This is a genomic window from Rhizobacter sp. OV335 (assembly GCF_900142965.1).
Taxonomy (GTDB): domain Bacteria; phylum Pseudomonadota; class Gammaproteobacteria; order Burkholderiales; family Burkholderiaceae_C; genus Rhizobacter.
Genome location: NZ_FRCQ01000040.1, coordinates 1 through 50,149 on the forward strand (window position 1 = coordinate 1; position 50,149 = coordinate 50,149).

Annotated in this window: 49 protein-coding genes and 2 pseudogenes; 37 read left to right on the forward strand and 14 right to left on the reverse strand. The window is 67.0% G+C overall.

Going from position 1 to position 50,149, the window contains the following annotated elements:
• Positions 1-509: transposase (locus tag BUE42_RS28405; protein ID WP_369823017.1), on the reverse strand; the 509-nt coding region annotated here is incomplete at its 3' end.
• A gap of 177 nt (positions 510-686) precedes the next feature.
• On the opposite strand from BUE42_RS28405, the gene BUE42_RS28410 reads away from it, so the two are divergent.
• The 16 genes and pseudogenes from BUE42_RS28410 (at position 687) to BUE42_RS28485 (ending at position 16,229) form a co-directional block, all read left to right on the forward strand.
• On the forward strand, positions 687-1,307 hold the full coding sequence (locus BUE42_RS28410) for a hypothetical protein (RefSeq protein WP_143171825.1): 621 nt from the start codon (positions 687-689) through the stop codon (positions 1,305-1,307).
• A gap of 168 nt (positions 1,308-1,475) precedes the next feature.
• On the forward strand, positions 1,476-1,748 hold the full coding sequence (locus tag BUE42_RS28415) for a hypothetical protein (RefSeq protein WP_073468653.1): 273 nt from the start codon (positions 1,476-1,478) through the stop codon (positions 1,746-1,748).
• 88 nt (positions 1,749-1,836) lie between these two features.
• Positions 1,837-2,160, forward strand: a complete 324-nt coding sequence (locus BUE42_RS32745; RefSeq protein ID WP_143171826.1) for a hypothetical protein — start codon at positions 1,837-1,839, stop codon at positions 2,158-2,160.
• A gap of 177 nt (positions 2,161-2,337) precedes the next feature.
• Positions 2,338-2,727, forward strand: coding sequence for a hypothetical protein (locus BUE42_RS28420; RefSeq protein WP_073468654.1), 390 nt, complete (start codon positions 2,338-2,340; stop codon positions 2,725-2,727).
• Between the two features lie 125 nt (positions 2,728-2,852).
• Positions 2,853-3,263: a DMP19 family protein gene (locus BUE42_RS28425; protein WP_159445511.1), complete on the forward strand. Its 411-nt coding sequence runs from the start codon at positions 2,853-2,855 to the stop codon at positions 3,261-3,263.
• Positions 3,253-3,717, forward strand: a complete 465-nt coding sequence (locus BUE42_RS28430; protein ID WP_200799052.1) for a hypothetical protein — start codon at positions 3,253-3,255, stop codon at positions 3,715-3,717. The genes BUE42_RS28425 and BUE42_RS28430 overlap by 11 nt, the downstream gene beginning before the upstream one ends.
• A gap of 1,036 nt (positions 3,718-4,753) precedes the next feature.
• Positions 4,754-4,843 (forward strand): K(+)-transporting ATPase subunit F, encoded by a 90-nt coding sequence (gene kdpF, locus BUE42_RS28440; RefSeq protein ID WP_073468658.1) that lies wholly within the window; start codon positions 4,754-4,756, stop codon positions 4,841-4,843.
• Positions 4,843-6,651, forward strand: a complete 1,809-nt coding sequence (gene kdpA, locus BUE42_RS28445) for a potassium-transporting ATPase subunit KdpA (protein ID WP_073468659.1) — start codon at positions 4,843-4,845, stop codon at positions 6,649-6,651. The genes kdpF and kdpA overlap by 1 nt, the downstream gene beginning before the upstream one ends.
• Before the next feature lie 20 nt (positions 6,652-6,671).
• Positions 6,672-8,756: a potassium-transporting ATPase subunit KdpB gene (gene kdpB, locus BUE42_RS28450; RefSeq protein WP_073468660.1), complete on the forward strand. Its 2,085-nt coding sequence runs from the start codon at positions 6,672-6,674 to the stop codon at positions 8,754-8,756.
• A gap of 12 nt (positions 8,757-8,768) precedes the next feature.
• Complete coding sequence (gene kdpC / locus BUE42_RS28455) at positions 8,769-9,356, forward strand: potassium-transporting ATPase subunit KdpC (RefSeq protein WP_073468661.1); 588 nt, start codon at positions 8,769-8,771, stop codon at positions 9,354-9,356.
• Between the two features lie 12 nt (positions 9,357-9,368).
• Complete coding sequence (locus tag BUE42_RS28460) at positions 9,369-12,068, forward strand: DUF4118 domain-containing protein (protein ID WP_073468662.1); 2,700 nt, start codon at positions 9,369-9,371, stop codon at positions 12,066-12,068.
• Between the two features lie 88 nt (positions 12,069-12,156).
• Positions 12,157-13,884, forward strand: a pseudogene (locus BUE42_RS28465) (potassium transporter Kup).
• A 182-nt stretch (positions 13,885-14,066) separates the two neighbouring features.
• A complete protein-coding gene (locus BUE42_RS28470) occupies positions 14,067-14,444 on the forward strand; it encodes a phage tail tip lysozyme (RefSeq protein WP_255376908.1) in 378 nt (125 codons plus the stop codon).
• Positions 14,445-14,544: 100 nt separating this feature from the next.
• Positions 14,545-15,207, forward strand: coding sequence for a TetR/AcrR family transcriptional regulator (locus BUE42_RS28475; RefSeq protein WP_073468663.1), 663 nt, complete (start codon positions 14,545-14,547; stop codon positions 15,205-15,207).
• 25 nt (positions 15,208-15,232) lie between these two features.
• Entirely contained in the window at positions 15,233-15,706 is a 474-nt protein-coding gene (locus BUE42_RS28480; protein WP_073468664.1) for a VOC family protein, read from the forward strand.
• Between the two features lie 73 nt (positions 15,707-15,779).
• Positions 15,780-16,229: a nuclear transport factor 2 family protein gene (locus BUE42_RS28485; protein WP_073468665.1), complete on the forward strand. Its 450-nt coding sequence runs from the start codon at positions 15,780-15,782 to the stop codon at positions 16,227-16,229.
• Positions 16,230-16,252: 23 nt separating this feature from the next.
• On the opposite strand, the gene BUE42_RS28490 is transcribed toward BUE42_RS28485, so the two are convergent.
• The 5 genes from BUE42_RS28490 to BUE42_RS28510 all read right to left on the reverse strand — a co-directional run bounded on the left by BUE42_RS28490 (position 16,253) and on the right by BUE42_RS28510 (position 21,368).
• Positions 16,253-17,500: an MFS transporter gene (locus tag BUE42_RS28490; protein ID WP_073468666.1), complete on the reverse strand. Its 1,248-nt coding sequence runs from the start codon at positions 17,498-17,500 to the stop codon at positions 16,253-16,255.
• Between the two features lie 87 nt (positions 17,501-17,587).
• The gene (locus BUE42_RS28495; protein WP_073468667.1) at positions 17,588-18,754 is read right to left on the reverse strand and encodes a mandelate racemase/muconate lactonizing enzyme family protein; all 1,167 of its coding nucleotides are present in this window, start codon (positions 18,752-18,754) and stop codon (positions 17,588-17,590) included.
• Between the two features lie 20 nt (positions 18,755-18,774).
• Positions 18,775-19,470 (reverse strand): SDR family NAD(P)-dependent oxidoreductase, encoded by a 696-nt coding sequence (locus BUE42_RS28500; RefSeq protein ID WP_073468668.1) that lies wholly within the window; start codon positions 19,468-19,470, stop codon positions 18,775-18,777.
• Positions 19,460-20,425, reverse strand: coding sequence for a Bug family tripartite tricarboxylate transporter substrate binding protein (locus BUE42_RS28505; protein ID WP_073468669.1), 966 nt, complete (start codon positions 20,423-20,425; stop codon positions 19,460-19,462). The genes BUE42_RS28500 and BUE42_RS28505 overlap by 11 nt, the downstream gene beginning before the upstream one ends.
• A gap of 10 nt (positions 20,426-20,435) precedes the next feature.
• Positions 20,436-21,368 (reverse strand): dihydrodipicolinate synthase family protein, encoded by a 933-nt coding sequence (locus BUE42_RS28510; RefSeq protein WP_073468670.1) that lies wholly within the window; start codon positions 21,366-21,368, stop codon positions 20,436-20,438.
• A 109-nt stretch (positions 21,369-21,477) separates the two neighbouring features.
• Between BUE42_RS28510 and BUE42_RS28515 the strand changes: the two genes are divergently transcribed.
• The 4 genes from BUE42_RS28515 to BUE42_RS28530 all read left to right on the forward strand — a co-directional run bounded on the left by BUE42_RS28515 (position 21,478) and on the right by BUE42_RS28530 (position 24,100).
• A complete protein-coding gene (locus tag BUE42_RS28515) occupies positions 21,478-22,419 on the forward strand; it encodes a LysR family transcriptional regulator (RefSeq protein WP_073468671.1) in 942 nt (313 codons plus the stop codon).
• A gap of 50 nt (positions 22,420-22,469) precedes the next feature.
• Complete coding sequence (locus BUE42_RS28520; protein ID WP_073468672.1) at positions 22,470-22,880, forward strand: nuclear transport factor 2 family protein; 411 nt, start codon at positions 22,470-22,472, stop codon at positions 22,878-22,880.
• A 72-nt stretch (positions 22,881-22,952) separates the two neighbouring features.
• A complete protein-coding gene (locus BUE42_RS28525; RefSeq protein ID WP_073468673.1) occupies positions 22,953-23,447 on the forward strand; it encodes a helix-turn-helix domain-containing protein in 495 nt (164 codons plus the stop codon).
• Positions 23,444-24,100 (forward strand): nucleotidyl transferase AbiEii/AbiGii toxin family protein, encoded by a 657-nt coding sequence (locus BUE42_RS28530; RefSeq protein ID WP_073468674.1) that lies wholly within the window; start codon positions 23,444-23,446, stop codon positions 24,098-24,100. Before BUE42_RS28525 ends, BUE42_RS28530 begins: the two co-directional genes overlap by 4 nt.
• An 81-nt stretch (positions 24,101-24,181) precedes the next feature.
• Here BUE42_RS28530 and BUE42_RS31800 read toward each other — a convergent pair whose 3' ends face one another.
• The 4 genes from BUE42_RS31800 to BUE42_RS28545 all read right to left on the reverse strand — a co-directional run bounded on the left by BUE42_RS31800 (position 24,182) and on the right by BUE42_RS28545 (position 26,766).
• A complete protein-coding gene (locus tag BUE42_RS31800) occupies positions 24,182-24,439 on the reverse strand; it encodes a hypothetical protein (protein ID WP_083614700.1) in 258 nt (85 codons plus the stop codon).
• Positions 24,436-25,008: an enoyl-CoA hydratase/isomerase family protein gene (locus BUE42_RS28535; RefSeq protein ID WP_083614702.1), complete on the reverse strand. Its 573-nt coding sequence runs from the start codon at positions 25,006-25,008 to the stop codon at positions 24,436-24,438. Before BUE42_RS28535 ends, BUE42_RS31800 begins: the two co-directional genes overlap by 4 nt.
• Positions 25,009-25,015: 7 nt before the next feature.
• Entirely contained in the window at positions 25,016-26,056 is a 1,041-nt protein-coding gene (locus BUE42_RS28540) for an alpha/beta fold hydrolase (protein WP_235002673.1), read from the reverse strand.
• A 197-nt stretch (positions 26,057-26,253) separates the two neighbouring features.
• On the reverse strand, positions 26,254-26,766 hold the full coding sequence (locus BUE42_RS28545) for a winged helix-turn-helix transcriptional regulator (protein ID WP_073468675.1): 513 nt from the start codon (positions 26,764-26,766) through the stop codon (positions 26,254-26,256).
• A 160-nt stretch (positions 26,767-26,926) separates the two neighbouring features.
• Here BUE42_RS28545 and BUE42_RS28550 point away from each other — a divergent pair, with 160 nt between their 5' ends.
• Both BUE42_RS28550 and BUE42_RS28555 read left to right on the forward strand, forming a co-directional pair.
• Positions 26,927-27,514, forward strand: coding sequence for a TetR/AcrR family transcriptional regulator (locus BUE42_RS28550; RefSeq protein ID WP_073468676.1), 588 nt, complete (start codon positions 26,927-26,929; stop codon positions 27,512-27,514).
• 87 nt (positions 27,515-27,601) lie between these two features.
• A complete protein-coding gene (locus BUE42_RS28555; protein ID WP_073468677.1) occupies positions 27,602-29,785 on the forward strand; it encodes a TIGR03790 family protein in 2,184 nt (727 codons plus the stop codon).
• Positions 29,786-29,808: 23 nt separating this feature from the next.
• Here the strand turns inward: BUE42_RS28555 and BUE42_RS28560 are convergent, their stop codons facing one another.
• The 3 genes from BUE42_RS28560 to BUE42_RS28570 all read right to left on the reverse strand — a co-directional run bounded on the left by BUE42_RS28560 (position 29,809) and on the right by BUE42_RS28570 (position 34,191).
• Positions 29,809-30,810 carry an AraC family transcriptional regulator gene (locus BUE42_RS28560; RefSeq protein WP_159445513.1) on the reverse strand — a complete coding sequence of 334 codons (1,002 nt, stop codon included), beginning with the start codon at positions 30,808-30,810 and terminating at the stop codon, positions 29,809-29,811.
• Positions 30,811-30,841: 31 nt separating this feature from the next.
• Entirely contained in the window at positions 30,842-31,693 is an 852-nt protein-coding gene (locus BUE42_RS28565; RefSeq protein WP_073468678.1) for an oxidoreductase, read from the reverse strand.
• A 122-nt stretch (positions 31,694-31,815) separates the two neighbouring features.
• Positions 31,816-34,191 carry an ATP-binding protein gene (locus BUE42_RS28570; protein ID WP_073468679.1) on the reverse strand — a complete coding sequence of 792 codons (2,376 nt, stop codon included), beginning with the start codon at positions 34,189-34,191 and terminating at the stop codon, positions 31,816-31,818.
• 102 nt (positions 34,192-34,293) lie between these two features.
• Here BUE42_RS28570 and BUE42_RS33215 point away from each other — a divergent pair, with 102 nt between their 5' ends.
• From BUE42_RS33215 to BUE42_RS28585, 3 genes are all read left to right on the forward strand, one after another.
• The gene (locus tag BUE42_RS33215) at positions 34,294-34,473 is read left to right on the forward strand and encodes a hypothetical protein (RefSeq protein ID WP_073468680.1); all 180 of its coding nucleotides are present in this window, start codon (positions 34,294-34,296) and stop codon (positions 34,471-34,473) included.
• Positions 34,474-34,534: 61 nt separating this feature from the next.
• Complete coding sequence (locus BUE42_RS28580) at positions 34,535-35,491, forward strand: NPP1 family protein (RefSeq protein WP_073468681.1); 957 nt, start codon at positions 34,535-34,537, stop codon at positions 35,489-35,491.
• Between the two features lie 202 nt (positions 35,492-35,693).
• On the forward strand, positions 35,694-35,849 hold the full coding sequence (locus tag BUE42_RS28585) for a hypothetical protein (RefSeq protein ID WP_235002675.1): 156 nt from the start codon (positions 35,694-35,696) through the stop codon (positions 35,847-35,849).
• A gap of 3 nt (positions 35,850-35,852) precedes the next feature.
• Here BUE42_RS28585 and BUE42_RS28590 read toward each other — a convergent pair whose 3' ends face one another.
• Positions 35,853-36,281 carry a VOC family protein gene (locus BUE42_RS28590; RefSeq protein WP_073468683.1) on the reverse strand — a complete coding sequence of 143 codons (429 nt, stop codon included), beginning with the start codon at positions 36,279-36,281 and terminating at the stop codon, positions 35,853-35,855.
• 124 nt (positions 36,282-36,405) lie between these two features.
• Between BUE42_RS28590 and BUE42_RS28595 the strand changes: the two genes are divergently transcribed.
• From BUE42_RS28595 to BUE42_RS28650, 12 genes and pseudogenes are all read left to right on the forward strand, one after another.
• Positions 36,406-36,651 (forward strand): DUF2191 domain-containing protein, encoded by a 246-nt coding sequence (locus BUE42_RS28595; protein WP_073468684.1) that lies wholly within the window; start codon positions 36,406-36,408, stop codon positions 36,649-36,651.
• Positions 36,641-37,081: a TA system VapC family ribonuclease toxin gene (locus tag BUE42_RS28600; RefSeq protein WP_073468685.1), complete on the forward strand. Its 441-nt coding sequence runs from the start codon at positions 36,641-36,643 to the stop codon at positions 37,079-37,081. The genes BUE42_RS28595 and BUE42_RS28600 overlap by 11 nt, the downstream gene beginning before the upstream one ends.
• Before the next feature lie 126 nt (positions 37,082-37,207).
• Positions 37,208-37,750, forward strand: a complete 543-nt coding sequence (locus BUE42_RS28605; protein ID WP_235002676.1) for a 2'-5' RNA ligase family protein — start codon at positions 37,208-37,210, stop codon at positions 37,748-37,750.
• Positions 37,751-37,840: 90 nt separating this feature from the next.
• The gene (locus BUE42_RS28610; protein WP_073468686.1) at positions 37,841-38,098 is read left to right on the forward strand and encodes a hypothetical protein; all 258 of its coding nucleotides are present in this window, start codon (positions 37,841-37,843) and stop codon (positions 38,096-38,098) included.
• The gene (tadA, locus tag BUE42_RS28615) at positions 38,085-38,729 is read left to right on the forward strand and encodes a tRNA adenosine(34) deaminase TadA (protein WP_073468687.1); all 645 of its coding nucleotides are present in this window, start codon (positions 38,085-38,087) and stop codon (positions 38,727-38,729) included. Before BUE42_RS28610 ends, tadA begins: the two co-directional genes overlap by 14 nt.
• The gene (locus BUE42_RS28620; RefSeq protein WP_369823020.1) at positions 38,668-39,627 is read left to right on the forward strand and encodes an LD-carboxypeptidase; all 960 of its coding nucleotides are present in this window, start codon (positions 38,668-38,670) and stop codon (positions 39,625-39,627) included. Before tadA ends, BUE42_RS28620 begins: the two co-directional genes overlap by 62 nt.
• A 215-nt stretch (positions 39,628-39,842) precedes the next feature.
• The gene (locus BUE42_RS28625) at positions 39,843-42,086 is read left to right on the forward strand and encodes an ABC transporter substrate-binding protein (protein WP_073468688.1); all 2,244 of its coding nucleotides are present in this window, start codon (positions 39,843-39,845) and stop codon (positions 42,084-42,086) included.
• 3 nt (positions 42,087-42,089) lie between these two features.
• Positions 42,090-43,073: an ABC transporter permease gene (locus tag BUE42_RS28630; protein ID WP_073468689.1), complete on the forward strand. Its 984-nt coding sequence runs from the start codon at positions 42,090-42,092 to the stop codon at positions 43,071-43,073.
• Between the two features lie 2 nt (positions 43,074-43,075).
• Positions 43,076-44,545: an ABC transporter permease gene (locus BUE42_RS28635; protein ID WP_073468690.1), complete on the forward strand. Its 1,470-nt coding sequence runs from the start codon at positions 43,076-43,078 to the stop codon at positions 44,543-44,545.
• 12 nt (positions 44,546-44,557) lie between these two features.
• Positions 44,558-46,411 carry an ABC transporter ATP-binding protein gene (locus BUE42_RS28640; RefSeq protein ID WP_073468691.1) on the forward strand — a complete coding sequence of 618 codons (1,854 nt, stop codon included), beginning with the start codon at positions 44,558-44,560 and terminating at the stop codon, positions 46,409-46,411.
• A 446-nt stretch (positions 46,412-46,857) separates the two neighbouring features.
• Complete coding sequence (locus tag BUE42_RS28645; protein ID WP_159445514.1) at positions 46,858-49,635, forward strand: TonB-dependent receptor; 2,778 nt, start codon at positions 46,858-46,860, stop codon at positions 49,633-49,635.
• A 230-nt stretch (positions 49,636-49,865) separates the two neighbouring features.
• Positions 49,866-50,149: pseudogene (locus tag BUE42_RS28650) on the forward strand (energy transducer TonB); the annotation flags it as partial.

Below are 50,149 nucleotides of genomic sequence, written 5' to 3' on the forward strand. Positions count from 1 at the left end.
TCCAGCGGACGCGCCTGCCAGGCGCCCACCTCCGCCATGACGGCATCGGTGACGCTGCTGATGAACTCGGGCGACACCTCCACACCGTACTGATCGCCCAGGAAGCCCTGCACCTCGCGCACGGTCATGCCGCGGGCGTACATGGCGATGATCTTGTCGTCAAAGCCCGTGAAGCGGCGCTCGTGCTTGGGGATGAGCAGCGGCTCGAAGCTGCCGTCGCGGTCGCGAGGCACTTCGATGCGCAGCGGCCCGTCCTCGGTGATCACGGTCTTGCCGCTCTTGCCGTTGCGCTGGTTGGTCGCGGACTCGGGCTTGGACGCCCCGCTCGCGTAGCCCAGGTGATGACCCAGCTCGGCACCCAGCGCTCGCTCGATCAGCGCCTTCTTGAACGCCATCGACGCAGCGTTCACCTGCTCACCGGTCATCGGCCCGCTCACAAACTGCTCAAGCAGTTCCTTGGGAATCGTCGGCAATGCCGCCGACTTCGCCGCAATCGCGGCGTTCTTCATCCTCGTCTTGCTTATCGGCATAGATGCTCCTGGGGGTCATGCTATGCCTTGAACACGAAATTAATGACAGGCTCCGGTCATGGGTCTGACGGGGGCAGTTCTCGCTTCATGCCCGTTGGTCGTTCTTGCCATCCGCCTCATGTTGCTCTACTTCAACCAGAAAGGTGCCTGAACGACATGTCTCGCAACGGCCGCGATCGAATTCCAGCGTACGTCGAACGCTTCCAGCCACCGCTCATGTCAAACGTTGCGCGACTCACGCAAAGCCTTGCGGTCGCGCTGGCAACAACTTTGGTTTCCGCGTGCAGCGGGCCGTATGCAGACCTTGAAGGTTCGTTCAAAGCATCCCAGCCTGCATCGGCGCCAGCAGTCTCCGTTGAGCAGGTCGTCTTGGTCAGCACGCACGAAGTCGGCGCGCATCGATACGATGACGTGCTCGCCGTCAAGCTCCTGCCCACTGCCATTGCCATTGAGCCCTCATTTCCATGGAGCATCGGAATGAGCCCTGTGTCCATAGCGGTCGATGAGGTTGCTGGTTGCAGCAGGTCGTGCTTCGGCGACGGAGTGTGGGATGCAGAGCTCCTCGTCGCCCGCACTGGCACGCAGATCAGTCTTCGAAATTCGAAGGAACTGATCGAATGGTGCTGGAGCAACAGGATCCCGATGATCTCCGGGAACGATCGAAGGCAATGGCTGTACAAGGGTGCCAGCCTGCCCGACCGCAGCGAGTTCTCAGAGCAACTTGCATCGCGAAAAAACTACGACGCCCAGGCAAAGCAGAGCTGCCTCGGCTACTAGCACAGCCATGCGTTGGCCAACGGCGCCGAACGCTCCACTAAGCGGACTGGTCTACGGCCGGGCGCGCGCGTCAAACGTCAAGCGACCGCTTCGGCGCCGACCGGCAACAGTCCGGCCAGGAGCTGCCGGTCGCCAATGGCGGCTTTCAGGCTTCATAGAATTCGCCCCATGCCACTCTTCACCTACATCGTCAGCTACGCCGGCGCCGAGCACGTCGAGCAGGGAAGTCACAGCAACTTCACTGGCTTTGCTATGACCTGGGCCTCGAACATCCCGACGACCGCGTTGCCCTCGCTCACGCCAGTCCTGCGCAAAGAGCTTCTTCACAAGGCGTATCGAGGTACGTTCTCGGAGGTGCCTGGCGTGAAGCACGTCTGGCGAAATTCTCTCGAACTGGGTGGACGCGAATTGACAGTCCTCGCCGTGCAGACTGAACGGTAGACTGCCTGCTCGCTGGCACCAATCGGCCACGAGCAGTCGTTCGTGGACTTCAGCTCTCGGGTAGGCGTATTTGGCATGCGAATAGTCCATGATCAAAGATTCAGCAGTGAACGATATCAACGCTCCTGAGATCAGCACCAAGCACTACAGGTGGCGAGCAGCCATTGCCACGACTCACGCCGTCCTACCTGCATTGCTCGCACTTTCTTCAACAGCTGGGTCGTCGAGTTTCCTGGCGATTGCGGTACCGCTGTATTGGACATGGCCGCTCTGGCTGCGCTCGTTGTATCGCGGTTCGAAGGCTTCCCCGGGCGTCTACGTCTTCGCCATGTGGGTAGGCATCATGGCATCCATCCTGGGATTCCCCTTCGCGGCTTTCGCAACGCTCATTGCTCTCGGGGGGCGAACCTGACGCTTACTCCAGCCAGTGACACTTGGAGGGAAACGACCGCGACCGGCCACTTCCGGTCGCTCGCGAAGGGCTGCTTTCGGAAAGTAGACTGGAGTCACGCATGCGGACTGTGACAACGGCCTGTCAGTCAGTGGTACGCCAGCGGTCATTCCATCTTGACCAGACTATGCTTGGGCCATGCATGACCTGCTGATAACGAAGATCGAGCGCTTTAACCCGACGTCCGAGAGCGCATCGGTTACCTTGGGGTGCGTCGATGGGCAGGTGGTTGCCTTCTGCTTCCCCTGTAGCTACGAGGTTGGCGACCTCGTTCCAAATCGCTTGTATGTGCTGGACTCCACCAAGCTCCAGTCGCCGTACTTCAACGACTGGGCCGACGAGGAGCAAGCTCAGGCGTCACGTGAGCGGCTTCATCGCACTCGCGACTATGCGTACAGCGGATGCGGCAAAGTCATCGACCCGCATGATGGGCTCGTGCAGGTCTGTGGCTTCATCCTGGATTTCGGCGATGTGCCGCCGGGTGCCGAATTCGTTGAGTTCGATATCACTCGCCTTGATCTGAGGTAGCGTGCCAGCGGTGCGGGCGCAACTCTTCGATCCGGCTGGCCGGCTGGCAGCCGACCGGCAACAATCGGCCACAATCGGCCGGTCACCAACAACGGCTTGCAGGTACTCTACGCCTCATGGAAGACTTGGACTACGTCCTGGAGGTCATCGAGCCGTGGATCAGCCAGTACCTCACCCATGGCGCGGAGTCGCTTTCACAGTTGGAGGCAGTAGGTGTAGGCGTCTGGCTGCTCGATGCTGAGGTCAACAACGGCGGGTTTGATCAGTATTACTTCAACACTCGCGGCGCGCTCGCTCTCGAGACAGTGCAAGCGCTCCGCTCCATTGGAGCCGGTGAAGCAGCATCTTTGCTGGAGGCTGCGAACAAAGACGTCCCGATCCTTCCGTTGCCAGATGACCGCGAGGAGCGAATCGTCAAGCTCGAAGAGATTGCGGAATCGTCCAGATTTGCCAGCCTGGAGACTGAGTACTACCGCGGCCGAGAAGACCGCATTGCTCTTCTAGCGGAGTACCTGCGGAAGTCGATTGGTCGGTGAAACAAGGTCCTTTGCCGGCCAGTTGCTGCCGTTCGCGAGCGGCAGCTACCCGACAGCCCGCACAGGGCGAGAGCGATTGCAGCTACGATTCCCAGCAGCGGCACTCATCATTGGTTGGGCCTTCATGGAATCTGAGCGGGACATTCTCAGGCGCGAACGAGCAGCGCTACGGCAACGGTACGGTGATCTGTTTGATGTGGTTGCGAGTATTCTGTTTGATGCCGACCCGATCGAGATCAACTACGAGACAAACACCGACGAATATGAGCCCGAGGCGGGAACCATCCTTCCAAGGCTCAATGAGGCAAGCACGGTCGACGATGTCGCGCGAATCGTCCACGAAGAGTTTCTCCACTGGTTCGGTGCCGACGAAGCGGACGCAGTGCAGAAATATCAGCCTGTGGCGGCAAGAATCTGGGAGGCATGGCAAACGTTCAATCGACGACAGAGCTGACCGAACAGCCAGTGTCGGCCAGGAACGTTCATTGGCGAACGGCATGCGACGCGCACCATGAAAGACAAGGCGCAAATCTTTTGTCCACAGTGCGGCTGGCGCCCCACCGCCGAGGATCGGTGGGAATGCACACCGAGATGCGGGACTGTTTGGAACACTTTCTGGACCCGTGGCGTTTGCCCGGGGTGCTCAGTAAAGTGGCCTCATACACAGTGCTTCGAATGCGGGCAGTTCTCTCCGCATGAAGCTTGGTATCACTATCCGCCAGAGGCGGAGGCCGAACGCGACGCGCGAGAAGTAGAGGATGAGCGTGCTGCTTAGCCAAGTAGCGCCAAGCCCCTCATACCATGAAGAAAGCGGCCTGACCCTTCCTGCGGCGGCCCGCTTAAGTCAAACGTTGAACGGCCGCTTTCCGGAGGTTTGATCGGCCTGTGCCAAATTCCGCTTTGGGTCGATAGCTCCACTTCGCAGCTCGTGAGAGCAGACGCTCGACAGAGCTTGGTCGAGGAGCGCCACGAGCCTCAGCTGCGTCAAGTGCCTTTGCGGTTCGCCGGGCTGTCGTAGGCACCTTGCAACGATTGCTTCGTCGCAACGAGCGGGCGCTCGACGATCCCGATCGACCGGCAGCAAGCGCTTCTTTGCCAACGAAGGACTTGTTGGGAAGATTGGTGGGAAGAATCCGATCAATCAAGCTCCAGCCAGCACACGGCCTCGCAGTAGGAGTAGGGCGCCGAAATGCCGAGTTGTGCTGTGGAGCGGGTTCGATTTCCATCCCTCGCAGCTTCACAGATCAAGACGGTGCAAATTCTTGCCGGCCGCGTCACCGTGGACCGGAGGCGTCAGAACGTCTTTACGCCGTCTTGATGCGCAACACCCCAATCTATATACCGATTTGATGCGCTGATCCCTACGCTCCTGGACATCCGAATCACCTTCGTGAGGAGTCCATGGACTTTCTGTTTCTGGGAGCCGTCGCCCTGATGTTCATTGCCATCGTCGGCATGGCCATCGGCTGCGACAAGTTGGGAGCACGCACATGAGCTGGCTGTACGGGCTCGCCGGCCTGGCATCGCTGGGCCTGCTCGTGTACCTCGTCTTTGCATTGCTGAAGGCGGAGGACTTCTGATGAACTCGCAAGCCTGGATTCTTCTGGTGGCCTTCCTGGCCATCCTTGCGCTGCTGGCCTGGCCGCTCGGCCAGTGGTTGGTGGCGGTGGCTGATGGCCGCTTCCCGCGCTGGTTCGCGCCGTTCGTGAAGGCCGAACACGGCCTGTATCGAATCGCCGGTGTCGATGCCGCCAGCGGCATGGGCTGGCGCCACTACGCCATCGCGCTGGTGGTGTTCAACCTGCTCGGCGTGCTGGCCGTCTATGTGCTGCAGCGCCTGCAAGGCGTGCTGCCCTTCAACCCGCAGGCGATGGCCGCGGTCAGCGCCGACTCGTCGTTCAACACCGCGATCAGCTTCGTCACCAACACCAACTGGCAAGGCTACGCCGGCGAGTCGACGATGAGCTACCTGACGCAGATGCTCGCGCTGACGGTGCAGAACTTCTTCTCGGCCGCCACCGGCATCGTCGTCGTGATCGCGCTGGTGCGCGGCTTCGCGGCCCGCTCGTCGGCATCGATCGGCAACTTCTGGGTCGACATCACGCGCGTCACCGCCTATGTGCTGCTGCCGCTGTCGCTGCTGTTCGCGCTCTTCCTGGTCGGCCAGGGCGTGATCCAGAACGTCGACGCCTACAAGGACGTGAACATGCTGGAAACCACGAGCTACCAGCTGCCGAAGAACGGTCCCGATGGCCAGCCGCTGAAGGATGCCAAGGGCAACCCGGTGATGGAAGACCTGAAGACCGACAAGCAGACGCTGGCCATGGGCCCGGTCGCGTCGCAAGAGGCGATCAAGATGCTCGGCACCAACGGTGGCGGCTTCTTCAACGCCAACTCGGCGCACCCGTACGAGAACCCGACGCCGCTGAGCAACCTGCTGCAGATGCTGGCCATCTTCCTGATCCCGGCTGCGCTGGTGTTCATGTTCGCCCGGATGGTCGGCGACATGCGCCAGGGCTGGGCGGTGCTGGCCGCGATGACGGCGATCTTCGTCGTCTCGGTGGTCGTCGTCACTGCGCAGGAACAGCAGGGCAATCCGCTGTTCGCGCAGCTCGGCGTCGACCAGGTCGCCAGCGCCACGCAGCCGGGCGGCAACATGGAAGGCAAGGAGGCCCGCTTCGGCATCGCCGCCACCGGCCTGTTCGCCGCGATCACCACCGCCGCCTCGTGCGGCGCGGTGAACGCGATGCATGACTCGTTCACGCCGCTGGGCGGCATGGTGCCGCTGGTGCTGATGCAACTCGGCGAGGTCGTCTTCGGCGGCGTCGGCACCGGGCTGTACAGCATGCTGATCTTCGCGATCCTCGCGGTGTTCATCGCCGGGCTGATGATCGGCCGCACGCCGGAGTACCTGGGCAAGAAGATCGAGACCTACGAGATGAAGATGACCTCGATCGCGATCCTGGTCACGCCGGTCCTGGTGCTGGCCGGTGCCGCCATCGCGGTGCTGGCCGACGCCGGCAAGGCGGGCATCGCGAACCCGGGCGCGCACGGCTTCTCGGAGATCCTCTACGCGCTCACGTCGGCCGCCAACAACAACGGCAGCGCCTTCGCGGGCCTGTCGGCGAACACGCCGTTCTACAACACGCTGCTGGCTGTCGCGATGTGGTTCGGCCGCTTCGGCGTGATCGTGCCGGTGCTGGCGATCGCCGGCTCGCTGGCCGCGAAGAAGCGCCTGGCCGTCACGGCCGGCACGCTGCCGACGCATGGCCCGCTGTTCGTCACCCTGCTGATCGGCAGCGTGCTGCTGGTCGGCCTGCTCAACTACGTGCCGGCGCTGGCCCTCGGGCCGGTGGTCGAGCACCTGATGTTGTGGGCGCCGAAGTAAGGCGCCAACAGGAAATCATCATGACAACCGTCAAGAATTTCTCGATGTTCGACCCGGCGCTGGTCAAGCCGGCCATCGCCTCTGCATTCGGCAAGCTCGACCCGCGCGTGCAGTGGCGCAACCCGGTGATGTTCGTCGTCTACGTCGGCAGCATCATCACGACGCTGCTGTGGGTGCAGGCGCTCGGCGGCAAGGGCGAGGCGCCGCAGCGCTTCATCCTCGCTGTGGCCTTGTGGCTGTGGTTCACCGTGCTGTTCGCCAACTTCGCCGAGGCGCTGGCCGAGGGCCGCAGCAAGGCCCAGGCTTCGTCGCTGCGCGGCATGAAGCGCAAGACCATCGCCAAGAAGCTGGAGCTGCCGAAGCACGGCTCGGCCTGGCACCCGATGGAGGCCGACGAGTTGCGCAAGGGCGCCGTGGTGCTGGTCGAAACCGGCGACGTGATCCCGCTCGATGGCGAGGTGATCGAAGGCGTCGCCTCGGTCGACGAGAGCGCGATCACCGGCGAATCGGCACCGGTGATCCGCGAATCGGGCGGCGACTTTGCATCGGTCACCGGCGGCACGAGGGTGCTGTCCGACTGGCTGGTGGTGCGCATCGGCGTGAACCCGGGCGAATCCTTCCTCGACCGCATGATCGCGATGGTCGAGGGCGCCAAGCGCCAGAAGACGCCGAACGAGATCGCGCTGACGATCCTGCTGGTGGCGCTGACCATCGTGTTCCTGGTCGTCACGGTCACGCTGCTGCCGTTCTCGATCTTCAGCGTCGACGCGATGAAGCTGGGCACGCCGGTCACCATCACGACGCTGATCGCGCTGCTGGTGTGCCTGATCCCCACCACCATCGGCGCGCTGCTGTCGGCGATCGGCGTGGCCGGCATGAGCCGGATGATGGGCGCCAACGTGATCGCCACCTCGGGCCGCGCGGTCGAGGCGGCCGGCGACGTCGACGTGCTGCTGCTCGACAAGACCGGCACCATCACGCTCGGCAACCGCCAGGCCTCGGCCTTCGTGCCCGCCAAGGGCGTGACCGAGCTGGTGCTGGCCGACGTGGCGCAGTTCGCATCGATGGCGGATGAAACGCCGGAAGGCCGCAGCATCACCGTGCTGGCCAAGCAGAAGTTCAACCTGCGTGAGCGCGACCTGACGAGCCACAAGGTGGCGTTCGTCGCGTTCACGGCGCAAACACGCATGAGCGGCGTCGACATCGACAACGGCGACGGCACGCAGCGCCAGCTGCGCAAGGGCGCGGGCGAGGCGATCCGCAAGCACGTCGAGTCGCTTGGCGGCAACTTCCCGGCCGACGTGCAGGCCGCCACCGACGAGGTGGCCCGCAGGGGCAGCACGCCGCTGGTGGTCGCCGACGGTGCCCGCGTGCTCGGCGTCGTCGAGCTGAAGGACATCGTGAAGGGCGGCATCAAGGAACGCTTCGCCGAGCTGCGCCGCATGGGCATCAAGACGGTGATGATCACCGGCGACAACCGCCTCACCGCGGCGGCCATCGCGGCCGAGGCCGGCGTCGACGACTTCCTCGCCGAGGCCACGCCCGAGGCCAAGCTGAAGATGATCCGCGACCACCAGGCCGACGGCCGCCTGGTCGCGATGACCGGCGACGGCACCAACGACGCGCCGGCCCTCGCGCAGGCAGACGTGGCGGTCGCGATGAACACCGGCACGCAGGCCGCGAAGGAGGCCGGCAACATGGTCGACCTCGACAGCAACCCGACCAAGCTGCTGGAGATCGTCGAGACCGGCAAGCAGTTGCTGATGACGCGCGGGTCGCTGACCACGTTCTCGATCGCCAACGACGTTGCCAAGTACTTCGCGATCATCCCGGCCGCGTTCGCGACCACCTATCCGCAACTCGCCGCACTCGACGTGATGCGGCTCACCAGCCCGTCGTCGGCCATCCTGTCGGCGGTGATCTTCAACGCGATCGTCATCGTGTTCCTGATCCCGCTGGCGCTGAAGGGCGTCAAGTACCGCGCGATCGGCGCGGCGGCGCTGCTGCGCCGCAACGTCCTCATCTACGGGCTGGGCGGCCTGGTCGTGCCGTTCATCGGCATCAAGCTGATCGACCTGCTGCTGTCCGCCGTGCATCTCGTTTGAGGATCCGACATCATGACCTCCGCTGTTTCATCCCTCCTTCGCCCGGCCCTCGTCACCTTCGCGGTGCTGACCGCGCTGACCGGCGCCGCCTACCCGCTCGTCGTGACCGGCATCGGCCGGGCCGTCTTCCCGGAAGAGGCCGCCGGCAGCCTGATCACGCGCGACGGCAAGCCGGTCGGCTCCTCGCTGATCGGCCAGAACTTCAGCGACCCGAAGTACATCTGGGGCCGTCCGTCGGCCACCGCGCCGATGCCGAACAACGCGACCGCCTCCAGCGGCTCCAACCAGGGGCCGTTGAATCCGGCGCTGGTCGACGCGGTCAAGGGCCGCATCGAGGCGCTGCGCGCCGCCGACCCCGGCAACACCGCGCCGGTGCCGGTGGACCTCGTCACCGCCTCAGCCAGCGGGCTCGACCCTGAGCTGAGCGTGGCCGGAGCGTTGTTCCAGGCCGCACGGGTCGCGAAGGCACGGAACCTGTCGCTCAAGCAGGTGCAGGACCTGATTGCGCAGCACACCGAGGGGCAATGGCTCGGCTTCCTCGGCGAGCCGCGCGTCAACGTGCTGCGCCTGAACCTGGCGCTCGATGCGATACCCTCCTGACCGCAGTCCGTCATGACCGACAACCAGCGCCCCGACCCCGACGCCTTGCTGGCGCAGATCCACGCGGACGAGCAGCGGGAGGGCCGCGGTCGCTTGCGGATCTACTTCGGCTCGTCCGCCGGCGTCGGCAAGACCTGTGCGATGCTGGTAGCGGCTCGCAAGCTGCTGGCAGATGGTGTGGACGTGGTGGCCGGGGTCGTCGAGACCCATGGTCGCGGCGACACCGCCGCGCAGCTCGAAGGCCTGCCGGTGCTGCCTGCGGCGCAGATGGAGTACCGGGGCAGGCGCTTGGCCGAGTTCGACCTCGATGCGGCGCTGGCGCGCAAGCCGGGGCTCATCCTCGTCGACGAGCTGGCGCATTCGAACGTCGCCGGCTCGCGTCACCCGAAGCGCTGGCAGGACGTCGACGAACTGCTGGCCGCTGGAATCGACGTCTACAGCACGTTGAACGTGCAGCACCTGGAGAGCCTGAACGACGTGGTCGGCGGCATCACCGGCATCGTGGTGCACGAGACCTTGCCCGACACCTTCTTCGACCGCGCTGACGAGATCGTGATGGTGGACACCCCGGCCGACGAACTGATCGATCGGCTGAAGGCCGGCAAGGTCTACCTGCCGGCTCAAGCCGAGCGTGCCGCGAAGAACTTCTTCCGCAAGGGCAACCTGATGGCGCTGCGCGAGCTGGCGCTGCGCCGCACCGCCGATCGCGTGGAAGACGACGTGCAGGCGTACCGCAGCGACCGGTCGATCGGGCAGGTGTGGAAGACCGAAGGCGCCTTGCTTTGCTGCATCGGGCCGCAGCCCGGCGCCGAACACGTGGTGCGCAGCACCGCGCGGCTGGCGCAACAGCTGGCCGTGACCTGGCATGCGGTGTATGTCGAGACGCCAGCGTTGCAGCGGCTGCCGGGCCATCGGCGCGAGGCCATCCTGCAGACCGTGAAGCTGGCGCAGGAGCTGGGCGCGAGCACGGCGGTGTTGCCGGCCCAGGACGTCGCCGCGGCGCTGGTCGAGCACGCCCGGGCGAACAACCTGTCGAAGCTGGTGCTCGGCTCCGGCGCCGAAGGGCGCTGGGCGCCCTGGTGGCCGCGGCGCACGCTGGGCCAGGCGATCTCGCGCATCGCACCGGACATCGATCGCCTCGAAGTGGGGCAATCACGGCGCTCGCGGCCACCAGCGACAACGGAGAGGGAAGCCGGCGCCGAGCCGGCCACCGCCGCGGCCGCACACCTGCGTCGCTACGCGCTCGCGCTTGCTGCCTGTGCCGGCACCACGGCGTTCACCCACCTGCTGGTGCCGTACTTCGCGCTGGCCAACATCGTGATGGTGTTCCTGCTGTCGGTCGTCTGCGTGGCCGTGTGGCTGGGCCGCGGGCCGGCGGTGCTGGCGGCATTCCTCAACGTCGCGGCCTTCGACTACTTCTTCGTGGCGCCGCGCCTGTCGTTCGCCGTCTCCGACGTGCAGTACCTGCTGACCTTCGCCGTGATGCTGATCGTCGGCCTGGTGACTGGGCAGCTGACGGCCGGTCTGCGGTTCCAGGCTCGGGTGGCCACGCACCGCGAGGCACGCTCGCGCTCGCTGTTCGAGGCGGCACGCGACCTGTCCAACACGCTGACGCAAGCGCACGTGGTCGAGGTTGCCCAGGCGGTGATTGCGCGCGAGTTTCGGGCTCAGGTGGCGATCTACGTGCTGGACATGGGCGATCGGCTGCAATCGCCCACCGATGGCTCCGGGTTGGACCTGGGCACCGCGCAATGGGCGCTCGACCACCACCAGGTCGCCGGCCTGGGCACCGATACGCTGGCCGGCAGCGCCTGGCTTTACATGCCGCTGAAGGCGCCGATGCGCTCGCGTGGCGTGCTGGCGATCCAGCCGACCGAGCCGCGCTTCCTGCTGATCCCCGAGCAGCGACAGCAGCTGGAAACCTTTGCGGTGCTGACGGCGATGGCGCTGGAGCGCGTGCACTACATCGAGGTGGCGCAGGGCGCGACGGTGCAGATGGAATCCGAGCGCCTGCGCAACTCGCTGCTGTCCGCGCTGTCGCATGACCTGCGCACGCCGTTGGCGGCGCTGGTCGGGTCGGCGCAGTTGCTGGCGAACAGCCAGCCGCCGCTCTCGTCGCGGCAGCAGGAGCTGGCCGAGGGCCTCAGCGAGAAGGCGCTGCGCATGGCCGACATGGTGACCAACCTGCTCGACATGGCGCGCATCCAGAGCGGTGAGATCCGCCTGCGGATCGAATGGCAATCGGTCGAGGAGATCATCGGCGGTTCGGTCCAGGCGGCACACGGATCGCTGGGGTCGCGGGCCCTGGCCATCCACATCGATCCCGGCGTGTCGCTGGTCGAGTGCGACGCCGTGCTGATCGAGCGCGTGCTCGTCAACCTGCTGGAGAACGTCGGCAAGTACACGCCGCGCGACACGCCGGTCGAGATCCTCGCGCAGGCACATGACGACGAGCTGCGCATCAGCGTGCGCGACCATGGGCCGGGCGTTCCGGCGGGACAGGAAGACATGATCTTCGAGAAGTTCACCCGCGGTCAGGTGGAATCGGCGACGCCCGGCGTGGGCCTCGGCCTGGCGATCTGCCGGGCGATCGTCGAAGCGCACCGTGGCCGCATCCGCGTCGAGCCGACCCCGCCTCACGGTGCGACCTTCATGTTCACGCTGCCCTTGGGAGCGCCTCCGACGGTCGACCTGGCCGAGGAGGGCGCATGAACACGCCCACCGCCATGGTGCTCGGTGCGCCACGCCGGCGCCGAGGTCCACCTGACTGAACGCGCGGTTGACACCCCTCGGTACAAGAATGAACGACAACGAAAACCGCCAGGGCCTTGGCCTGCTGACGCGCGGGGCATTGGGTGTCGTCTACGGCGACATCGGCACCAGCCCGCTGTACACGATGAAGGAGGTGTTCCACCCCGCCAACGGCGTGCCGCTGGACGCGCCGGACATCATCGGTGCGGTGTCGGTGATCTTCTGGGCGCTGATGGTGGTGGTCACGCTGAAGTACGTGATCCTGATCCTGCGTGCCGACAACCGCGGCGAGGGCGGCATCATGGCGCTGACCGCGCTTGCGGCCGGCGGGACGCCGACGCGCCGCACCTTGCTGCTGCTGACCGGCGTGCTGGGCGCCGCGCTGTTCTATGGCGACAGCGTGATCACGCCGGCCATCTCGGTGCTGGGCCGGTCGAGGGGCTGGAGGCGATCACGCCCACCCTGAAGCCCTACGTTCTGCCCATCTCGATCGCCATCATCGTTGCGCTGTTCATGGCCCAGCGTTTCGGCACCGAAGTGGTCGGCAAGCTCTTCGGTCCGATCATCAGCGTGTGGTTCTTCGTGCTCGCCCTCGTGGGTGTGCTGCAGATCGTGCAGCAGCCGGGCATCCTGGCGGCGCTGAACCCGTTGGAGGCCGTCGCGTTCCTGCATGCGCGTGGTTGGCACCTGTTTCTCGTGATGGGCTCGATCGTGCTGGCGTTGACCGGTGCCGAGGCGCTGTACGCCGACATGGGGCACTTCGGGGCGCGCCCGATACGCATCGCGTGGACGGGGTTCGTGCGCGTCGCAGGCCGTGATCTCGGGGGCGTACTCGATGACCAAGCAGGCGATCCAGCTCGGGCTGCTGCCGCGCATGCGCGTGTTGAACACCTCGGAGAAAGAGGCGGGGCAGATCTACGTTCCGACGGTGAACTGGACCGTGATGGTGGCCGTTCTTCTCGCCACCGTGGGTTTCGGCAGCTCGTCGGCGCTGGCGTCCGCCTATGGCATCGCCGTCACGGTGACGATGTTCATCACGACGCTTCTGACCTTCTTCGTGGTTCGTTACGTCTGGCGGTATTCGCTGGCGGTCGCGGTGGCCGCGACGTCCGCCTTCCTGGTGGTCGACGCGGTGCTGGTGATCTCGTGTTCGCTGAAGATCCTGCAGGGCGGCTGGTTCCCGCTGGTGATGGGAGCGGCGATCTTCGCCGTGATGGCGACATGGAAGCGCGCTCGCGAACTGCTGATCGATCACATTCGCCGCGACGACCCGGAACTGATGCCCTTCATCACCTCGTTGGCACAGGACGACATGGCGCACCGCACGCCGCGCACCGCGGTCTATGCGGTGGCCAACCCCGACACGGTGCCGCAGGCGTTGATGCACAACCTGAAGCACTACCAGGTGCTGCATGAACAGAACGTGATCCTGACGGTGAAGTTCGAAGAGATGCCGCGCATCGGCGATGCCGAGCGCATCGAGCTGACGCCGCTGGTCGAAGGCTTCTGGCGGGTGCAGGTGAGCTATGGGTTCATGGACCAGCCGGACATCCCGCGCGCCCTGGCCCACTGTTCACTGCAGGGGCTGTCGATCGAGCCGGGTGCGACCTCGTACTTCCTGAGCCGCGAGATCGTCGTCCCGACCAAGGGCGCGGGCATGGCGCACTGGCGCGAGGCGCTGTTCGCGGCGATGTCGCGCAACGCCGGCAGCGTGGCCGACTTCTTCAAGTTGCCGCACAACTGCGTCGTCGAGCTGGGTACGCGGGTGCAGATCTAGCACCCTGTGCAGCGCAACTTGACGCTCTGATGGGTGCCGTGCCGGCGATCGGGGGGCTTCGCACTGCCGCACGGCGTTTCGCGCCGGCGTGGCGGACACCACAACACCGCTGGCCAGCCTGAAGGCGATCCCGATGAGCGTAGGCGTCATGTCGCCGATGTCCCACTTCGGACCCATGGGTCATTGCGGCTCGATGGGCCACATGGGGTCCTGAGAGCGGCGGCATGAATTCCGGCATCACGCAGGGCGGCGGCATCGGCGGGCCGAACGGCAACATGGCCGACGACAACGGCAACGGCTATGGCATCGCCCGGTGGGGCGGGGTGCGCAAGCAGGGCCTGATCGACTTCGCCAAGGCCGACAACGTCGACCGGTCGAGCCAGGCCGCCAACTACGGCTACCTGAAACAGGAGCTGCAGGGCGAGTACAAGGGCGCGATCGACGCGGTGAAGGGCACGAACGACGTGGCCGGCGCCACCGCGGCCTTCTGCAACAGCTTCGAGAAGCCGAGCGATCCGCAGATGGCGTCGCGGGTGGAGTACGCGATGAAGCTGGGCTGAGCGGGCATCGGTCCGTCAGGCTGCGAGCCGGGTCCGCACTTGACACCATACCGATTGGTTGGTACTGTCACCATACCGACCAATCGGTATGGAGTGCAGGATGATGGAACTCGCCGAAGGCCCCAAGAGAAAGCTGCTCGATGCGGCTTTGCACGTGATTCGCGTGCAGGGTTATGCCGGCAGTTCGGTCGATGACATCTGCCGCGAGGCAGGCGTCACCAAGGGCAGCTTCTTCCACCACTTCAAGGGCAAGGACGACCTGGCCGTTGCCGCCACCGAGCACTGGACGGGCGTCACCGGCAACCTCTTCGAAACGGCCCCGTTTCGCAGCGTGGCCGATCCGCGTGAACGCGTGCTGGCCTACATCGACTTCCGCGCGTCGCTGATCCAGGGCGACCTGCCCGACTTCACCTGCCTGCTGGGCACCATGGTGCAGGAGACCTACAGCACGCACCCCGACATCCGCGATGCCTGCAACCGGGCCATCCTCTTTCACGCTCGAACCGTGGCGGCCGACCTGGTCGAGGCCAAGCGCCTGCATGCACCCAAGGCAAAGTGGGATCCGCTGGATGTCGCGCTCTTCGCGCAGGCCGCCATCCAGGGCGCCTTCATCCTTGCCAAGGCCCAGCACGATGCCGACGCGGCCCGCCGCGCCATCGCGCACCTCCACCAGTACGTGGCGTCGCTGCTCCCGGCAGCGGCCCCCGCGAGCGCCACCCGTTCCCGTCCTTCCCCCTCGGCTGCACGGCGCGGTCGCGCCTGAGCCATCAACCACCCAAGGAGACATCATGCAAAAGCTGACCCCCTGCCTCTGGTTCAACTTCAACGCCGACGAGGCCGTCGAGCATTACCTGTCCGTCTTCAAGAACGGCAAGGTGATCGAGGTGTCGCACTACGGCGACGCGGTGCCCTCGCTGAAGGGCAAGGTGCTGACGATGCGCTTCGTCATCGAGGGGCAGGAGTTCCTGGCCCTCAATGCCGGCCCGCAGTTTCCGTTCACCGAGGCGATCTCGATCTCGGTGGACTGTGCCGACCAGGCCGAGGTCGACCGCCTGTGGGCGCGCCTGAGCGAAGGCGGCTTCACCGGCCAGTGCGGCTGGCTGAAGGACAAGTTCGGTCTCTCGTGGCAGATCGTGCCGCGCGCGATGGTGGGTATGCTGAAGAGCCCTGACGCTGCCGGGTCACAGCGCGCGATGGCCGCGATGATGCAGATGACCAAGCTCGATGTCGCGGCACTGCAAGCGGCCTTCGACGGCAAGTGAAGCCACGTTGAAGCGCTGGCGGCTTTCGGATTGACGGAATGAACATGTCCGAAAGCGGCCAGCGCCTTCGCGGGTGACGCTCATCATCGGTGGCTTCCAACGGGAGAAGCCGATGCAGCAGGATGAAGCCGAAGACTTCGTCGCGCGATTTGCCCGCGCGTGGGCCACGAAGGACGGGGCCGCGTTCCTCGCGCTGTGGCACCCCGACGGGGAATTGCACTCGCCGATCTACGACCGTGTGATCCACGGGCGTGAACTGGGGTTGCTGAACGAGCTGCAGCTTAAGGCCACGCCCGCGCTCGTGTGGGAGCTGCTGTCGTGGACCTGCCGGGGCGACGTCATCCACATCGAGTGGAAAAGCTCGAACCGGTACGGCGAGCGACTCGTCTCCTGGTGCGGCGTGGACAAGATGACGCTCGAGAACGGACGGATCCGCGAGGAGACCGTCTACGTGGACACCGCTCCGCTACAGGCGCTGAGGATGGGCATTGCGCTGCAGCCGCTGATCCACGTGCCGCGCTGAACGCGGGGGCGCAGCGGTCTTCCTCAGGCCGCCGCGGCAATCGCCCGACGCCGCGGTAGCCGCGTGAACGCCAGCGCTGACAGGAAGGCCCCGATGCCCAGCGCGAACGCGCCGATGAAGAGCCACGCATAGCTGGACCACGCGTCGTAGATCAGCCCGCCGAGCACCGGCCCGAGCGCCATGCCGAGGCTGCTGGCCATCGTGATGCCGCCGATCACCGTGCCCATCATGCGCAACGGGAAATTCTCGCGGGCCAGCACGGCAAACAGCGGCATCACGCCCGCATAGGTGAAGCCGAACAACGCAGCGACGGCGTAGAAGCTCCCGAGTTCGCGCGCAGCCACATAGCCCAGCACCACGACCGCCTGGGCGAGCAGCGCCAGCACCAGCACGCGCGCGGCGCCGAAGCGGTCGCCCAGCAGCCCGAACACGAGGCGCCCGCCCAGGCCCGCGAGCCCTTCCAGGCTGTAGATCGACACCGCGGCCATCAGCGGGATGCCGCAGGTGACGGCGTAGCTCACCGTGTGGAAGATCGGCCCCGAGTGGGTGGCACAGCTCAGGAAGCTCGTCAGCACCAGGATCAGGAATGGCGCAGAACGCATGGCCTGCCCGACGGACGTGGCCGGCTCCTGCGGCGCGCCCGGTGCCGTTGCGGACAGGGCTTGTGCGGCCGGGGCTTGCGCGAGCGCCGGCGGGCGGCGCACCAGCAACGCCACCGGCATCATGAGGACCGCGGCCAGGGCCGCGATGACCTGCAGCGCGGTTCGCCAGTCGTGGCCCTGCACCAGCCACGCGGCCAGCGGCGACATGGTCATCGGCGCCATGCCCATGCCGGCCGACACCAGCGACACCGCCAGGCTGCGCCGCGTGTCGAACCACCCGGTGACGCACGCCATCATCGGCGCAAAGATCGCCGCCGCGCTGAAGCCGACGACCGCGCCGAACAGCAGCTGGAACGCGAGCAGCGAGGTCGCCAGGCTGGACAGCGCGAGGCCGGTGGCGAGCAGCACAGAGCCGGCCAGCACCACGAGGCGCGGGCCCACGCGGTCGCAGAGCCAGCCCCAGGCGATGCTGCCGAGCGCGAGCGCCGCGAAGGCCAGCGTCATCGCGGTGGAGATCCCGGTGGTGGACCACCCCGTGTCCTGCGCGATCGGCCGCAGGAACACCGGCAGCGAGAACAGCCCGCCGATCGCCACGCAGCCGAGCACGCCGCCTGCGGCCACGATGATCCAACGGTAGTGCGCGTGCAGCGCGTCGGTTCGCAAATGCATGATCCGGTCCTTTGTCGATCCGTGGCGTGGTGGAACGATTCCACCGCCTCACCCTCACGACGAACGACGACCGGCCGAATCGACAACTCAGCCCGCCAGCCCCTTCATCTGCGCGTACAGATCCGCCTTGCCCTCGAAGCCGATCCCCGGCAGCTCCGGCAACGTGACATACCCGTTGTCGACCTTCACGCCATCGGGGAAACCGCCGTAGGGCTGGAACAGGTCGGGGTACGACTCGTTGCCGCCCAGGCCCAGCCCGGCCGCGATGGCCAGCGACATCTGGTGCCCGCCATGCGGCACGCAGCGCGATGCCGACCAGCCGTGCGCCTTCAGCATCTCCAGCGTGCGCAGGTACTCGACCAGGCCGTAGCTCAGCGCGCAGTCGAACTGCAGCCAGTCGCGGTCGGGCCGCATGCCGCCGTAGCGGATCAGGTTGCGCGCATCCTGCATCGAGAACAGGTTCTCGCCGGTGGCCATCGGCCCGGCATAGTGCTGAGCCAGCTCGGCCTGCAAGGCATAGTCGAGCGGATCGCCGGCCTCCTCGTACCAGAACAGGTCGTACTGCGACAGCGCCTTCGCATACGCGATGGCAGTCTTCAGGTCGAAGCGCCCGTTCGCGTCGACCGCGAGCTTCTGCCCCGGCCCGAGCAGGCGCAGCACGGCCTCGATGCGCTTGCAGTCTTCGGCCAGCGACGCGCCGCCGATCTTCTTCTTCACCACCGAGTAGCCGCGGTCGAGGTAGCCGCGCATCTCGCGCTCCAGTCCTTCCAGGCCCTGGCCCGGCCAGTAGTAGCCGCCCGCCGCGTAGACGAACACCTTGCGGTCGGCGCGGCCGTTGCCGTAGCGCTCGGCCAGCAGCTGGAACAGCGGCTTGCCTTCGATCTTCGCCACCGCGTCCCACACCGCCATGTCGATCGTGCCGACCGCCACCGAGCGCTCGCCGTGGCCGCCGGGTTTCTCATTCGTCATCATCGTGGCCCACACCTTGTGCGGATCGATGTTGTCGCGTTCCGCATCGAGCAGGCTGGCCGGATCGGCCTCCTGGATGCGCGGCAGGAAGCGTTCGCGCATCAGCGCACCCTGGCCGTAGCGCCCGTTGGAATTGAAGCCGTAGCCGATCACCGGCTTGCCGTCGCGGATCACGTCGGTGACCACGGCAACCAGGCTCAGCGTCATCTTCGAGAAGTCGATGTACGCATTGCGGATGCTGGACTGGATGGGCTTGGTCTGTTCGCGGATCTCGATGATCTTCATGGTGGGTTCCTGGGGAGTGTTCAGCGCGGCAGCGAGGCGCCGCCGCAGATCTGGATGTCCTGGCCGGTGATGGCCGCCGCCGCGGGCGAGAGCAGGAAGCCCACCAGCGCGGCGATCTCGTCGGGACGGATGAGCCGGCCGATCGGCGGCAGCACGGGCGCGGCGGCCTGCCGAGCGGGGTCGTCGGTCATCGCCGTCTGCGTGGCCGCGGGCGACACCACGTTGACCGTCACGCCGTGCGCCACCACCTCGGCGGCCCAGCTGCGCGACAGGCCGGCCAACGCCGCCTTGGTCGCCGCATACTGGCTTCGGCCGGCCTTGCCTTGCGCGACCCGGCTGCCGATCAGCACGACGCGGCCGTGCCCCGCGGCCGCCATGGCCGGCAGCAGCCGGTTGCCGATGCGCTCGGCGGCATCGACGTGCAGGCGCCACATCAGTTCGCCGGCGGCCGCATCAAGACTGCCGAGGCTGCCCACGCGCAGCACGCCGGCGGCATGCACGAAGGCCTGGGCGACGGCCAGGTGCCGTACCACGGCCTCGGTCGCCGCGCCGTCGGCCAGGTCGACGCGCACTGCGTGGAACTGCAGGTGGTCGAGCGTCGCCGGCCCCAGGTCGAGGCCGCTGACGCGCCAGCCGTCGTCCAGCAAGGCCTGCGCGATGGCCCGCCCGATCCCGGAACTGCTGCCGGTCACGACCGCATGGCGTTCACTCGGCACGGATCTTCCCCTCGGTCACGATGCGTTGCGACAGCGCCATGTCGTCCTTCTGGAAGCGCACGAAGTCGTCGATCGAGCCCGGCGTCAGCAGCAGCCCCTGTGGCGTCAACTGCTCGCGCATGTCGGTGCCCAGCGCCTTGTTGACCTCGGCATTCAGGCGCACCGCGATCTCCTTCGGCAGGCTGGCCGGGCCCCACAGGCCGTACCAGCTGTAGAACTCGTAGCCCGGCACCGTCTCGCCGACGGTCGGCAGGTCGGGCTGGCTGGGCACGCGGTTCTTCGACGTGACGGCCAGCACCTTCAGCTGGCCCGCCTTCGCGAACGACGCCGAGCCGAGGATGGGGTCGATGAAGGCATCGACGCTGCCGCCGATCAGGTCCTGGTAGGCCGGTGCGGACCCCTTGTAGGGCACGATCAGGTATTCCATCTGGCCGGCGCGGCGCAGCATCTCGGTGCTCAGGTGCCCGGCCGAACCGGTCGAACCGATCGCGAAAGTCAGCTTGCCCGGGTGGGCGCGCGCGTAGGTCAGCAAGCCCTTGACGTCGTTGAACGGCAGGTTCTTGTTGACGGCGATCGCCAGCGGCGCCTTGGCCACCAGCGCCACCGGCGCGAAGTCCTTGACCACGTCATAGGCCGCGGTCTTCTGCGTCATCGGCGTGGTGGTGAAGGTCGACGCGCTGAACAGCAGCGTGTAGCCGTCGCCCGGGGCCCGGGCCACCGCCGAGGCGCCGATGGTGCCGGCACCGCCCGCACGGTTGTCCACGATCACCGTCTGGCCGAGTTGCTGGCCGAGTTTCTGGGCCAGAAGACGGCCGACCACGTCGAGCGTGCCGCCGGGCGGGAAGGGGATGACCATCGTGATGGGCCTGGCGGGCCAGGGTTCGGCGCGGGCACCGGAGCCCAGGCCGAGCAGCGCGGCGGCCGCGGCGCAAAGAAGGAAGTGTTGGCGGTTCATGTCCGTCTCCTCAGCGCTTGAGCAGGCCGGCCTGGGCGACCGCTGCACGCAGCGCGGCCATCTCGGCATCGTTCGGTGCCTCGGTGGGCGGGCGCACGGTCGGCGAATCCAGCACGCCGGCCAGGTACATCCCCATCTTCATGCGCGCATGGGCCTCGCCGGTCGGTTCGCCGCCGCCGTAGACGGCATCCTTCAGCGGCGTGATGACGGCCTGCAACGCGACGGCCCGCTTCAGGTCGCCGGCCTTCACGGCTTCCCACAGGTCGTTGATCAGGCTCGGGATGAAGGTCGCGAAGCCCACCAGCGCGCCATCGACGCCTTGCACCATCGACGCCAGCAGGTACTCGTCGTGGCAGGTGAGGATCGCCTTGCTCGCATCGGCCGCGCGGATGGCGGCGATGTCGGCGGCGTACTTGTTCATGTCGCGCTGCCCCACCTTGAAGGCGGCGACGGCGGGCAGGCGGGCCAGCTCCGCCAGCGTGGCCGACGAGTACGACGCGCGCGTCCACGCCGGGTAGACGTGCGCGACCAGATCGAGCCCGACCGAGGCGATGGCTTCGAAGTAGCGCGTCACGTGGTCGGGGCGGAAGCCGAAGCGCAGCCAGTGGTGCGGCGGCATCACGTCCAGGGCCTTGGCGCCCGCTTCGCGTGCCATCGACGCCTGCTCGGTGGCGTCGCGCGTGCCTTCGCAGACGATCGACGAGATCACCGGCAGCCGGCCCTTCAGCTCGTCGGCGACGATGCGCGTCACCTCGGCGCGCTCGCGCGGCAGCAGCGAGAACACTTCGCCGGTGTGGCCGTTGGTCATCACGGCCACCACGCCGGGCTGCGTGGCCAGCCACGAGGCGTGCTTGCGCAGCGCGGGCTCGTCGATGCGGTGGTCGCCGGTGAACGGGCAGGCGATCGCGGGGATGATGCCGCGGTAGTTCTGGATCGTGCGCATGGTCTTGTCTCCTGTGTGTTTGTTGAACAATCGCGGTGAATCTTGCGCGCCGCGGCCGCCCTTGACCAATGCCGCTTGGGTCTTCTTCCATGCCTTGTGAGCACCGCCCATGAACCTGATCTGGCTCGACGATTTCCTGACCCTGGCGGGCAGCGGCAGCTTCTCGCGCGCCGCGCAGGAGCGGCACATGACGCAGCCGGCCTTCAGCCGCCGCGTGCGGGCGCTGGAAGACTGGCTGGGCGTGGTGCTGTTCGACAGGAGCACCCAGCCCGCGACGCTGACCGAGGCCGGGGAATGGTTTCGCGCGGTGGCGCAGGAGCTGCTCACGCGCGTGGCGGGCATTCCCGACCAGGCGCGCGCGGTGGCCGATGCGAGTTCGGCCACGCTGCGGATCGCGTCGACCCATGCGCTGTCGTTCAGCTTCCTGCCGGGCTGGCTGCGCGGGCTGGAGTCGCGGCTGGTGCAAGGATCAGGGCAGGGGCCGGGCCCGGTGCAGCTGATCTCCGACGTGATGCAGCAATGCGAGGCGCTGATGCAGCAGGGCCGCGTGCAGTTCCTGCTGTGCCATGCCCATGAGCAGGTGCCCAGCCGGCTGGACCCGGCATCGCACCACTGGGCCGTGGTCGGACACGACGCGCTGTTGCCGGTGTCGGCGCCCGATGCGTCGGGCCGGCCGCGTCACTCGCTGGACGGCACCGGTGGCAAACCGGTGCCGCTGCTCGAGTACAGCGCCGAGTCCGGCATCGGCCGCCTGGTGCGTGCCTTGCGGGGCGGTGCGCTGGCCGAAGCCCATGCGCAGTCCGCGCTGACGGCGCACCTGGCCAGCGTGCTGAAGACGATGGCGCTGGACGGCCGCGGCGTGGCGTGGCTGCCGCGCAGCCTGATCGCCGACGACCTGGCCGCCGGCCGCCTGACCGCCGCGGGCGGCGCGCAGTGGGCGATCGAGGTCGAGATCCGCCTGTTCCGGCCGCGCTCGCCCTTGCCGCGGGCGGCCGAACGCTTCTGGGCTGTGGTCGACGGCCCTCCGATGAACATGTCCGAAAGCGGCTAGCGCCTTCGCGAACGCCGCTCATCATCGGCGGCTTCCAACGGGAGAAGCCGATGCCGCAGGATGAAGCCGAAGACTTCGTGGCGCGATTTGCCCACGCGTGGGCCACGAAGGACGGGGCCGCGTTCCTCGCGCTGTGGCATCCCGACGGGGAATTGCGCTCGCCGATCTACGACCGGGTGATCCACGGGCGCGAACTGGGGCTGCTGAACGAGCTGCAGCTGAAGGCCACGCCCGCGCTCGTGTGGGAGCTGTTGTCGTGGACCTGCCGGGGCGACATCATTCACATCGAATGGAAAAGCTCGAACCGGTACGGCGAGCGATTCGTTTCCTGGTGCGGCGTGGACAAGATGACGCTCGAGAATGGGCGGATCCGCGAGGAGATCGTCTACGTGGATACCGCCCCGCTGCAGGCGCTGCGGATGGGCGTGGCGCTGCAGCCGCTGATCCACGTGCCGCGCTGAGCATGCGTCCACCCCGGCCATCCGCTTCACGGACTAGAATGTCCAAAATTTTGGACAACTCGCGAGGCGCGAATGAGCAGTCTTCTCGACATCGGCCGTGCCGTCCGCACGCGGCGCACAGAACTGGGGCTGTCGCAGAACCAACTCGCGCATTTGAGCGGGCTGTCGCGCCAGACCCTGGTGGGACTCGAGAACGGAAGCCTGAGTGACCTCGGTGTGAATCGGGTGGCGCAGGTCACGTCCGTTCTGGGGCTCGAGGCTGCGCCCTTCACCATGCAAGGGCGCGGCAAGAAGCGTGGCCTGTGGATGGCAGCCAAGACGTCCAGCGTCAGCTATACGCACGAGCTTGCCCCCAAAATCCTGGGCGAGACCCTGGTGAGCGGTGAGGTGCCGCCTTCATTCGTGCCCCATCTGGTTCATCTGCTTGATGAAGCGCCGGTGCCCATCGTCGTCATGGCCGTGGAAGAGGCGGCTGCGCACGCTCACGTTTCGCCGAAGACGGTCTGGCGCAACGTCGCCAAGCTTGCCAAGTCCTTGTCGGTCCATCGGCAGGCGCTCTGGGCATGAGGCCCTCCGCGTTGCCCGAAGGTCCCTGGCGCTCGCTCTTCCCGAGGGCATTGACGCTGATCGACGAGATCCAGCGATACGGTGGCGTCGAGGATCCGTTCTGGACCTTCGGCGGCGGCACCGTGTTGATGCTTCGCTACCGGCACCGACTGAGCAAGGACATCGACATCTTCGTGCCGGACCCGCAGTACCTGGGCTTTGTGACACCACGCCTGAGCGATACCGCGGCCGAAATGACGGAGGACTACATCGAGATGGGCAACAGCTTCGTCAAGCTGCAGTTCGAGGAAGGTGAAGTCGATTTTGTAGCGGCGCCGAACCTGCTCGCTGGCGCTTGGGAGACCTGGGACATCGATGGACGCGCAGTCAAGGTCGAGACGGCTGCGGAGATTGTCGCAAAGAAGCTATACCACCGCGGCGACCGGGCCACGGCGCGAGACCTGTTCGACATCGCGCTCGTCGTCGAGCGTGAGCCGGAACAACTGCGCCAAGCCCAGCCGTTCCTCTTGCGGCATCGCGATGCATTCTTGAGCCAGGTGCGTCAGCCGCACCCCAGCTTGCGTGCCGCGTTCGACGCCATCGCCACGTTGGACTATCAGCCCAGCTACGAGCATTGCGTGTCAGTGGTCGGTGAGTTTCTGGCGCAGTGGTAGTCGCAGCGATGCCCGAGTCGATCACCGACTGAGCACGCATGGTGATGCGGGGCGGCGCTGCTCGCACCGCCCCGCCAGGGCTCAGCCGAGCCTGCCCAGCACGCCTCCGAACTGCATCTCGGCATCGCCGGCCGCCTGTTGCAGCCCTTCGGCGAAGAGCGCTTTCAGACGTGCCTGCGTCTGCGGCCGGGACACGCCCTGCAGGAACAGGCGGCTGTCTTCGTTCAGGGCCTCGATGCTCGGCAGGCTGATGGCGTTGACCTGCCGTTTGGTGTCGGCCAGGCCCTCGGCCGGGAAGCGCCCGATCCGATGCGCGAGCGCCTCGACGAACGCGCTCAACGCCGCGTCGGGCAGCGCGCGGTTGACCCAGCCGTAGTGCTCCGCCAGGTCGGCGGTGAAATCGTCAGCGCCCAGCAGGACTTCCAGCGCCCGGCTCGACCCATCAGGCGGGTCAGGTGCTGGACAGCGCCGGCGCCCGGGATCGCGCCGACGCCGTTTTCAGGCTGGCCGAAGAGGGCCCGTTCACGCGACGCGAAGCGCATGTCGCAGGCGAGGACGAACTCGCTGCCCGCTCCCCGGACCCGACCGGCGATCGACGCGATGGTGACCTGCTTCAGCGAACTGATGCGCAGGTAGAGCGTCCCCAGGCCCGAGCCCGTTCCCAGGCGGGCCAGTTTCTCGCGCAGCGCGGGGACCGCGGTCATGTCCACGTGCGCGCTGAAAAAGTCCGGGCTCGTGCTGTCGAACACGACGACGGAGATGTCGTTGCCGTCGGTCTCGAGGTGCTGCACCAGCGTGACCAGATCGTTGACGATTGCCGGGCCGATGAGGTTCAACGGAGGCGCATCGAGCGTGGCGAAGAGCACGCGCCCCTCCCGGCGCGTGCGGATGGCATCGAGTTTCAACATGGCGGCCTCATCCCCGTGCCGGCAGCAGGTCGAGCACCGCGTCGGCAAAGGCCTGGGGCGCTTCCTGCGGAAGGTTGTGGCCGGCACCGGGCACGATGCGATGGGCCTTGCGCGCCGGGAACTTGGCGGCATACGCGGCGCCATTGTTCGGCAGCACGACGGCGTCGTCCGCACCGTCCAGCGTGATGGTCGGGACGCCGATCACCGGCAGCGTGGCGAGTCGCTTGTCGAGCTCGGCATACGCCGGGTCGCCCGCCACCTGGTTGAAGCGGTGGCGATACGAGTGAACGGTGACGTCGATGTAGTCCGGGTTGTCGAAGGCCGCCGCCGTGCGATCGAAGGTCGCGTCGTCGAAGTTCCACTTCGGCGACCACAGCTTCCACAACAGCTTGTTCGTCTCGCGGCGGTACTTGGTGTACCCCGCCTTGCCGCGTTCCGTCAGGAAGTAGAACTGGTACCACGCCGGCAGCTCGCGCTCCGGAGGCTGCGGAATGCTCGTTCGGGTCAGGTCCAGCACGGCGTAGCCATTGACCGACACAAGACCGGCGCATCGGTCCGGCGACAGCGCCGCAACGGCGCAAGCAGCGCGGCCGCCCCAGTCGTAGCCGGCGAGCACGGCCTTCGGAATCGACAGCGCGTCCAGCAGCGCGACGAGGTCGGCCCCCAGTGCCGTCTGCTGGCCTGATCGTGGCGTCGCGGCATCGAGAAACCGTGTTTCGCCGAAGCCGCGCAGGTACGGGACGATCACCCTGCAGCCCTTGGCCGCGAGGAGCGGGGCCACGTCGGCATAGGCGTTGGCGTCGAACGGAAAGCCGTGCAACAGGACGACCGGGATGCCGTCGGCGGGGCCGCTTTCGAAGTAGCCGACATTCAGCACGCCTGCCTTGACGTGCTTGAGCCGGCCAAGGCCGCTGGCAGCGGCAGGCGCGCTGCTGTTCGACTGGGCGCGTGCCGTCAATGGCGACAGCAGCGAAAGCTCCGCGGTGGCGATGCCGAGGGCGGCGGCGCTGATGAAGGTACGGCGGGTGGGGTTGATGTCTGCGGTCAAGCAGTTCTCCTGAGGATCTGGCGGTCGAGCGAAGGGGTGAGGCAAAGGCCTGCCCGCTGGTGCGGTGCATGTGCAGCGTTGATCGCAGGCCTCGCGGCGCAGATTAGTATGAAAATCATAGCCACAACGCGCGAGGGGGCTGATGTGGAGGCTGATCGATCGGGTGCGACCGGCGCGTCACGCCCTCTGCGAGCCGGTCACTCCGCAGCTTTCATCCTTTTTCTCGCGACGCTTCCCTTGCTCTCGCGCTCCCGCGCATAGGCCGGGCTCAGGTTGGCTTCCAGGTCCGCCTTGCGCAGGACTTCGCCACAGGCCTTGCACGCGGTGCCGAGCCCCGGATCCTTGCCGCAAGGCCGATGGGTGTAGCGGACGGCGACCGCCTCGCCCCGCGTCTTGCACCAGGTCTCGCCCCACGCGCGAAGCGCCAGGATGACCGGATAGAACGCCTGCCCCTTCGGCGTGAGCACGTAGTCGTGGCGCAGCGGCTTGGTGTTGTACGCACGCCGCTCGATCATGCCGTCGCTTTCCAGGCGCTTGAGGCGCGTGGTCAGCATCTGCGGCGTCGCCTCGGTCTGCGCGAGGATCTCGTCGAAACGGTGATTCCCCATGAACAGCTCGCGCAGGATCACGACCGTCCACCGGTCGCCCACCACGCCCTGCGAGCGGGCCACCGGGCACTGCGTGTGTCTGTCTTCCGCTTTTGTCGCCATCGCCTCAACCTTTGATTCCAGAACCGGGCTGCTCACCCGGCGAACATCGTATTTTCATGCGAGCGGCCCCGGAGGCCCGATGGTCTCTGCCGGCTGCAAAGAGCGCATCGTCGGCCGCCGATTGTTAGTATGATTAGCATAGTGACTATCCAGGCAGGCAATGACTTCGATCCCGGGCCGCAAGGCCATCTCCCACGAGCGCATCGTCGAGGGCGCCTCGCGCGCCGTGCGGCGCCTGGGCTATCACGACGTGAATGTCCATCAAGTGATGCGTTCGGCCAAGCTCACGCACGGAGGCTTCTATGCCCATTTCGCATCGCGCGATGCGATGCTGGCCGAGGCCGTGACCCAGGCCGGCCTCGACATCGCGCAGGTGATGCATGAGCAGAGCACGCGACTCGTCTGCACCGGCATGAGTCCGTTCAGGGCGTTCCTGGAGATCTACCTGTCGGCCGGCCACATCCAGGACCTCGACAACGGATGCCCGGTGTCGCTGCTGTCCAGCGAGATGTTCCGCCAAGCGCCGGAAGTCGCCGAACCGTCGCGTCGTCTGATCGTGGACCTGCATGCGCGGCTGAGCAGGACCCTGCCGGCCGCTGCGCCGCAGGATGCTTCGTGGCTGATCACCAGCGCGCTGCTGGGGGCTGTTCAACTGGCCCGAGCGCTGGCGGGAAGTGACCCCGCTGCGGCCGATGCCGTGCTCTCGGACACCAAGGCGAGCTTGCTGGCGCGCTACGACATCCGGTGAACAACTTCACACAATCCTCTGCTTGGCGGAGTGGAAACGCTTCCATATATTCCTCTCCTTCGATGGCAGGCCAAGAAGGAGACACCCATGGATGCGTTTCGCCGACTGCGTGGACTGGGCTCAACGGCCCTGCTGGGCATCCTGGTCGCCTGCGGCGGCGGGAGCGGCAGTACGGGCAACGATCAGCAGGAGCATGAAGGCGCGAGCGCCTTGTCGCGCGCCGCGTTGGTGGCAGCGGCCGGCACGGAGATTCCGCCCGGCCGCTACCTGATCGCCAATGCATCGAGCAAGCTGTGCGTCGATGCCGTGCCGGCCGCCGCTGACGGCGGTGTGCTACGCCAGGCCGCCTGCGCCACGTCGACGAACCAGGCCGTCGACATCACGCAGCCGAGCGCCGGCGTCTACAAGCTGGTGGTGGTCGGCACCGGGCGGGTGATCGACCTCTCCGGCAGTTCCGGCGCCGACGGCGCCACCTTCTGGCAATGGACCGACAACGGCACCAATGCGCAGCGCTTCAAGCTGCAGCGCACGCAGGGCAACCGCTATGCGCTGGTGAATGCCGGCAGCGGCAAGTGCGTGGCCATCGATGGCGGCTCGCTCGCCGAGGGCGCCGGCCTGCGCCAAGCGGGCTGCGATGCCAACCAGGCGGCGCAGCAGTTCCTCTTCTACCCGGTGACGGCTGCAGGCAGCCGCGCAGCGATCGCGGTCGGCCAGTACAACCTGCAATCGGTGTCGTCCACGCTGTGCGTGGAGATCGCCGGCGGCAGCCTGGCCGACGGCGGCAAGACGCAGCAGACCGCCTGCGCCGATTCGCCGCAGCAGCGTTTCGAGGTGAAGCCCGCGGCCGACGACAGCTACAGCTTCATCAACGTCAACAGCGGCAAGGGATTGGATGTCAGCGGCATCTCCATCGCCAACGGCGCGCTGATCCAGCAATGGACCTACGGCGGCGCCGCCAACCAGCGCTTCAGCGCCACGCTCGACGGCGCGGGCCTGCACCTGCAGCCCAAGCACGACGGCAAGTGCCTGGACGTGAAGGACTTCAGCACCGTCGCCGGCGGCCAGGTCCAGCAATGGGACTGCGGCGGCAACGACAACCAGCGCTGGCTGCTGCAGGCTTCGACGGCGCAGCCGCCGGCCCACGGCAGCGTGACGCCCGACCAGGTGCTGCTGGTGATCAATGCCAACAGCGCGACCTCGGCCGCCATCGGCGCCGACTACCAGCAGCGCCGCGGCGTGAACAACGTGGTGCAGGTGCGCACCGTCGACTCCGCGCTCGGCAGCGGCAGCGAGACGCTCTCGGGCAGCGACTACAAGAGCCAGATCGAGCAGCCGATCCGCAACTTCCTGGCTCAGCACCCGCAGGTCAACTTCATCGTGCTGACCAAGGGCGTGCCGATCCGCGTCAACGGCGCGGCCACCGGCGACACCTTCAACGCCGGCGGTGCGCAGGCTTCGGTGGACGGCCAGCTCGCCGCGCTCGACTACGACAAGCTGCCCGGCGCGAAGCTGGTCTCGTTCAACGCCCCCAGCGGCTTCGCCAGCGGCTCTGCCTGGCTCAACCGCTACTGGAATGCCGACGAGCCCTTCAGCCACGCGAAGTTCGGCGGCTACATCGTGACGCGGCTCGATGCCTTCACGCAGGCGCAGGCGCTGGGCCTGACCGCGAAGGCGCTGCAGGCCGAAGCAGGTCTGGGTCAGGGCGCCATCCTGCTCGACATCCAGCCGGACTTCGGCATCAACGACCCCGCGACGCAGCCGGCGCCGATCACCGATCCGCTCATCACGCGCGAATCGGACTACGGCACCTGGAATGGCGATCTCCAGCACGCCGGGCAAGACCTGGCGGCACGCGGCATCCCGGTGCTGCTCGATGCCAGGAACACCTTCGTCGGCAACCAGACCAGCCTGCTCGGCTACTACTCGTGGGGCAGCAACGACAGCCACTACAACGCCACCGCCTACCACTCGCTGCGCTTCCTGCCGGGCGCCATCGGCGACACCGCGGTCTCGACCAGCGCCGAGAGCATGCTGCCGCCGGGCAGCGGCGGCCAGTCGGCCATCGGCGACCTGCTGGCGCAGGGCATCACCGGCGTGAAGGGCTACGTGAACGAGCCCTTGCTGCAGGCGATCTCGTCGCCGTACATCACCTTCAACCGCTACACGCGCGGCTACACGCTGGGTGAGAGCTTTGCCGCGGGTTCGCATTTCGTCGGGTGGACCGATCTCGTGATCGGAGATCCGCTGGCGCATCCGTATCCGTCGCGGTGAGTGGCCGGCCTCCGAAGCCGCTGTCAGTGCGACGTGCCCCGCGCGTCACGCCAATGGGCCGGCGTCGTGCCTTCCCAGCTGCGAAAGGCCCGATAGAAGGAGTTCGCGTCCTGGTAGCCCAGCAGGAATGCGGCCTCCGAGATGCCGATCTCGGGATCGGCCAGGTACTGGCGAACGAGTTCCTGCCGCGCTTCGTCGAGGATGCGGCGGAAGCTCGTGCCTTCGGCGGTGATGCGCCGTTGCAGCGTGCGCACGCTGGTTCCCAGGTCCTTCGCCACCGATCCGACGCTCACCGGACTGGCCGCCAGCCGACGCTTGACGATCTGCTTGACCTGGTGCGCGGTACTCGCTGCGGCATGAAGGTCCGCGAGCTGGCGCTCGAGCCCGGGCGCAAGGATATCGGCGAGTTCCGCGTTGTGCATCGTGAACGGCAGGTCGAGATCCGCGCTGCCGAGCACCAGCGCATTGCACGGCGCGCCGAACTCGATGGAGACGCCGAAATAGCTGCTGCGCGCCTCGTCGGCGTCACGGTGGCATCGAAGCGCGAGCCGCCGGGGCCGAAGGTGGGTGCCCGTGCCGCGTCGTCCCAGCTCGATGATCGATGCGAATGTCGCATCCACCATGGCCGCCGGCGGGGCGGTGGTCGCGAACGGCCACTCGGGTTCGATCGCGGTGTCGGCGCCGGATGGGTTCAGTCGCAGAACTTCTCCTCCACACAACTGCTTGTAGCGCGCCAGGCTCGTGAGTGCTTCGCGCATGCTGCGCGCCTGCATGGCGGCCAGCACGATCGGGTGGGCCTGCGAGGTGTCCATGCCGCGCACGAAGCGCAGGCCGACGTCCGGCGCCGGGTGCAAGGCGGAAATCGCCCGCCAGACATCGAAAAGCTGGTCGGTCGACACCACGACGCGAGCGCCATCCAGTGCACTCAAGGGCAAGCGGCTTTCCGCAATGACCTGCGACTGCGTCAGCCCCACGGCGCGCACGCCGCTCCAGAAGGCCGCGGGCAGGTTCACGCGGTCGGGCACGCGGTCGGGCGTGGTGCGAGCGGCGAGGCGATCAGGGCGTGGCAATGGCGGCGTCACGAGGTGCACGGAACACGAGCGCCAGCATGCGGTCGAAAAGTCGATCCGACAAGACCGCCCGCATGAACAGCGAGGCCTTGGCCGCGGTTCCGGCCGCGTACCGAGTCTTCGGCTTGCGCGCACTCACGGCCTTGACCAGCAGATCGGAAATGACGGAGGGCGACGCCCCCTTCAACGGCGCCGCGCCCTGCCAACCTGCGACGAGCGGCGCGTACGCGGTGTGGCCCGAGAACCGGCGTGCCGAGTCCATCGCGATGCCGTTCCATTCCGACTCGACGCCGCCCGGCTCGATCACCACCACCTGGATGCCGAAGTCGCGGGTTTCGAAGCGGAGGCAGTCCGACAAACCTTCCACCGCGTGCTTGGTCGCGTGGTACCAGCCGCCCAGCGGAGAGTAGACCTTGCCGCCGACCGAGGAGATGTTGACGATCCGCCCGGATCGCTGGGTGCGCATGCCCGGAAGCACCAGTTGGGTCAGGCGCGCGAGACCGAACAGGTTGACTTCGACCTGGCGACGCGCCTCGGCGATCGGCACGTCCTCGATCGAGCCGTAGGCGCCGTAGCCGGCGTTGTTGACGAGCACGTCGATGCGTCCCTGCTCGCGCAGGATCTGCTGGACGCCGGCCACCATGGAGGCATCGTCGGACACGTCCATGCCGAGAACGTGACCGCCGGCCGAGGCGATGTCGCTCATGGCCGAGGTCCGGCGAGCGGCGCCGTAGACGACGTACCCGTGCTGGAGCAGTCGAAGGCAGAAGTCCTTGCCCATGCCCGACGAAGCGCCGGTGACGAGAGCAACTTTGCGCGCGGAATGGGAGGAGGTCATGAAGTTCGTGGTGTTCTGCGGAGCGTCCGCAGATCGTCTGGAAATTCTAGGGACCCGAGGTGATCGCGTGAGTGGCGGAACGCGCCAAGTTGCTGGGCAACTGTGCCAATCAACTGCGCCAATCATCCCGACGCCAGCCAACCCGCCACGCAGTCCTCCATCTCCGCCCGCGTCATCGCCTCACCCGCCGCTCGCTCTGCCTCGAACCGCTCCACCCCCAGCGCCCCTCGCGATGTCGCCATCAGCGGCGCGATGAACGCCTCATCCACCGGATCGGCCCGCTCACCGTCCTCGTGCCGCCCCGCCAGTGACGCGCCATGCAGGCGCGCCGCGTGCGCATGGTCTCCCAGCGCCGAAGCCAGGCCGGCGGCCACTTCCGCCAGCCGTGCCGCCATCTTCGGCAGGCCATCGCGCAGCACCAGCGGCCACAAGGCCCACAGCGTTTCCCGCGCCGCCGGCAGCTGCCCGAGGGTGACCTGCACCTGCGCCAGGTTGCACTGCAGCTGCCCCGTCACCGACGACGGCAGCTCGAGCCGCTTCGCGAGCGCGATGGCTTCGTCGTACAGCGCCCGCGCCTGCGCATGGCGGCAGACACCGCGGTGGATCTCGGCGATGTTGTTCAGGCTCACCACCAGGCGGATGTCGGGCACGCCGTTGGAGCGCAGCAGCTCGGTCGCCTGCTCGTACGCCGACAAGGCCTCGTCGGCACGCCCCATCGCATGCCATGCGTTGGCACGCAGGCTCAAGGCCACGGCGGTGCGCTCGGCGTCGTCGGTCGATGCCACCAGCTCGCCGCCCCGATCGGCCCAGCGCAGGGCCTCGTCGTAGAAGCCGCGCTTGTACGCGAGGTGCGACATCGCCAGCAGCGCCTTGCCGCGCAGCGCGTCGTCGAGCCCGTGGGCGTCGCGCGCCAGCGCGGCGGTGCCCAGGCAATAGCCCACGTCGAGCGGGCCGGCAAAGGCCCAGTAGCGGCCGAGCGCCGCGACGAAGCGCCAGCCGGCGTGGGCGCCTTCCGGCAGGTGGGCACACCAGTCGTGTGCCGCGATCAGGTTGTCCTGCTCCGCCTTCAGCCGGGGCAACCACGCCAGCTCGCCCGGGCCGTGCAGGTGCCCGCCGGCCTCTTCGGCAAAGGCGACGAAATGGGCCAGGCAGCGCGCACGCACGGCCTGCGCTTCACCGGCCTCGTCGAGCAGGTCCTGCGCAAACTGGCGCACCGTCTCGAGCATGCGAAAGCGCGGCCCGGGCAGGTTCTCGGGCGCCATCACGAGCAGCGATTTGTCGTGCAGCTGCGTCACGATCTGCAGCGCGGCGTACTCGTCGTCGATGCCCGCCGCCACGGCGGCCGCGGCCAGCGTGCAGCCGCCGACGAAGACCGACAGCCGCGCGAACACCTGCGCTTCCGGCTCGGTCAACAGCTTCACGCTCCACTGCAGCGTGGCGCTCAGCGTGCGATGGCGCGGCGGCGCGTGCGAGCTGCCGGTGAGGAAGCGGAAGCGGTCGTCCAGCCGCGAGCGGATCTCGTCGACCGCAAACATGCGCACGCGCGCCGCGGCCAGCTCGATCGCCAGCGCAATGCCGTCGAGCCGGCGGCAGATCTCGGCGATGACCGGTGCGTTGGCCGGTGTCAGCGCGAAGTCGGGCCTGGCGAGTCGGGCGCGGTCGACGAAGAGGCGCACGGCGTCGGAGTCGAATGACAGCGGGCCGACCGCAAAGATCTGCTCGCCCGGCAGGCCCAGCGCCTCGCGGCTGGTGGCGAGGATGTGCAGGCCGGCGCAGGCGGCGAGCAGGCGGTCGGCGAGGCGGGCCACGGGGTCGATCAGGTGCTCGCAGTTGTCGAGCACCAGCAGCGCGCGTGCCGCGCCGATGTGCGCGCACAGCGCCTCGAGCGGATCGGCCATCGCGTCTTGCCGGGCACCGACGGCCGACGCCACGGCGGCGAGCAGGCGCCGCGGGTCTTGCAAGGCCGCCAGGTCGACGAACCACGCGCCTGCCGCAAAGGTCGCCAGTTGCCGCTGCGCGAGTTCGATCGCCAGGCGGGTCTTGCCGCTGCCGCCGCTGCCGGTGAGCGTCAGCAGCGGTGCGCGCTCCAGCAAGCCGGCGCAGTCGGCCAACGCCTGCTCGCGGCCGATGAAGCGGGTGCGCGGCAGCGGCAGGCGATGTTGCGTTGGGATGGGCTCGACGCTTGCGGGTTCGACCTCGGCCTCGCGCAGCGCGGCGGTGAACTGGTAGCCGCGGCGCTTCACGGTGGCTATCGCCTCCGGCCCCAGCAGCTTGCGCAAGGCCGAGACCTGCACCTGGAGGTTGTTCGGCTCGACCACCAGGCCGGGCCACGCGAGCTCGATCAGTTCGTCCTGCCCCACCACCTGATCGCGCCGCTGCGCCAGCGCGATCAGCACGTCGAGGGCCCGCACGCCGAGCGACGCCGGCTTGCCGTCATCCAGCAGCAGGCGTTCGGCAGGGCGCAGTTCGAAGCGACCGAAGTGGAGCGGTGTCGACATGGGTGGGCCGGGTTTCAGCTTGATTTCAGGTGGGTGAAGGACGTGGCCAGGGCGCGCGTCGGACAGTCGCCCCACTGCATCAGAACCCCGGAGAGACCACCGATGGATTTCATCACGATCATTGTCCGCACGCTGTCGCGCCGATCGACACCATCGCACTTCGCGATGGATGACGGCCGGGGCCCTGTCGCCCAGTGCGAAGCCGAGTCCGATGGCGACGGCCTGCGGCTCTATGTGGATGGCCGGTTCGAAGGCTGGATCGACGGCGTGCGGCGCTTGTAGCGTCAACAAGCCGTCATGGGCGAGCCGCACAGTCCGCCGGCCATCCACTTCATGTCATCCCATGACGAATCATTTTTTCTCCGCGACCGCACTGAAGGTCGTTGCCATCGCGCTCATCGCCGTGAATGCCCTCGCGGCCCGTGCCGATGAACTGCCGCGTTGGGACACCGCCATCACGAAGTACAACGAGAAGCAGGTCCGCGACTTCCATCCGATGTTCGATTTCGACTCCGATGGCTGCTACCCCGCGACGCCCTTCAACCGCAACAACAACCTGAGCCAGAACCCCGGCCTGAACGCCACCGGCACGGTGCAGGGCGCCTGCCGCGACGGCGGCTGGGGCAACTACGCCAACACCATCCACCGCCAGATCTGCCGCGAGACGGTGGAGGGCAGCGACCGCATCGAGCGCTGCGCGCATTTCTACGAGCTGTACTTCGAGAAGGACCAGGCGATCGGCCTCACGTTCCTGGGCGGCCACAAGCACGACGTCGAGACGGTGATCGTCTGGACGGGCAAGAAGAACGGCGGCGGCGATTTCATCTCGCATGTGTCCGTCAGCGCGCATGGCAACTACACCACGCTGCCGATGGCCGGGCTGGAGAACCACTGGGGGCACCCGTTGGTCGTCTATCACAAGGATGGCGCCGGCACGCACGCGTTCCGCTTCGCGAATGCCAACGACCATGCCCACGTCGAGTTCATCGGCAACTGGGGCGAGTTCTACGCGCCGGACATCCTCAGCCACTACAGCGCCGTCGCGCAGTGGAACGGCGACGAGTGGACGCGCTACCAGGCCAACCGCAACTACCGCATCGCGCTGGAGAACTCGAACTTCGGCAGCGCGAGCTTCAAGACCCGCAACGACGGCGAGATCATGAACCAGGCCAACAACGCCGCCCCGCGCGGCGATGCGTTCTGGGCCAATGTCTGGTTCCTGTGGGACGACGTGTGGGCCACGCGCGCGAAGGAGTTCCAGGCGAACTATCCGCAGACGTACACGCGGATCAGCGAGTGACCTGACACGCCCTGCGCAAGTCATCGGGCGGGGAGGGTTGATGTGCTGCCAAAGAGGAAATATTCTGGCGTGATTCGTTCTCGACGCATGGAATATTTCCTATGGTCAACAAGACTGCGAGGCAGACATCGACCTGCTTGGCAAGGCCGATCCTGTCGGCCGCGAGTTGCAGGACGCGCAGTTGTTTGCGCGGGCCAAGCCGATGCGCAAGGCGCTCTCCGTCCTGCCTCCGGCGCAAGTGCGAGAAATCGCAGAGCGCGATGCTTCGAAAGACGCAGACTGGATCGAGAAGCACGGCTTCATCAGCGCCGAAGCGCTTGCCGCCTTGCTCGACCTCCCTGACAGACCTTCCCGATAGACCCTAGAACGTGACCACCACCGACCCCGCACTGCGTTTCGCCTCACCGTGGAACACCGCCTCGATGTTGTTGCCGTCCGGGTCGAGCAGGAACGCCGCGTAGTAGCCCGGGTGGTAGGGCCGTTCGCCCGGCTTGCCGTTGTCGCGGCCGCCGGCTTCCAATCCGGCGCGATGGAACGCCTCCACCATCTTGCGGTCCCTGGCCTGGAAGGCGAGGTGGTGGCGCCCCGTCAGATGGCCTTGCGCCGCTTGGCTGTCGGCGGTGGAGACGAACAGTTCGTCGATCCAGAAATAGTCCGCCGCGCTGCCGCCCACTGGAACCTCCAGCACTTTGGCCAGCGCTTCGTAGAAGCGTTGGCTGGCCGCGATGTCAGACACGACGAGCTGCAGGTGATCGATGAGACGGCCGCGGTGAAGTTGCTGTGCTTCCATGGGGACTCCTCGGTGGTGGACGTGAAGGGGGGCCCTTCTGAGTTCACCCGCCGCGCGGAGTTCCCGCCAGTGCCGTCGCCTGAGGAAGGGTTTTCACCGATACAGAAATCTGTATCATCATCGGATGAAGACCACCCTCGACATCAACGATGAATTGCTAGCCACGGCCAAGGCGCTGGCCGCCCGACAGCGAACCACGCTGACGCGCCTGATCGAGGAGGGCCTGCAACTGCGGCTGAGAGCGCAACAAGTGACAGGGCCGCGCGGCAAGCCGCGTCTGCCGGTGTTCAAGGGGCGAGGCGGGCTGGTGGCGGGTGTTGATCCGCTCAGCAACCGGTCGATGCTGGAGGCGCTGGGCGATGACGCCTGACGTCAATGTGCTGGTTGCGGCATTCCGCAGCGATCATCCCCACCATGGGGTGGCTCGGCCGTGGCTTGAGCAGGCCGCCGCCGCGGTATCGTCCGGAGCGACGCTGACCGTCATGCCGATGGTCGTGGCCAGTTTTCTGCGGCTGGTGACCAGCCCCAGGATTTTTCAATCCCCAGCGCCGATCGAGCAGGCGGTCGACTTCGTCGATGCGCTGCTCGCCGTGCCGGGCGTTCAGCTGGCGGGGCAGGGGCCGGAGTGGCCTCGTTTGCGCCAGCTGTGCCTCGACAAGCAACTCACCGGAAATCTCCTGCCGGATGCCTGGCTGGCCGCAGCCGTCGTGCAACTCGGCGAGCACCTGGTGAGTTTCGATCGGGATTTCAGGAAATTGATCAGCCGCGCCCACTTCACGCTGCTGGAGGCCGCGGCCTGACAGGTCGACGTGTGGCAAGAACACCCGAAGGATGTGTTGCAGATGCGAACGAACCAGGGGCCCCCGTCCGGGCCTGAACAATTTGGCTTGCCGGGATTCGACGAACCGCCGGCACCGCCCAAGCCCGTGAAGGCCAGCCGTGCGACGCCGGATGCGCCGCACCTGAGCCTCTTCTTCGCGCTGCGGCCTACCGCCGAGGTGGCAGAACGCATCATCGAACTGGCGGGACGCCTGCGCGGCGAGCATGGCCTCACCGGCAAGCTGCTCACCCCCGAACGCCTGCACGTCACGCTGCGCGCGATGGTCGATGACGCCGCCCAGCTCGACGCGGCAATGCGCGCCGGCGCAAGCCTCGTGCATGGCGGCCTCGATGTGTCCTTCGACCGCGCGATCAGCTTCCCCGGCAGCGGCGCCTTCGTGCTGCGCAGCAGCGACAACCTGCCGGCCTTCGGCGCGTTCCGCCGCCACCTGAACCTGGCGATGGGCGACACCGAAGCGCAGGCCGCGCGCAGCGCCACGCCGCACATGACGCTGCTGTACGACCGCAAGCACAGCATCGCCGAGCAGGTGATCGATCCGGTCGGCTGGCACGCGAGCGAGTTCGTGCTGGTCCGCAGCCACGTCGGCCTGAGCCGCCACGAGACGCTGGGCGCTTGGCCGCTCTCGTGATTTCCCTCTGCTGAGGTACGATGCCGACCGCCCCGAACCCGGCTACCCTGCGGCCCGCAGGCCCGGACTGGCATCGGGCGGGGACCACAGATGAAAGCCACCTTCGGACTCGTGTCGCTGCTGATCGCGCTGGCGATCATCGGCGTCGTGATCAACAAGCAGCTCAAGGCCGTCGGCAAGGTGCCGGTGGTGGCCGCCGACGGCAGCGTGTCGCAGGGCAGCGGCGCCGCCAGCGGCACGGTGCGCGAACAGTCGCAGCAGCTGCAGGAGAAGGTGCGCAGCGACGTCGTCAAGGCCCTGGAGCAGGGCGCGCAGGGCACCGCCCGCCAGGACGATGCCAACAAGTGACGCCGCTGGCGCCGCGCCCTCGAGGGCATCGGCCGCCGACGAACACGCGATGCGCATCGCGCTCGACCAGGCCCGCAATGCGTGGCTGGTCGGCGAGGTGCCGGTGGGCGCGGTCATCATGCGCGCCGGCCAGGTGATCGCCACCGGCTACAACCGCCCCATCACCGAGCACGACCCGACCGCGCATGCCGAGATCGTCGCGCTGCGCCACGCGGCCACGCTGCTCGCGAACTACCGCCTGCCCGAGTGCGAGCTCTACGTGACGCTCGAGCCCTGCGCGATGTGCGCGATGGCCTTGATGCATGCGCGCTTCAAGCGCGTCGTGTTCGGCGCACGCGACCCGAAGACCGGCGCGGCCGGGTCGGTGATCGACCTGTTCGCCGAAGCGAAGTTGAACCACCACACGCAGGTCGACGGCGGCGTGCTGGCCGACGACTGCGGCGGCGTGCTGCGCGAGTTCTTCGCCGAGCGCCGCGAGCTGTACCGGCAGCGTCGCGCCGGCCTGCAGATCCCATCCCCCGAGCCGGCTGACGAGCCGTCCGGCATTCCCACCGGAGAGGTACTCGAGATTGAGCCCGCAACCCCACCATCCTTCACACCTCCATTCGCACCATCATCACCATCACGATGATGAGCCGGCCGGCCGCTCGCTGACGATCCTGTCGCCGGCCGGCGTGGTCGCGAGCGCGGCACCGCTGCGCCGCGCGGTCAAGCGCCTGGCGGCGCTCGGCTTCGAGGTGAGCGTCGACGAATCGGCGCTGGCGAAGCATCAACGTTTTGCCGGCGACGACGATGAACGCCTGGCCGCGCTGCACCGCGTGGCCCGCCAGGCGCCGTCGATCGCGATGGCGGCGCGCGGCGGCTACGGCCTCACGCGGCTGCTCGACCGCATCGACTGGAAGCTGCTCGCCCGCAGCGTCGAGCACGGCACCCGCTGGGTCGGCTACAGCGACATGACCGCGCTGCAGCTCGGCCTGCTGGCGCATGCCAAGGCCGTCAGCTGGGCCGGCCCGATGGCCTGCGGCGACTTCGGTGCCGAGGTGCTCGACGAGGTGACGCCCGATTGCTTCTCCGAGGCGATGACCGGCGAGCTGGAGGCGGTGGGCTTCCGCACCGAAGCCGGTTTCGAAGGCCTGGAGCTGAAAGGCACGCTGTGGGGCGGCAACCTGTGCGTGCTGAACGCGCTGCTGGGCACGCCGCACTTTCCGAAGGTCAAAGGCGGCATCCTGTTCGTCGAAGACGTCAACGAGCATCCGTACCGCATCGAGCGCAGCCTGCTGCAACTGCACCAGGCCGGCGTGCTCGGCACCCAGAAAGCGATTCTTCTCGGTGCATTCACCGAATTCCGCAAGTCGCCGCTGGACCGGGGCTATTCGCTGAAGAGCATGGTCGAGCACCTGCGAAGCGTGACAAAAGTCCCGATCCTGACCGGTTTGCCGTTCGGACATGTGCCGACCAAGCTGACACTCCCGGTCGGTCGCAAGGTCACCCTGCTCGTCGACGGCCGCAACGTTCTGGTCGGCTGGTAGCTGGTCGGGTTCTTGCTTGCAACCGAATGCCCTGCAGGCTCGGGGCCGGTAAAGCCGTGGAAACCCCTGGCAAACCGGCTGCTCGCCGGGCTTTATCATTGCTGACTGCCTCGCGGCGACATGGCCACAAGCCGTGTCGTGTGAGGCTCTTGTTTTTTGTCCGGCCCGTGCTTACCCGCACGCGCCGTTTGTCTGCTGGCTAAGGAGTGCGCGGGATGCGGGGATCTGGATCGTGGCTGGGCCGTGGGCTTGCAGCCCTGCTCACCACCTGCGCCGTGCTGGCCGGCTGCGACAACAGCCCGCAGCCGAAGGGCGCCGCGCTGACGAACACGATGTTCACCGCGTACCAGGAGCGCTCGCCGCGCTACCTCGACCCGACCGCCTCCTATGCCAACAACGAGACGCCGATCACGTACCAGGTCTACGACCCGCTGTACGCCTACCACTACCTGAAGCGCCCGTTCGAGCTGATCCCGAAGACGGCCGCCGAGATCGCGCACCCGCACTACCTCGACAAGAACGGCCAGCCGCTGGCCGATGACGCGCCCGGCGAGCAAGTCGCCGAGAGCATCTACGACGTCAAGATCAAGCGCGGCGTGCTGTACGCGCCGCACCCGGCGTTCGCGAAGAACGACAAGGGCGAGTACCTCTACCACGACCTGAAACCGGCCGACACCGAAGGCAAGCGCTCGCCGTGGGACTTCGCGAAGACCGGCACGCGCGAGCTGGTCGCCGACGACTTCGTCTACGCGCTCAAGCGCCACGCCACGCCGCGCATCGAGGCGCCGATCTACGGCATCTTCTCCGAGTACGTGATCGGCCTGAAGGAGTACGGCGCGCAGATCAAGGCCGAGGACACCAAGCTGCGCCAGGGGCTCGACCCGGCCTCGCTCGACAAGCCCTTCCTCGATTTCCGCAAGTGGCCTCTGGCCGGCGCGAGCGCGCTCGACGATCACACGCTGCGCATCCGCATCCGCGGCAAGTACCCGCAGTGGAAGTACTGGATGGCGATGACCTTCCTGGCGCCCGTGCCGTGGGAGGCCGACAAGTTCTACGCCCAGCCCGGCATGGCCAGGAACGGCCTGGCAATGACGCGCTGGCCGGTCGGCACCGGGCCGTACATGCTGACCGAGTACGTGCAGGACCGCCGCCATGTGCTGAGCCGCAACCCGAACTACCGCGAAGACCTCTACCCCTGCGAAGGCGAGCCCGAGGACAAGGCCGCCGGCCTGCTGAAGGATTGCGGCAAGCCGATGCCCTTCATCGACAAGCTGGTCTTCAACAGCGAGAAGGAGAAGGTGCCGTACAAGGCCAAGTTCGTGCAGGGCTACCTGGACGAGCCCGAGGTCGAGCGCGTCGACTGGGGGCCCGATTTCCTCGCCGACGCGAACGACTCCGACGAGGTCAAGAAGCGCTATGAAGAGCGCGGCTTCCAGTTCCCGCAGACGGTCGACATCTCGATCTGGTACCTCGGCTTCAACATGCTCGACCCGGTGGTCGGCAAGGGCGCGACGCGCGAGGAAGACGAGCGCCACCGCAAGCTGCGCCAGGCGGTCTCGATCGCGATCGACTGGGAAGAGGGCTACGGCCGCATCTTCATCCAGAAGGGCGGCGTCGCGGCGCACGGCCCGGTGCCGGCCGGCCTGTTCGGCTCGCGCCACGGCACGCCCGAGGGCTTCAACCCGATCACCCACAAGATGGTCGACGGCCGCGTCGTGCGCCGCTCGATCGACGAGGCCAAGCAGTTGCTCGCCGAAGCCGGCTACCCCGACGGGCGTGATGCCAAGACCGGCCGCCCGCTGGTGCTGAACTACGACTTCCAGCGCGCGATCACGCCGGAGTTCCGCGCCGAGCTCGACTGGATGGTCAAGCAGTTCGCGAAGATCGGCGTGCAGCTCGAGATCCGCGCGACCGACTTCAACCAGTACCAGGACAAGACGCTGAAGGGCAAGCACCAGATCTTCTGGGCCGGCTGGCTCGCCGACTACCCCGATGCCGAGAACTTCCTGTTCCTGCTGTACGGGCCGAACTCGAAGAGCAAGCATGAAGGCGAGAACATCGCCAACTACGACAACCCCGAGTACGACAGGCGCTACAAGCAGCTGCAGCTGCTCGAAGACGGCCCGCCGAAGCAGAAGGTCATCGACGAGATGGTCGACATCGTGCGCAAGGATGCCGTGTGGTCGTTCGGCTACTACCCGTATGCGGCCGGCGCCTACCAGCAGTGGGTCACCAACGGCAAGCCGACCATCATGATCCGCGACATGGTGCGCTACCACCGGCTCGACCCGGCGCTGCGCGCCGTCAAGCAGGCCGAGTGGAACCACCCGGTGTACTGGCCGCTGCTGCTGATCGCGGCGGCGCTCGCGCTGCTCGCCTGGATCGCGCGGCGCGGCTTCATCGCCCGCGAACGCGCCAACGCCCTGGCCGGCGTCGCCACCCGTCCCGCGAAAGCCTGACCGATGCTGAACTACGTGATCCGCCGTGGCTTCTACGGCTTCCTGATCCTGCTCGGGGTCAACCTGTTCACCTTCCTGCTGTTCTTCACCGTCAACACGCCCGACGACATGGCGCGCCTGAACATCGGCGGCAAGCGCGTCACGCAGGAGCAGATCGAGAAGTGGAAGACCGAGCGCGGCTACGACAAGCCGCTGTACGTCAACGACAAGGCGAGCGGCGTCGAGCGCATCACCGACACCGTGTTCTGGGACCGCTCGGTCTCGCTGCTGGCGCTGAAGTTCGGCCGGTCGGACGCGCGCAGCGCCACCGACATCGGCCATGAGATCCGCACCCGCATGTGGGTCAGCCTGCAGCTCGCGGTGCCGCTGTTCCTGCTGCAGGTCTTCGCCAGCGTCGGCTTTGCGCTGCTGCTGGTGTTCTTCAAGAACTCGCGCATCGACTTCTGGGGCGTGGTCGCCTGCGTGCTGATGCTGTCGATCAGCAGCCTGTTCTACATCATCGTCGGGCAGTTCCTGTTCTCGCGCATGTTCCGGCTGGTGCCGATCTCGGGCTTCGCGCCGGGGCTCGACGCGGTGCGCTTCCTGATCCTGCCGGTGATCCTGTCGCTGCTGTCGCGCCTCGGCGGGGAAGGGCGGCTGTACCGCGCGATGTTCCTCGAGGAGATCGGCCGCGACTACGTGCGCACCGCGCGCGCCAAGGGCCTCTCGGAGCCGCGCGTGCTGTTCCGCCACGTGCTGCCGAACGCGCTGATCCCGATCATCACCAGCGCCGGCAGCTACCTGCCCTACGTGTTCCTCGGCAGCCTGGTGTTCGAGAGCTTCTTCGGCATCCCGGGCCTGGGCGCCTACGTGATCGACGCGATCTCGGGTCAGGATTTCGCGATCCTGCGCTCCATCGTCTTCATCGGGTCGCTGCTGTACATCGGCACCTACATCCTCATCGACATCGCCTACACCTGGGTCGATCCCCGGGTCCGCCTGAGCTGATCATGCCGAAGATTGTTTTCCTGTGGTCGGACGTGGTGGTGATGCTGCTCGTGCTGGCATTGCTGGTGTATGGCTGGCGCATCCACCGCAGCCCGAACCTGCGTGCCTCGTGGCTGAAGGTGTTCCGCGATCCGCCGGCGATGTGCTCGGCGGCGATCCTGCTGGTGTTCCTCGGCGTCGCGGTGGTCGACAGCGTGCACTTCCGGCGCGCGCTGCAGAACGCCACGAGCGCCGGCGCGCAGCAGGCGCAGGCCTACGGCACGCGCACCGAATCGCTGCTCGACGTGATCCTGTCGACGCAGGTCGACGGGCGCGAGACCACCTACTCCGCACCGCTCGCGACGCGCGCCTTCACGAAGGATTCGCGCGAGGTCAACGGCCGCACCGAGCGCATCTTCCCGCGGCTCGACCATGGCGGCGCGCACCTGAAGGACGACGCGGCTGAGTGGGCCGGCGATGTCGCGCGGCGCACCCTGCTCGGCCTCGCGGTCGGCCTGCTGGTCGGCCTGGCCATCGTGTCGGCGGTGGCCGCGGTGGTCGCGCGCGTCAACGGCTGGACCTGGCGCCAGGCCTGGCACCAGCTTCTGCACAACCACACCGACCTGCCGCTGCGCGCCGGGCTGATCACCGTGCTCGCGCTGTGCGCTATCTTCGGGCCGGTGTTCGCGCTCGCGACGCAGTACCACGTGTTCGGTACCGACCGCACCGGCAACGACGTGCTGTACCAGGCCTTCAAGAGCATCCGCACCGCATTCGTGATCGGCAGCCTGTCGACGGTGGCGACGCTTCCGCTCGCGGTCGCGCTCGGCATCCTGGCCGGCTACTTCAAGGGCTGGATCGACGAGGTGATCCAGTACCTCTACACGACGCTGTCGTCGGTGCCCAACGTGCTGCTGATTGCTGCCTGCGTGCTGATGATGCAGGTCTTCATCGACACCCACCCCGACCTGTTCGAGACCGGTGCCGAGCGCGCCGACGTGCGGCTGTTCCTGCTGTGCGTGATCCTCGGGCTGACCGGCTGGGCCACGCTGTGCCGGCTGCTGCGCGCCGAGACCATGAAGCTGCGCGAGCTCGACTACGTGCAGGCCGCCACCGCGTTCGGCGTCAGCTCGTGGCGCATCATGCTGCGCCACATCTTCCCGAACGTCGTGCACCTGATCATCATCACGACGGTGCTCGATTTCTCGGCGCTGATCCTCTACGAGGCGGTGCTGTCGTACGTCGGCGTCGGCGTCGATCCGTCGATGAACAGCTTCGGCGGCATGATCAACCTGGCGCGCAACGAGATGTCGCGCGACCCGGTGGTGTGGTGGTCGTTCGCCGCGGCATTCAGCTTCATGGTCGCGCTGGTGCTGGCGGCCAACCTGTTCGCCGACGGCGTGCGCGATGCCTTCGACCCGCGGGCGCGCAGCTTCCGCCCGCGCCGCAACCCGCTGGGCCGCCTGGCCCGCGTGGACCGTACCACCCGCTGAGCTGCCGCCAACATGCTGCAAGTCCATGATCTGAAGGTGGCGCTCGACGCCGAGGCCGGCCTGGTGAAGGCCATCGACGGGCTGCGCCTGACCATCGCGCGCGGCGAGACCTTCGCGCTGGTCGGCGAGTCCGGCTGCGGCAAGAGCATGACGGCGCTCGCGCTGATGCGCCTGCTGCCCGACAACGGCCGCGTCACGCAGGGTTCGCTGCACGTCGAGGGCGAGGATGTGTTCGCGCTGCCCGAGTCGCGCATGCGCAGCGTGCGCGGCGGCAAGATCGGCATGATCTTCCAGGAGCCGTCGACCAGCCTGAACCCGGTCAAGCGCGTCGGCGAGCAGATCGTCGAGGCGATCGAGGCGCACACCGAACTGCGCGGTGCCGCGGCGCGCGCCAAGGCCATCGAGTGGCTCGGCAAGGTCGGCATCCCCGAGCCCGAGCGCCGCATCGACGAGTACCCGTTCCGCCTGAGCGGCGGCCAGAAGCAGCGCGTGATGATCGCGATGACGCTGGCGGCCGAGCCCGATTTCCTGATCGCCGACGAGCCGACCACCGCGCTCGACGTGACGATCCAGGCGCAGATCCTCGACCTGCTGAAGCGCCTGCAGAGCGAGCAGGGCATGGGCCTGCTGCTGATCACGCACGACCTCGCGGTGGTGGCCGGCATGGCGCACCGCGTGGCGCTGATGTACGCCGGGCAGATCATCGAAGAGGCCACCAGCGACGAGTTCTTCCGCTCGCCGAAGCACCCGTACGCGAAGCTGCTGCTGCGCGCGCTGCCCGACGCCGACAAGCGTGGCGGCCGGCTCGCGGCGATCCCCGGCACCGTGCCGCCGCTGTGGCAGGAGTTCACCGGCTGCCGCTTCGCGCCGCGCTGCGACCGCGTGATGCCGGAGTGCCACACGACCATTCCCGAGCTGATCGACCTCGGCTCGCGGCGCAACGTGCGCTGCATTCTGTACTGCGATGGTGCGATGCCGATCGATGCCGCCCCGATCCAGGGCGAGGCGCTCGCCGCGCTGCCTGAAAAGCGCACCGAGACTGGTCTAGACCAGCCACTGCTGCTGGATGTGAAGCAGCTGGCGGTTCGCTTCCCGATCCGCCGCGGCCTGCTGCAGCGCGCGCACGGGCACTTCAACGCGGTCGACGGCATCTCGTTCGCGATCCGCCCCGGCGAGACGCTGGCGCTGGTCGGCGAATCGGGCTGCGGCAAGACGACCACCGGCAAGGCCATCGTGCAGCTGCTGCGCCACCAGGCGGTGATCGACGGCCAGGCGGTATTCCAGGGCCGCGACCTGTTCACGCTGCAGGGCGATGCGCTGCGCGATGCGCGGCGTGCAGTGCAGATCATTTTCCAGGACCCGTTCGCGTCGCTCAATCCGCGCATGCGGGTGTTCGACGTGCTCGAAGAAGGCCTGCTGGCGCTGCGACCCGAGCTCGACCTGACCGCGCGGCGCGAGCTGCTCGAGAAGCTGGTCGACCAGGTCGGCCTGCGGCGCGATGCGCTGCAACGCTACCCGCACGAATTCTCCGGCGGCCAGCGCCAGCGCATCGCGATCGCGCGCGCGCTCGCCGTCAACCCCAAGCTGATCGTCTGCGATGAACCGACCTCGGCCCTCGATGTGTCGGTGCAGGCGCAGATCCTGAACCTGTTGCGCGAGCTGCAGCGCGAGCTCGGCGTGTCGTACCTCTTCATCACCCACAACATCGGCGTCGTCGAGTACATCGCCGACCACGTCGCGGTGATGCAGAAGGGGCGCATCGAGGAAGCGGGCACCACCGAATCGGTGCTCTCGTCACCGCAATCGAGCTACACGCGCACCTTGCTTGCGGCGGTGCCCCGAATCAGGGCCGAACTCAGCGCCTGATTCATCGCCACCGCGCCTCGATGGCATCGCGCCATCGAGGGTGAACATCCCGCTTTCAAGCGGGCGAGGCATGGCTTCGTTCGTCGCTTTTCGAAGGCTGTTGCACGGCGCCAACGACTGCGCATTCGCAAGCTAGGGGTGAGCACCCAGACGCGCGTCGAAGTGTGTCACCGGATGATCGAACGACTCACCGCAGACCGGCCGCAAACCCGCATGGATACTGGGTTTTCTGACATCGATGCTGAAGCGTCGTGAGCGGGCGCGGCGCTTGCACACGCGAGCCTTCTGAAGCGATCAAGGAATACCCTAAAGAGACCCTTTATCCCTTAAGTGACAATTCTTTTACATGTCTTTGCGGACAAGTCATGGCAGGTTCATGAAGCCGGCACATGACTTGCTGTGAGAGTGGGTTTATCGATCAACCTTTCAGTGTTTTAGGAGATCACATGTTTAGAAGAACGAAGGTCTGCACCGGCCTGATGTTGGCATTCGGCGGCAGCCTCGCGCTCGGCTCGTTGCCCGCTCTTGCACAGCAGCAGATGGAAAAGGTCGAGATCACGGGTTCGTCGATCAAGCGGCTCGATGCCGAAACGGCACTGCCGGTCCAGGTGTTGACGCGTGAAGACATCGCACGCACCGGCGCGACCACGGTCGAGCAACTGCTGCAGACCATCAGCGCGGTGAGCAGCTCGGGCGGCCTGACGGCTTCGTCCGGCTCCGGCGCCACCACCGGCGGCATCTCGTCGACCTCGCTGCGTGGCCTGTCGTCGACCCGCACGCTGGTGTTGTTGAACGGCCGCCGCATTGCGCCGTACGGCATCGGCTTCACGAACGACTCGGTGTCGGTCGACGTGAACAGCATCCCGCTGTCGGCGATCGAACGCGTTGAAGTGCTGAAGGACGGCGCCTCGGCCGTCTACGGCTCCGACGCCATCGCCGGGGTGATCAACTTCATCCTGCGGCGCGATTTCCAAGGCACTGAAATTTCCGCCGAGTACGGCACCCCGACCCGCGGCAGCGCCGGCGACTCGAAGCGAGCCAGCATCAGCTGGGGCATGGGCAACCTGTCGACCGATCGCTTCAACGTGATGCTGGTCGGCTCGTTCCAGAAGGAATCGGCGCTGTACGGGCGTGACCGCGGCTTCGCGAGCCACTCGTACAACGTGGACAACCAGGTCACGACGACCTCGGGCAACACCTTCCCGGCGAACGTGGCTTCGGTTCCGGGCACCCCGGCTGCTTCGGTGGTCTCGGGCAACCCGACCAACGCACAAGGTTGCGTGCCGCCTTACTCGTCGATCGACCCCGTGTTCGGGCCGGGCGTCTGCCGTTTCGACCCGGCGTCGATGGTGGCCTTGCTGCCCGATACCGAGCGCACCAGCATCTTCGGTTCGGCCAAGTTCCAGCTGAGCGACAACATCGAAGGCTTCGTCGAAGCGTCGTACAACAAGAACAAGACCAACACCATCATCCAGCCGGTGCCGCTGTCGGACCAGTTCACGATTCCGTTGAGCAACCCGCTGGCCAACCAAGCACCGTACAACCAGTACACGACCTTCCCGTCGTCGACGGTCATCCTGAAGCCGAGTTCGATCTACTACCCGACGGCTTGGGTGCAGAGCAAGATCGGCACGACGGCGGCTCTGCCGGATCTGCGTGTGCGTTACCGCGCGGCGCTGAGCGGCAACCGCGACCTGACCGACGTCTCCGAAGCCCCGCGTCTGACGTTCGGTGTCAAGGGCTCGGCCGCTGGCTGGGACTTCGACGTCGCTGCGCTGCATAGCCAGAGCAAGGTGCGCGAGCAGGTCAACGACGGCTACCCGATCTACTCGAAGATCCTGCCGCTGCTGAACAGCGGCACTGTGAACTTCTTCGGTGACAACACCGCCGACACGCTGGCAGCCATCCGTGCCGCCAACTTCGCCGGCGATGCCTTCAAGGTCACGTCGACCCTGCAAAGCCTGAGCGGCCATGCCTCGCGCGAAGTTGCGCAGCTCGATGCCGGCGCGGTGTCGGTCGCCGTGGGCGCCGAGTTCCGCAAGGAGAAGTACAAGTTCGACCCGAGCACCGAGATCGCGCAAGGCGACATCTCCGGCTACGGCGGCAACCTGGGCGCGGTCGACAAGTCGCGCAACGTGACCTCGGTGTTCGGTGAAGTCGTGGTGCCGATCGTCAAGAACCTCGAAGCCAACGCCGCTGTCCGCTACGACAAGTACGAAGGCTCGGGCAATTCGACGACGCCGAAGATCGCTCTGCGTTGGCAGCCGAGTCCCCAGTTCCTGATGCGTGGATCCGCCAGCAAGGGCTTCCGTGCCCCGAGCTTGGCTGACCTGTACTCGCCGGCAACGACGGGTGTCTCGCAGACGGGCCTGACCGATCCGGTGCGCTGCCCGATCACCGGCGACGGCGTGAAGGACTGCGAGACGCAGTTCCCGACCACCAATGGTGGCAAGTCGACGCTGTCTTCCGAGAAGTCGACCAACTTCACGACGGGCTTCGTGCTCGAGCCGACGAAGAACTTCTCGGCCAGCTTTGATTACTTCCACATCAAGCTGAAGGACACGATCTCCAACGGCCTGCCGCAAGCGGTCATCCTGGGCGACCTCGCCAAGTACGGCAGCTACGTCACCCGTGGTCCGGACGAAGTCGTCAACGGCGTCACGATTCCGGGCGCGATCATCAACATTGACCAGTCGAACCTGAACACCGGCGAGACCAAGCTGTCGGGCGTGGACGTCGACCTGAAGTGGCGCCTGCCCACCGAAGGCTTCGGCCGCGTCACTCTGGGCTTCAGCGGCACGTACTTCATCAAGTACGACACGCAGAACCCGGACGGCACCTTCTCGCCGAACGTCGGCAACCTGGCCAACGCGACGACCGGTGGCGTGATCCCGCGCCTGAAGACCTACCAGTTCGTGAACTGGGCGAATGGTCCGTGGGACGTGACCCTCGGCCTGAACTGGCAGAGCGGCTACTGGGACGTGCCGGGCTCGGACGCAGACGGCAATCCTCTGCCGCGCCGTGTCAGCCCGTACGAGATCTATGACGCGCAAGTCACCTGGTCCGGCATCAAGGGCCTGCGCCTGACGCTGGGCGCGAAGAACCTGATGGATTCGGATCCCCCGTACACCAACCAGAGCTTCTCGTTCCAGTCGGGCTATGACCCGCAGTACGCCGACCCGCGTGGTCGCTTCGTGTACGTGCGTGCCGCTTACGCCTTCTGATCGACGCAACGGTTGATCCGATAGACGAAGTCATCGACTGAAAGAGACCCTCGCCCGAGGGTCTCTTCCCCATTGCCCGCAGGCCACAAGCCGGCGGGCATTTTTGTTAACCTCGAACGTTTGCGTTTCCACACTGGAGATCCCAGCGTATGGACTTTTCCAAGCGACAACGCGATCCCCGACGTCACATCGTCGGGATCGGCTTTGTCATTTTGTTTCACGCGGCGATCGTGTATGCGCTGCTGACCGGGCTGGCCAAGAAGGTGGTCGACGTGGTTCGCGCGCCGATCGAGACGAAGGTGATCGAGGAGATCAAGAAGCCGCCGCCGCCGCCGGAGGTGGTGGTGCCGCCGCCGCCGAAGCTCGAAGCCCCGCCGCCGCCGTTCATTCCGCCGCCGGAGGTGCAGGTGGCGGTGCCGCCGCCGGTGCAGCCGACGATCACCGCGAGCACGCCGGTGCCGCCGCCCGCCGCGCCGATGGCGCCTGTTGCTCCGCCGGCCGCAGCGCCCGCGCC

Excerpts from the sequence above, each read along its gene's own strand:
- BUE42_RS28410 (WP_143171825.1), top strand. The coding sequence starts at position 687 with ATGTCTCGCAACGGCCGCGATCGAATTCCAGCGTACGTCGAACGCTTC.
- BUE42_RS28415 (WP_073468653.1), top strand. The coding sequence starts at position 1,476 with ATGCCACTCTTCACCTACATCGTCAGCTACGCCGGCGCCGAGCACGTC.
- BUE42_RS32745 (WP_143171826.1), top strand. The coding sequence starts at position 1,837 with ATGATCAAAGATTCAGCAGTGAACGATATCAACGCTCCTGAGATCAGC.
- BUE42_RS28420 (WP_073468654.1), top strand. The coding sequence starts at position 2,338 with ATGCATGACCTGCTGATAACGAAGATCGAGCGCTTTAACCCGACGTCC.
- kdpF (WP_073468658.1), top strand. The coding sequence starts at position 4,754 with ATGAGCTGGCTGTACGGGCTCGCCGGCCTGGCATCGCTGGGCCTGCTC.
- kdpA (WP_073468659.1), top strand. The coding sequence starts at position 4,843 with ATGAACTCGCAAGCCTGGATTCTTCTGGTGGCCTTCCTGGCCATCCTT.
- kdpB (WP_073468660.1), top strand. The coding sequence starts at position 6,672 with ATGACAACCGTCAAGAATTTCTCGATGTTCGACCCGGCGCTGGTCAAG.
- kdpC (WP_073468661.1), top strand. The coding sequence starts at position 8,769 with ATGACCTCCGCTGTTTCATCCCTCCTTCGCCCGGCCCTCGTCACCTTC.
- BUE42_RS28460 (WP_073468662.1), top strand. The coding sequence starts at position 9,369 with ATGACCGACAACCAGCGCCCCGACCCCGACGCCTTGCTGGCGCAGATC.
- BUE42_RS28475 (WP_073468663.1), top strand. The coding sequence starts at position 14,545 with ATGATGGAACTCGCCGAAGGCCCCAAGAGAAAGCTGCTCGATGCGGCT.
- BUE42_RS28480 (WP_073468664.1), top strand. The coding sequence starts at position 15,233 with ATGCAAAAGCTGACCCCCTGCCTCTGGTTCAACTTCAACGCCGACGAG.
- BUE42_RS28490 (WP_073468666.1), bottom strand. The coding sequence starts at position 17,500 with ATGCATTTGCGAACCGACGCGCTGCACGCGCACTACCGTTGGATCATC.
- BUE42_RS28495 (WP_073468667.1), bottom strand. The coding sequence starts at position 18,754 with ATGAAGATCATCGAGATCCGCGAACAGACCAAGCCCATCCAGTCCAGC.
- BUE42_RS28505 (WP_073468669.1), bottom strand. The coding sequence starts at position 20,425 with ATGAACCGCCAACACTTCCTTCTTTGCGCCGCGGCCGCCGCGCTGCTC.
- BUE42_RS28510 (WP_073468670.1), bottom strand. The coding sequence starts at position 21,368 with ATGCGCACGATCCAGAACTACCGCGGCATCATCCCCGCGATCGCCTGC.
- BUE42_RS28515 (WP_073468671.1), top strand. The coding sequence starts at position 21,478 with ATGAACCTGATCTGGCTCGACGATTTCCTGACCCTGGCGGGCAGCGGC.
- BUE42_RS28520 (WP_073468672.1), top strand. The coding sequence starts at position 22,470 with ATGCCGCAGGATGAAGCCGAAGACTTCGTGGCGCGATTTGCCCACGCG.
- BUE42_RS28525 (WP_073468673.1), top strand. The coding sequence starts at position 22,953 with ATGAGCAGTCTTCTCGACATCGGCCGTGCCGTCCGCACGCGGCGCACA.
- BUE42_RS28530 (WP_073468674.1), top strand. The coding sequence starts at position 23,444 with ATGAGGCCCTCCGCGTTGCCCGAAGGTCCCTGGCGCTCGCTCTTCCCG.
- BUE42_RS28535 (WP_083614702.1), bottom strand. The coding sequence starts at position 25,008 with ATGTTGAAACTCGATGCCATCCGCACGCGCCGGGAGGGGCGCGTGCTC.
- BUE42_RS28545 (WP_073468675.1), bottom strand. The coding sequence starts at position 26,766 with ATGGCGACAAAAGCGGAAGACAGACACACGCAGTGCCCGGTGGCCCGC.
- BUE42_RS28550 (WP_073468676.1), top strand. The coding sequence starts at position 26,927 with ATGACTTCGATCCCGGGCCGCAAGGCCATCTCCCACGAGCGCATCGTC.
- BUE42_RS28555 (WP_073468677.1), top strand. The coding sequence starts at position 27,602 with ATGGATGCGTTTCGCCGACTGCGTGGACTGGGCTCAACGGCCCTGCTG.
- BUE42_RS28565 (WP_073468678.1), bottom strand. The coding sequence starts at position 31,693 with ATGACCTCCTCCCATTCCGCGCGCAAAGTTGCTCTCGTCACCGGCGCT.
- BUE42_RS28570 (WP_073468679.1), bottom strand. The coding sequence starts at position 34,191 with ATGTCGACACCGCTCCACTTCGGTCGCTTCGAACTGCGCCCTGCCGAA.
- BUE42_RS33215 (WP_073468680.1), top strand. The coding sequence starts at position 34,294 with ATGGATTTCATCACGATCATTGTCCGCACGCTGTCGCGCCGATCGACA.
- BUE42_RS28580 (WP_073468681.1), top strand. The coding sequence starts at position 34,535 with ATGACGAATCATTTTTTCTCCGCGACCGCACTGAAGGTCGTTGCCATC.
- BUE42_RS28585 (WP_235002675.1), top strand. The coding sequence starts at position 35,694 with ATGCGCAAGGCGCTCTCCGTCCTGCCTCCGGCGCAAGTGCGAGAAATC.
- BUE42_RS28590 (WP_073468683.1), bottom strand. The coding sequence starts at position 36,281 with ATGGAAGCACAGCAACTTCACCGCGGCCGTCTCATCGATCACCTGCAG.
- BUE42_RS28595 (WP_073468684.1), top strand. The coding sequence starts at position 36,406 with ATGAAGACCACCCTCGACATCAACGATGAATTGCTAGCCACGGCCAAG.
- BUE42_RS28600 (WP_073468685.1), top strand. The coding sequence starts at position 36,641 with ATGACGCCTGACGTCAATGTGCTGGTTGCGGCATTCCGCAGCGATCAT.
- BUE42_RS28610 (WP_073468686.1), top strand. The coding sequence starts at position 37,841 with ATGAAAGCCACCTTCGGACTCGTGTCGCTGCTGATCGCGCTGGCGATC.
- tadA (WP_073468687.1), top strand. The coding sequence starts at position 38,085 with ATGCCAACAAGTGACGCCGCTGGCGCCGCGCCCTCGAGGGCATCGGCC.
- BUE42_RS28625 (WP_073468688.1), top strand. The coding sequence starts at position 39,843 with ATGCGGGGATCTGGATCGTGGCTGGGCCGTGGGCTTGCAGCCCTGCTC.
- BUE42_RS28630 (WP_073468689.1), top strand. The coding sequence starts at position 42,090 with ATGCTGAACTACGTGATCCGCCGTGGCTTCTACGGCTTCCTGATCCTG.
- BUE42_RS28635 (WP_073468690.1), top strand. The coding sequence starts at position 43,076 with ATGCCGAAGATTGTTTTCCTGTGGTCGGACGTGGTGGTGATGCTGCTC.
- BUE42_RS28640 (WP_073468691.1), top strand. The coding sequence starts at position 44,558 with ATGCTGCAAGTCCATGATCTGAAGGTGGCGCTCGACGCCGAGGCCGGC.
- BUE42_RS28645 (WP_159445514.1), top strand. The coding sequence starts at position 46,858 with ATGTTTAGAAGAACGAAGGTCTGCACCGGCCTGATGTTGGCATTCGGC.